The organism is Dyella flava, assembly GCF_016904955.1.
GTDB classification, from domain to species: Bacteria; Pseudomonadota; Gammaproteobacteria; order Xanthomonadales; family Rhodanobacteraceae; genus Dyella_B; species Dyella_B flava.
Map to the genome: position 1 here is coordinate 1 of NZ_JADIKE010000031.1, position 57,671 is coordinate 57,671.

Annotated in this window: 46 protein-coding genes (1 of these 46 running past the window's edge); 22 read left to right on the forward strand and 24 right to left on the reverse strand. The window is 60.7% G+C overall.

Annotated features, from left to right (window positions below; genetic code table 11):
* Positions 1 to 1,072 precede the first annotated feature (1,072 nt).
* From ISP19_RS06620 to ISP19_RS06655, 8 genes are all read left to right on the forward strand, one after another.
* Positions 1,073 to 2,002, forward strand: coding sequence for an MraY family glycosyltransferase (locus ISP19_RS06620; RefSeq protein WP_284385171.1), 930 nt, complete (start codon positions 1,073 to 1,075; stop codon positions 2,000 to 2,002).
* Positions 2,003 to 2,054: 52 nt separating this feature from the next.
* Positions 2,055 to 2,903, forward strand: a complete 849-nt coding sequence (locus ISP19_RS06625) for a glycosyltransferase family 2 protein (RefSeq protein ID WP_204680578.1) — start codon at positions 2,055 to 2,057, stop codon at positions 2,901 to 2,903.
* A 13-nt stretch (positions 2,904 to 2,916) separates the two neighbouring features.
* Positions 2,917 to 3,978 (forward strand): EpsG family protein, encoded by a 1,062-nt coding sequence (locus tag ISP19_RS06630; protein ID WP_204680579.1) that lies wholly within the window; start codon positions 2,917 to 2,919, stop codon positions 3,976 to 3,978.
* A complete protein-coding gene (locus ISP19_RS06635; RefSeq protein WP_204680580.1) occupies positions 3,975 to 5,483 on the forward strand; it encodes an asparagine synthase-related protein in 1,509 nt (502 codons plus the stop codon). Before ISP19_RS06630 ends, ISP19_RS06635 begins: the two co-directional genes overlap by 4 nt.
* Before the next feature lie 181 nt (positions 5,484 to 5,664).
* A complete protein-coding gene (locus ISP19_RS06640; protein ID WP_204680581.1) occupies positions 5,665 to 7,128 on the forward strand; it encodes an asparagine synthase-related protein in 1,464 nt (487 codons plus the stop codon).
* 14 nt (positions 7,129 to 7,142) lie between these two features.
* Positions 7,143 to 8,279 carry a right-handed parallel beta-helix repeat-containing protein gene (locus tag ISP19_RS06645; RefSeq protein ID WP_204680582.1) on the forward strand — a complete coding sequence of 379 codons (1,137 nt, stop codon included), beginning with the start codon at positions 7,143 to 7,145 and terminating at the stop codon, positions 8,277 to 8,279.
* A 44-nt stretch (positions 8,280 to 8,323) separates the two neighbouring features.
* Entirely contained in the window at positions 8,324 to 9,526 is a 1,203-nt protein-coding gene (locus ISP19_RS06650) for a glycosyltransferase family 4 protein (RefSeq protein WP_204680583.1), read from the forward strand.
* A 382-nt stretch (positions 9,527 to 9,908) separates the two neighbouring features.
* Entirely contained in the window at positions 9,909 to 10,967 is a 1,059-nt protein-coding gene (locus ISP19_RS06655; RefSeq protein ID WP_204680584.1) for a right-handed parallel beta-helix repeat-containing protein, read from the forward strand.
* Positions 10,968 to 11,057: 90 nt separating this feature from the next.
* On the opposite strand, the gene ISP19_RS06660 is transcribed toward ISP19_RS06655, so the two are convergent.
* The 3 genes from ISP19_RS06660 to ISP19_RS06670 all read right to left on the reverse strand — a co-directional run bounded on the left by ISP19_RS06660 (position 11,058) and on the right by ISP19_RS06670 (position 15,146).
* Positions 11,058 to 12,410, reverse strand: a complete 1,353-nt coding sequence (locus ISP19_RS06660) for a lipopolysaccharide biosynthesis protein (protein ID WP_204680585.1) — start codon at positions 12,408 to 12,410, stop codon at positions 11,058 to 11,060.
* A gap of 63 nt (positions 12,411 to 12,473) precedes the next feature.
* Complete coding sequence (locus ISP19_RS06665; protein WP_204680586.1) at positions 12,474 to 14,687, reverse strand: polysaccharide biosynthesis tyrosine autokinase; 2,214 nt, start codon at positions 14,685 to 14,687, stop codon at positions 12,474 to 12,476.
* A gap of 18 nt (positions 14,688 to 14,705) precedes the next feature.
* Positions 14,706 to 15,146 (reverse strand): low molecular weight protein-tyrosine-phosphatase, encoded by a 441-nt coding sequence (locus ISP19_RS06670; RefSeq protein ID WP_204680587.1) that lies wholly within the window; start codon positions 15,144 to 15,146, stop codon positions 14,706 to 14,708.
* A 369-nt stretch (positions 15,147 to 15,515) separates the two neighbouring features.
* Between ISP19_RS06670 and ISP19_RS06675 the strand changes: the two genes are divergently transcribed.
* Both ISP19_RS06675 and treF read left to right on the forward strand, forming a co-directional pair.
* Positions 15,516 to 16,610 (forward strand): polysaccharide biosynthesis/export family protein, encoded by a 1,095-nt coding sequence (locus ISP19_RS06675; protein ID WP_239556606.1) that lies wholly within the window; start codon positions 15,516 to 15,518, stop codon positions 16,608 to 16,610.
* Between the two features lie 187 nt (positions 16,611 to 16,797).
* The gene (gene treF / locus ISP19_RS06680) at positions 16,798 to 18,375 is read left to right on the forward strand and encodes an alpha,alpha-trehalase TreF (RefSeq protein WP_204680588.1); all 1,578 of its coding nucleotides are present in this window, start codon (positions 16,798 to 16,800) and stop codon (positions 18,373 to 18,375) included.
* A 4-nt stretch (positions 18,376 to 18,379) separates the two neighbouring features.
* Here treF and ISP19_RS06685 read toward each other — a convergent pair whose 3' ends face one another.
* Genes ISP19_RS06685 through ISP19_RS06695 form a run of 3 tightly spaced genes read right to left on the reverse strand, consistent with a single transcriptional unit; the run spans position 18,380 to position 22,007 of the window.
* On the reverse strand, positions 18,380 to 18,622 hold the full coding sequence (locus tag ISP19_RS06685; protein WP_204680589.1) for a hypothetical protein: 243 nt from the start codon (positions 18,620 to 18,622) through the stop codon (positions 18,380 to 18,382).
* Positions 18,623 to 18,632: 10 nt separating this feature from the next.
* Positions 18,633 to 19,502, reverse strand: coding sequence for an alpha/beta fold hydrolase (locus ISP19_RS06690; RefSeq protein ID WP_204680590.1), 870 nt, complete (start codon positions 19,500 to 19,502; stop codon positions 18,633 to 18,635).
* Between the two features lie 30 nt (positions 19,503 to 19,532).
* Positions 19,533 to 22,007 (reverse strand): mechanosensitive ion channel family protein, encoded by a 2,475-nt coding sequence (locus ISP19_RS06695; protein WP_204680591.1) that lies wholly within the window; start codon positions 22,005 to 22,007, stop codon positions 19,533 to 19,535.
* A gap of 493 nt (positions 22,008 to 22,500) precedes the next feature.
* Here ISP19_RS06695 and glgA point away from each other — a divergent pair, with 493 nt between their 5' ends.
* The 7 genes from glgA to glgX are packed head-to-tail and all read left to right on the forward strand — an operon-like array spanning position 22,501 to position 35,033.
* On the forward strand, positions 22,501 to 23,946 hold the full coding sequence (gene glgA, locus ISP19_RS06700; RefSeq protein WP_204680724.1) for a glycogen synthase GlgA: 1,446 nt from the start codon (positions 22,501 to 22,503) through the stop codon (positions 23,944 to 23,946).
* Positions 23,943 to 26,171, forward strand: a complete 2,229-nt coding sequence (gene glgB, locus ISP19_RS06705; protein ID WP_204680592.1) for a 1,4-alpha-glucan branching protein GlgB — start codon at positions 23,943 to 23,945, stop codon at positions 26,169 to 26,171. Before glgA ends, glgB begins: the two co-directional genes overlap by 4 nt.
* The gene (gene treZ, locus ISP19_RS06710; RefSeq protein WP_204680593.1) at positions 26,168 to 27,985 is read left to right on the forward strand and encodes a malto-oligosyltrehalose trehalohydrolase; all 1,818 of its coding nucleotides are present in this window, start codon (positions 26,168 to 26,170) and stop codon (positions 27,983 to 27,985) included. Before glgB ends, treZ begins: the two co-directional genes overlap by 4 nt.
* Entirely contained in the window at positions 27,969 to 29,951 is a 1,983-nt protein-coding gene (gene malQ, locus ISP19_RS06715) for a 4-alpha-glucanotransferase (RefSeq protein WP_204680594.1), read from the forward strand. Before treZ ends, malQ begins: the two co-directional genes overlap by 17 nt.
* Complete coding sequence (treY, locus tag ISP19_RS06720) at positions 29,948 to 32,686, forward strand: malto-oligosyltrehalose synthase (protein ID WP_204680595.1); 2,739 nt, start codon at positions 29,948 to 29,950, stop codon at positions 32,684 to 32,686. The genes malQ and treY overlap by 4 nt, the downstream gene beginning before the upstream one ends.
* Positions 32,640 to 32,873, forward strand: a complete 234-nt coding sequence (locus ISP19_RS06725) for a DUF2934 domain-containing protein (RefSeq protein ID WP_204680596.1) — start codon at positions 32,640 to 32,642, stop codon at positions 32,871 to 32,873. Before treY ends, ISP19_RS06725 begins: the two co-directional genes overlap by 47 nt.
* 18 nt (positions 32,874 to 32,891) lie before the next feature.
* On the forward strand, positions 32,892 to 35,033 hold the full coding sequence (glgX, locus tag ISP19_RS06730) for a glycogen debranching protein GlgX (protein WP_204680597.1): 2,142 nt from the start codon (positions 32,892 to 32,894) through the stop codon (positions 35,031 to 35,033).
* A 119-nt stretch (positions 35,034 to 35,152) separates the two neighbouring features.
* Here the strand turns inward: glgX and ISP19_RS06735 are convergent, their stop codons facing one another.
* The 4 genes from ISP19_RS06735 to ISP19_RS06750 all read right to left on the reverse strand — a co-directional run bounded on the left by ISP19_RS06735 (position 35,153) and on the right by ISP19_RS06750 (position 39,365).
* Positions 35,153 to 35,611, reverse strand: a complete 459-nt coding sequence (locus ISP19_RS06735; RefSeq protein WP_204680598.1) for a PA2169 family four-helix-bundle protein — start codon at positions 35,609 to 35,611, stop codon at positions 35,153 to 35,155.
* A gap of 215 nt (positions 35,612 to 35,826) precedes the next feature.
* The gene (locus tag ISP19_RS06740) at positions 35,827 to 36,561 is read right to left on the reverse strand and encodes a response regulator transcription factor (protein WP_204680599.1); all 735 of its coding nucleotides are present in this window, start codon (positions 36,559 to 36,561) and stop codon (positions 35,827 to 35,829) included.
* Positions 36,562 to 36,743: 182 nt separating this feature from the next.
* Entirely contained in the window at positions 36,744 to 36,887 is a 144-nt protein-coding gene (locus tag ISP19_RS06745; RefSeq protein ID WP_204680600.1) for a hypothetical protein, read from the reverse strand.
* A complete protein-coding gene (locus ISP19_RS06750) occupies positions 36,888 to 39,365 on the reverse strand; it encodes a hybrid sensor histidine kinase/response regulator (protein WP_204680601.1) in 2,478 nt (825 codons plus the stop codon). It lies immediately after the preceding gene.
* Positions 39,366 to 39,935: 570 nt separating this feature from the next.
* Here ISP19_RS06750 and ISP19_RS06755 point away from each other — a divergent pair.
* Positions 39,936 to 40,511, forward strand: coding sequence for a BON domain-containing protein (locus ISP19_RS06755; protein WP_204680602.1), 576 nt, complete (start codon positions 39,936 to 39,938; stop codon positions 40,509 to 40,511).
* A 299-nt stretch (positions 40,512 to 40,810) separates the two neighbouring features.
* Here ISP19_RS06755 and ISP19_RS06760 read toward each other — a convergent pair whose 3' ends face one another.
* From ISP19_RS06760 to ISP19_RS06800, 9 genes are all read right to left on the reverse strand, one after another.
* On the reverse strand, positions 40,811 to 41,314 hold the full coding sequence (locus ISP19_RS06760) for a cupin domain-containing protein (RefSeq protein WP_284385173.1): 504 nt from the start codon (positions 41,312 to 41,314) through the stop codon (positions 40,811 to 40,813).
* 4 nt (positions 41,315 to 41,318) lie between these two features.
* Positions 41,319 to 41,636: a hypothetical protein gene (locus ISP19_RS06765; protein ID WP_204680734.1), complete on the reverse strand. Its 318-nt coding sequence runs from the start codon at positions 41,634 to 41,636 to the stop codon at positions 41,319 to 41,321.
* A gap of 328 nt (positions 41,637 to 41,964) precedes the next feature.
* Positions 41,965 to 42,348, reverse strand: coding sequence for a glycine zipper 2TM domain-containing protein (locus tag ISP19_RS06770; RefSeq protein ID WP_204680604.1), 384 nt, complete (start codon positions 42,346 to 42,348; stop codon positions 41,965 to 41,967).
* Positions 42,349 to 42,463: 115 nt separating this feature from the next.
* Positions 42,464 to 44,395, reverse strand: coding sequence for a CHASE3 domain-containing protein (locus ISP19_RS06775; protein ID WP_204680605.1), 1,932 nt, complete (start codon positions 44,393 to 44,395; stop codon positions 42,464 to 42,466).
* A 45-nt stretch (positions 44,396 to 44,440) separates the two neighbouring features.
* Positions 44,441 to 44,803, reverse strand: coding sequence for a response regulator (locus ISP19_RS06780; RefSeq protein ID WP_204680606.1), 363 nt, complete (start codon positions 44,801 to 44,803; stop codon positions 44,441 to 44,443).
* 267 nt (positions 44,804 to 45,070) lie between these two features.
* Positions 45,071 to 45,274 carry a hypothetical protein gene (locus ISP19_RS06785; protein ID WP_204680607.1) on the reverse strand — a complete coding sequence of 68 codons (204 nt, stop codon included), beginning with the start codon at positions 45,272 to 45,274 and terminating at the stop codon, positions 45,071 to 45,073.
* A gap of 29 nt (positions 45,275 to 45,303) precedes the next feature.
* Positions 45,304 to 47,352: a transketolase gene (gene tkt / locus ISP19_RS06790; protein ID WP_204680608.1), complete on the reverse strand. Its 2,049-nt coding sequence runs from the start codon at positions 47,350 to 47,352 to the stop codon at positions 45,304 to 45,306.
* A gap of 129 nt (positions 47,353 to 47,481) precedes the next feature.
* A complete protein-coding gene (locus ISP19_RS06795; protein ID WP_204680609.1) occupies positions 47,482 to 47,631 on the reverse strand; it encodes a hypothetical protein in 150 nt (49 codons plus the stop codon).
* A 222-nt stretch (positions 47,632 to 47,853) separates the two neighbouring features.
* Entirely contained in the window at positions 47,854 to 48,390 is a 537-nt protein-coding gene (locus tag ISP19_RS06800; RefSeq protein WP_204680610.1) for a DUF4142 domain-containing protein, read from the reverse strand.
* A gap of 199 nt (positions 48,391 to 48,589) precedes the next feature.
* Here ISP19_RS06800 and ISP19_RS06805 point away from each other — a divergent pair, with 199 nt between their 5' ends.
* Positions 48,590 to 48,967, forward strand: a complete 378-nt coding sequence (locus ISP19_RS06805) for a hypothetical protein (RefSeq protein WP_204680611.1) — start codon at positions 48,590 to 48,592, stop codon at positions 48,965 to 48,967.
* A gap of 162 nt (positions 48,968 to 49,129) precedes the next feature.
* On the opposite strand, the gene ISP19_RS06810 is transcribed toward ISP19_RS06805, so the two are convergent.
* Positions 49,130 to 49,771, reverse strand: coding sequence for an HD domain-containing protein (locus ISP19_RS06810; RefSeq protein WP_204680612.1), 642 nt, complete (start codon positions 49,769 to 49,771; stop codon positions 49,130 to 49,132).
* 138 nt (positions 49,772 to 49,909) lie between these two features.
* On the opposite strand from ISP19_RS06810, the gene ISP19_RS06815 reads away from it, so the two are divergent.
* A complete protein-coding gene (locus ISP19_RS06815) occupies positions 49,910 to 50,878 on the forward strand; it encodes a GlxA family transcriptional regulator (RefSeq protein ID WP_204680613.1) in 969 nt (322 codons plus the stop codon).
* Positions 50,879 to 50,980: 102 nt separating this feature from the next.
* Here ISP19_RS06815 and ISP19_RS06820 read toward each other — a convergent pair whose 3' ends face one another.
* The 3 genes from ISP19_RS06820 to ISP19_RS06830 all read right to left on the reverse strand — a co-directional run bounded on the left by ISP19_RS06820 (position 50,981) and on the right by ISP19_RS06830 (position 52,689).
* Complete coding sequence (locus ISP19_RS06820; RefSeq protein WP_204680614.1) at positions 50,981 to 51,592, reverse strand: peroxiredoxin; 612 nt, start codon at positions 51,590 to 51,592, stop codon at positions 50,981 to 50,983.
* Between the two features lie 106 nt (positions 51,593 to 51,698).
* Positions 51,699 to 52,031, reverse strand: coding sequence for a hypothetical protein (locus tag ISP19_RS06825; protein WP_204680615.1), 333 nt, complete (start codon positions 52,029 to 52,031; stop codon positions 51,699 to 51,701).
* Between the two features lie 70 nt (positions 52,032 to 52,101).
* Positions 52,102 to 52,689, reverse strand: a complete 588-nt coding sequence (locus ISP19_RS06830; RefSeq protein ID WP_204680616.1) for a TetR/AcrR family transcriptional regulator — start codon at positions 52,687 to 52,689, stop codon at positions 52,102 to 52,104.
* A 214-nt stretch (positions 52,690 to 52,903) separates the two neighbouring features.
* On the opposite strand from ISP19_RS06830, the gene acpA reads away from it, so the two are divergent.
* Positions 52,904 to 54,661: an acid phosphatase gene (acpA, locus tag ISP19_RS06835; RefSeq protein ID WP_204680617.1), complete on the forward strand. Its 1,758-nt coding sequence runs from the start codon at positions 52,904 to 52,906 to the stop codon at positions 54,659 to 54,661.
* A 53-nt stretch (positions 54,662 to 54,714) separates the two neighbouring features.
* On the opposite strand, the gene ISP19_RS06840 is transcribed toward acpA, so the two are convergent.
* Positions 54,715 to 56,445 (reverse strand): S53 family peptidase, encoded by a 1,731-nt coding sequence (locus ISP19_RS06840; protein ID WP_204680618.1) that lies wholly within the window; start codon positions 56,443 to 56,445, stop codon positions 54,715 to 54,717.
* A gap of 369 nt (positions 56,446 to 56,814) precedes the next feature.
* Here ISP19_RS06840 and ISP19_RS06845 point away from each other — a divergent pair, with 369 nt between their 5' ends.
* On the forward strand, positions 56,815 to 57,671 hold the 5' end (the start) of the coding sequence (locus ISP19_RS06845; protein WP_204680619.1) for a tetratricopeptide repeat-containing sulfotransferase family protein. It continues 1,156 nt past the right edge of the window; only the first 857 of its 2,013 coding nucleotides appear in the window; the start codon lies at positions 56,815 to 56,817; the stop codon falls past the right edge of the window.

Consider the following 57,671-nt stretch of genomic DNA (forward strand, 5'->3'; position numbering starts at 1 on the left):
CAAGATTGGCCCCTCACCTCGGTCCTCTCTCCCACAGGGACTAGCTTTGCGTCGCCCGGAGGGGAGAGGAGGAAAAGCGTCGGCGCTACGGATCTCTCACTCATGCCGTAACAGCTCCCTCTCCCCTCCGGGGAGAGAGCCTGCCCCGGACTTGATCCGGGGGCTGGGGTGAGGGGCTGCGCTTGCCTCGAACTTCATGGCTGCGCGTGATGTTTCTCCAGATGCTCACGCTGCGCATCAATATCATCGCGAGGTTGGCCCCTCACCTCGATCCTCTCTCCCACAGGGACTAGCTTTGCGTCGCCCGGAGGGGAGAGGAAGAAAAGCGGCGGCGCTGCGGATCTATCAATCGTGTCGTGTTTACTCCCTCTCCCCTCCGGGGAAAGGGCTGGGGTGAGGGGCTGCGCTTGCCTCGAACTGTATGGCTGCAGCGCGATGTTTCTTTAGATGCTCACGCTACGCATCAATATCGTCGCGAGGTTGGCCCCTCACCTCGATCCTCTCCTCGCTCCTCAAAGCCGAGCACATCCATGTGCTCTCCCCGCGTGCCCCGGAGGGGAGAGGAAGAAAGCCGCGCGCCCCGCAAGGGAAGAAAAGCGCTGCTGTTGCGCGTCAAAAACAATGCCGTTTCCGCCATTCACAACGCACACATTAAAGCAAGCATTCATTCACATAAATGTGCGACTCATATCACATTTTTCGACAACGAATACACATCTAGCCACCTAGCATCCATCACGGATCGACTCACTGCAGGAGCCGGCCACCTATCAGGGGAACGCACGTCACGTGCGTAAAGCATGTGACGCCCGATCGCTAACGTGCTGTTTGCGCTCGCGATGCCAAATAGGAGGGCTTCATGCAGTATCGAATGCTGATTTCGTGTGTCCTTGCAGTTCTGTCGTCTGGTGCAGCATTAATCTTTCTTTATCGCCACGCCGAGTCGATTGGACTCGTGGATCACCCTAGTGGACGAAAGCGGCATATCGGTGACGTTCCCTTAATCGGCGGATTAGGCGCTTTTTTCGGCGTGGTCGTCGGCGTCTGCTTTGCGGGGCCAACGCCTTCGTTTGTGAGTGCCGTGCTCGGCACCGCGGCGGTGCTGGTCCTGGTCGGCGCGCTGGATGATCGTTTCAACCTCAGCGTGCGCACGCGGCTGACGGTGCAGGCCCTCGCCGTACTGACCGTGGTGTATTGCACGGGCGTGTATATCCACACGCTGGGGCATATGTTCGGTTACGAGTTCGAGCTGGGTGGGTTAGGCATGCCACTCACGCTGATCGCCGTGATCGGCCTGCTGAATGCCTTCAATATGATGGACGGCATCGATGGGCTGGCCGGCATGCTGGCCCTGGTGAGTATCGGTGCGATCAACATATTCCAGGGTTTTTCGCAGTGGCATAGCGTGATCCTGTTGCTGTGGCTCGCGGCCGCCTTGCTGCCCGATCTCGCCGCCAATCTGGGATTGGCCAAGCACAAGGTTTTCCTGGGCGACGCCGGCAGCATGGTGCTCGGCTATTTCCTCGCCTGGACACTGATCCAGCTTAGCCAGCAACCGCATCCGCACCTGTCGACCGTTGACGTATTGTGGTGCGTCGCCCTGCCGGTGCTCGATACGCTGGCGGTGATGGTGCGGCGCATGCGCGAAGGCAAATCGCCGTTCAAGCCGGACCGCGGACATATTCATCACATCATGATGGATGCGGGATTCGGGCCGCATACCACGCTGGTTGCGTTGGTCGGACTGGCGATTGGCCTGGTTTTCATGGGCACGCTGACCCGCCGGCTGGCCGCCGGCAGCAACCTGATGGCGTTCACGGCGCTGACCATCATTTATATCGCCATCGTCGGACGCATACGGCGTGCCCAGGTGGCGCGCAAATCACGCGGGACGATGCCTGCGACGGCTTCACCGCACCGATCGCTACATGTTGCTGGCGTGTCGATGCGTCCGCACGCAGGCGAACCCAGCATGCGGTGGAAACGCCACCGTATCAGGTAACTCGATGAAACCACCCGTCACATGGCAAGCAGCCGTTGGGAGTTATCCAGGCATGCGCACGACCCACAGCCACAACCGAGTTCCAGTCAGCGTGGTGGTGCCGTGCTTCCGCTGCGCGGACACGATCGGTAGCGCGGTGGCGTCGATCGCCGCGCAAAGCGCATGGCCGATGGAAGTGTTGCTGGTGGACGACGGCAGCAACGACGGTACGCTGGAACGCCTGTACGAGGTGGCGAGCCGTTATCCGCCAGGATGGGTCCGGGTGCTGACGATGTCCTGCAACAGCGGGCCGTCGGCGGCGCGCAATCTGGGCTGGGAGAACGCGACCCAGCCATGGATCGCTTTTCTGGATGCCGATGACACCTGGCATCCGTGGAAACTGCAATTGCAGATGGATGCCGTCGCCGCTGATCGGGTAATCGCCTTGATTGCGCACGAGATGAACGTGCAGACGCGCGATGAGCCGCCTCCGGCGATTCACCATCCGCTGCGGGTGCGGGTGTTTCCACCGCATTTGTTGATGCTGCGCAGCCCGTTTCCGACCGCGTCGATCATGCTGCGCCGCGACCTGCCCTTCCGTTTCGATGAAACACGCCGGCGTGCCGAGGATTTTCTGCTGTGGGCGCAGATCCTGCTCTCCGGCTATCGCTGCGCAAAAATCAACCAGGTTTTGGCGTCATGGCACAAGGCGCCGTTCGGGGCGGGCGGCCTCAGCGGCGACCTTGTTGCCATGTTCCAGGCGGCGAACGATGTGCGCCGGGCCCTGCATGAGCAGGGCCTGCTGAGCAGTTCGCAGATGCACCTGGCCAACGCCATGGGGGTGATTCGTTATGCACGGCGGTGCCTGCTGACTTTCGAGCGTCGCCAGGTCGCCCAATTCCAGGCAAAGCGCAGCACCTAGGCCGCGCAATCTTATGAATACGCATTCCCCCAACCCGCCTTACGTCGATTTCGTCGGCCCGTCCAACATCACGTCGAACGCACGCATCATGCTGAGCCTGATCCTGATCGGCGCGGCCTGCGTGTTTGCCGACCTGCTGGTGGGCACGCGCAGCATCGACGTGGGCACGGATACCTATGTGTATGCGGAATTCTTCCGGACCTTGCATGGCGGTTCGCCGGAAACCCGCTTCGAACCGGGATTCCTGCTGGTGACACGCGTGCTCAGCGTCATCGGCTTCAGCGTCGAGGCCTATCAGATGGTGTTGTTCGGCATTTTGCTGGCGACCGCCATCGTCGCCGTGCGGCATTACTTCGACTATCTGGGTGCCAGGCATGGGCTGATGACCTTGCTGACGGCGAGCCTGATGTTCCTGCTGTTTTCGCCGATGTTCGTCAACGCGTCGATCAATGCGGTACGCCAGGGACTTGCCGCGCTGTTGGTGTTCACCGCCCTGCTCGCCTTTCAGCAGCGCCAGTGGCGGACCTTCTTTATCTATGGCGTGCTGGCGACCAGCTTCCACTATTCGTCCTTGATGTACCTGGTGTTCGCGCCGCTGCTGCTCAATCTCAAGCTGTTGCGGGTGATCGCGGTGGTGGCGTTCCTGGCCTACGTCGCCGGCCTGACCATGATCGTGGTGCGCACCGCCTCGCCGTTTATCTACAACACGGTGATGGATTACAGCTTGAGCTCGAAGTATCGCTCGGGCGTGCGTATCGATTTCGCCGTGTTTTCGATCTTCTGGTACGCGCTGCCGTTCATCATGGCGCCGATGGTGCGCAAACCGATCCGCTCCCGCATCAACGACAGTACGGCGGTTTATCTGGTGATGCTGTTGCCATTCTTCGCGGTGGGCTGGGGCAATTTCTCCAATCGCTATCTGCTGCCGGCTTATCTCGCCATCTCACTGATGGTGGCTGCCATCTTTTGCTTCAACCGCCTTTCCATTCTGCGTAACCCCATCCTGCTCCGCGCGGGGCTGATCTTTTCCTGCGCGGCCTTTTACTACTACGTCACCCATCAGGTGGTCGTATGAATGCGTCGCTCGAACAGCGCTCGAATGCGTCCGTGCAAGCCAGCCCGGACCGGCGGATCCAGATCAATACCTCGCCCAATGCGGGCGAGGTGGATTTTTCACCGCTAGGGGATCACCGCGACGACCTGGGCCAGGATTTTGCCGCGCTCGACCTGGTGTCGGTGGCCGATCTGCTGCGCAACGGTTTCGTCTATCCGCCGCATTCGATTTACCGGGACGTGAAGATCGCCGCCACCGGCTTCGATCCGCAGCAGGATATGTATGAACATCCGCGCTTCCACTTCGCTTTTCAGGCGGAATTGGCGCACTCGCGCCCACCGGCGGACGCGATCAGCGATGACGAATTGCTGGCCATCTACAACCAGCTGCTGTGCGACTCGGTCAAGCGCGCCACGGCCGGCATCCACTCGCCCTGGCTGTTGCAAAGCGGCGGCAAGGATTCCACCACCATGGCGATCGCGCTGGCCCAGGTGCGGCCGGAGACGCAGTGCCTTACCTATCTGGGCGGTAATGAAGAGGACGAAGTGGCGTCGGCGCAATTGGTCGCGCGCGAGCTCGGCTTGCGCCATCAGGCCCTGGTCTGCGATCCGGGCCGCGCCTACGACCGTTACCTGGCGATGGTGCCGCGCACGCCGCTGCTGACCGCGGATTTCGCGGCGCTTTCCTACGTCGACCTGGCGACCGAGATTTATCAGAACGGCGGCGACGGGATTATCGATGCGCTGGGTTCCGATCAGTATTTCGGCGTGCCGCTGCATCGCCAGGACCGTATCCTGGCGATCCTGGCGCGTGGATTGCGGGTACCGAAGAGCGTCTTCAACTCGCGCCTGGTGAGCCGCAGCTTCAGGCTGTGCTTTGCGCTGGCCACCTTGCAGATGCATGAGTTCGAGCGTTATTTCCCCGGCTCGCGCTTCAGCGACACGGAAGTGGATGAGCTGTTCGGCCAGCAGGTCGCCGCGCAGTCGCGGAAGCGGATGGAGACGTTCCGTTCGGATATCTCGGCCGCGGCGTCGGCCGAGGCAGTGCGCCGGATCTCGCTGGTGGTCGGGGAATCGGCCCATCTGGCCAAGGGCATGTATGCAGCCAAGGCGATGTCGTTGCGCCTGGTCTATCCGTTCGCCGATCCGCGCCTGCGCGACTGGATATTCAATGATGTGCCCAATGATCGCCTGATCGGCCCGGGCGGAGTCAACAAGGTGCTGATGCGCAACTACATCGCACAGCACTTCGAGCAGCTGCCTTATGTGATGTCCAAGGGCTGCTTCCGTTTCGACCTTCGCGGGCTGGCCCGCCAACGCTTTGAACAGGTGCATGCGTTTGCCATGCAGACACGGGCGCTGCTGCCTGGCGCGCCGCGCTGGCTGGAAGCACACCACAGCCGGCTGGACAACAAATACTTTGCTTCCAAGTTCTATCTGCTGGCCATGACGCTGCCGTGGCTGCTTAGCCGCATGCATCCAGGTGCGGCGGCGGCGGTTACACCTGACGTGAGTGCCGTGTCTTGACCCTTCATCGGCAACCGTCGATACAAACGCTACGCTGCCGACGCAGCGAGCGAGGTCGATGTATCGATGGCGGCATCACCGCTGGCCGCGACGTAACTGGCGCATGTGCCGGCGTCGCGGCCCAAAAAGTTTCATGGCTATCTTTACCGTTCGATGCCACGCCCCGCCCTAGGTGATCGTTATGATTCCCGCCACGCTTTCAAAAACAACGCAAAACCCCAGCACACGCTCGCGGATCCAGGTCAGCACGTCACCGTATCAGGATGAAGTGGATTTTTCGGCACTGGAAGGACTTGAGCGCGCGAAGACGCCCTTGGACCTGGTATCGATTGCCGATCTGCTGCGCAACACCTTCGTCTATCCGCCACACTCGATCTACAAAGATGTGAAGGTCGTCGCCTCCGGCTTTGATCCACGCCAGGACATGCATGACCACCCACGTTTCCACTATCCGTTTCAGTCGGCCCTGGCACAGCCGCGGCCTTCCACCCGTTCGGTCGACAGCGATGAGCTGTTGAGCACGTATCACGAACTGCTTTGCGATGCGGTCGCACGCTCCACCGAGGAGATGCGCTCACCGTGGCTGCTGCAAAGCGGCGGCAAGGACTCCACCTCGATGGCGATTGCGGTGGCCGATGCGCGTCCGCAGACCACCTGCCTGACTTACCTGGGCGGCAACGAGGAAAACGAAGTGGCTTCGGCGCGCTTCGTCGCGCAGCAACTGGGTCTTCGGCATGAAGCGCTGGAGTGCGATCCCGGGCGTGCCTACGATCGCTATCTGGCCATGCTGCCGCGCATGCCGCTGCTGACGGCGGATTTCGCGGTCTTGTCGTATGCCGATCTGGCCACGGAAATCAGCCGGAACGGCGGCGACGGCATTATTGATGCACTGGGCTCGGATCAGTACTTCGGGGTGCCGCTGCATAGCCGGCAACGCGTACTGAGCATGCTTGCGCGCCGACTCAAGCTGCCGCAGAAGGTGTTCGAATCACCACTGGTGCGGGGCAATTTCAAGCTGTGCTTTGCCCTTTCCACGCTGCAGATGAACGAGTTCGAGCGTTATTTCCCGGGTTCGCGCTTCAGCGATACGGAAGTGGATGCGCTGTTCGGCTGGTCGATCTCCGAATGCTCGCGCAAGCGCATGGAGACGTATCACGCCGATATTGCCGCGGCCGATTCGGCCGAAGCGGTGCGGCGCATTTCCATCATCATCGCGGAATCCGCCGCGCTGGCGAAAGGCATGTACGCAAGCAACGCGATGTCCTTGCGCCTGGTCTACCCCTATTGTGATGAGCGCCTGCGCGACTGGATTTTCCATCACGTTCCCGATGAACAGCTGATTGGCTCCGGCGGCGTCAACAAGGTATTGATGCGCAATTACATCGCGCAGCACTTCAGGCAATTGCCGTATGTCCAGGCGAAGGGATCGTTCCGCTTTGATTTGTGCGGACTGGCCCGCCGGCGCTTCGACCAGGTCCATGCGTTTGCCTCGCAGATGCAAGGGGTGCTGCCGGGCGCGCCACTTTGGCTGGAGACCCATCGTAAGCGACTGGACAACAAATACTTCGCGTCGAAGTTCTACTTGCTGGCTATCACCCTGCCCTGGCTGATCAGTCGCAGCCGCTCGACGCCACGGGCAGCCTGAGCGTAGTGCCGGCCATGACGAAACCATCCGCCGCCAGCCGCACGTTTACCGCGCGCCGCGACTTTCTGCGCCGCTCGTTGTGGCTGGCCTTGCTGCCGATATGGCCCGCTGCCGCGCGTGCATGGTTTGCGCAGGTGATGCCCGGCGCCGGTGGCCCGGTAATCAATGTGCGCGACAAGGGCGCCAAGGGTGATGGTTCGCATGACGACACCGCCGCCATCCAGGCGGCCATCGATGCACTGCCGGCCAGCGGCGGCACCGTCACGATACCGTCGGGCACTTACATGATCGATGCGACCCGCGCGATCAACCTGCGCTCGAACATGCTGCTGCAGATGGCGCCTGATGCGCAGCTCACCGCCATCCCCAATAACTTGCAGCGCTATCACGTAATCAAGGTGTGGCAGGTCAGCAATGTGCGCATTACCGGCGGACGCATCGTCGGGGAGCGCAACGGTCATCTTGGCGCCGGTGGCGAATGGGGTTACGGCCTGAATATCGAAGCGTCCAACCAAGTCAGCGTCAGCGACATGCATATCTCCGATTGCTGGGGCGACGGCATCTGGGTGGGTGCGCTTGGGCCGAATTTTCACGCTGTGCCCGCCACCCAGGTGATGATCGATCGGGTGGTCTCCACCAACAACCGCCGCCAGGGCATGTCGATCGGTCCGGTCGACGGCGTCGTCGTCACCAACTCCACTTTCAGCAATACCAATGGCACCAAGCCCGAAGCGGGTATCGACATTGAACCGCAGGCGCAGGGTCCGGCGCGCAACATCACCATTGACCACTGCGTCATCAGCAGCAATCACGGCACCGGCATGGAAATGCACGACAACGTGGCCGGCGTGGTCGTGAAGAACTGCACCATTCAAGGCAATGCCGGCTACGGCGTGATGACCGTCGGCACGGCGCAAGTCACCGTGGCGAACAATGTCATCAGCAGCAACGGTTTGACCGGCGTGACCATTGCGGGCGCCACCGACGGTGCGCAGGTGACCGGCAACAAGCTGATCGGCAACAGCGCGCGCTTTTTCCACCGCGTTGCCTCGATGTTTTCGTCGAAGAGCACAGATGAAGAAAATCGCGAACTGCGGGTAGACGACTCCACCCGTGGCGTGACGGTTTCCGGCAACACGTTCTCGTCTTAGCGACGTAAACACGAAACGCGACGCATCGCTCAGGAATGAGGTCGATGAAATTCGTCTTTTTCGCCAACACTGACTGGTATTTGTACAACTTTCGTCTATCCACCGCGCGCCGCCTGCAGGCCGAGGGGCACGAAGTGGTGATGTTGTCGCCACCGGGTGAATTCGGTGCGCGCTTTGCCAGCCAAGGTTTTCGCTGGATCAGCCTGGGCATGGACCGTGCCAGTCTCAACCCGCTGCGCGAATTGCTGACGGTGCATGCGCTGGTGCGCGTACTGGCCGAAGAGCGCCCCGATGTGCTGCACAACTTCACTCTGAAATGCGCCGTGTATGGCGCGCTCGCGGCGCGCCTGGCCCACATATTGGCCACGGTGAATGCGGTCGCCGGCCTGGGTTTCGTATTTACCAGCGACAGCGCGAAGGCACGTGTTCTGCGCCCGTTATTGAAGCTGATGTTGCGGGCGACGCTGGGGAGCAAACGCTCGCTGCTGATCCTGCAGAATCCCGACGATGCCTCGGCTTTCCTCGATGCCAGACTGATCGGCGCGGAGAAAATCCGAGTCATTCGCAGCTCCGGCGTCAACACAGCCCGGTTTCATCCGGTGTACCGACATGAGCAGAATGAACACGGCCGCCTGCGCGTACTGATGGCGTCGAGGTTGTTGTGGGAAAAGGGCGTCAAGGAATTCGTCGATGCGTCGTCGTTACTGCATGCGGCGGGGCGGGATATCGAATTCGTGATCGCCGGCACGCCTGACTCCGGTAACCCGCATGCGGTGGCCGCCGCAGAAATGCAGAACTGGACGGATGCCGGATTGGTGCGCTGGCTGGGTCATGTCGACGACATGCCTGCCCTGCTCAACAGCGTCGACGTGATGGTGCTGCCCAGCTATTACCGCGAAGGGGTTCCGAAATGCCTGATCGAAGGCGCGGCATGCGGGCTTGCCTTGATAACCACCGATCGGCCCGGTTGCCGCGAAGTGGTGTCGCAGGATGGCATCGATGGCTTACGCGTAGAAGTTCGCAACGCGCGTGACCTCGCTGAAAAAATCACGCGGCTCGACGACGACCGCGAACTTCTTTCGAAATTGGGACTGCGTGCACGACAAAAAGCGCTGGCCCATTTTGACGAGCGCCGGGTGATTCAGCAGACGCTCGATGTCTATGACGAGCTGCTTTACCCGGGTGCGTTGAAGCATGCACCAGAAGCCCCTGCCTCACGTGCAAGAAGGACTGTCATTTCGCAATGAGTGACCATCATTTGGACGGCTAGACGTCCAGATTGAAATCCACAGCGCACACAATTCTGCAAAAACAGAGGCAAATTCCCGGCAATTTACGGGCGATTCACGTTTTTCCGCAAAATTTCGCGAAACCACGCATCATGACCATGAGTGTGCGCTGCGTCACATTTTCGGCCTTGCGGCATCACGGAAAAATGAGAGAACGTAGCCGCCGTTTTGACGCAGCTATGAGGCCATCGAGAACGTAATGCTAAAAAAAGCGCTGAAGCCCACCGCACGGACTGACAAAGTGGCTACTTCCAACGCTATACGGAAATTTAATACTAACCTGAACACGAGCCCAAAAAAATATCTGGCGATCGCTGGAGCGGCTCTAGCGCTATCCGCGGTGGCCTTACCGGCCTCGGCAACGAATTGGTGGAACCCCGCGCCGACGATTACGGTCGGTCCCACCACGCTGAATGTGCAGAACTTTGGAGCCATCGGCAATGGCTCGACCGATGATACGGCTGCTTTCAACGCCGCTATCAATGCCCTGCCCTCCGGCGGCGGCACCATCGTGGTGCCGAACGGCACGTACATGATCAACGGCCTGACCGGTATTTCGATGAAGTCGAACACGCGACTGTCGCTGCAGGGCAATGCTTCGATCAACGAAATCGCGAACAGCTCCGAGCGCAGCTCGATCCTGAAAATCTACAACGTGAACAACGTTGAAGTCCTGGGTGGTCACTTCGTCGGCGAACGCGTCAACCACCAGGGCACGGCGGGTGAGTGGGGCTACGGCATCGATATCGAAGGCTCCAGCACCATCTACGTGCACGATCTCGCCGTTTCGAACTGCTTCGGCGACGGCGTGCTGGTCAGCGCGACCGGCAGCGGCAGCACGGCGGTGTTGTCGTCGGGCGTAACGATCAATCGCGTGCAATCCAGCAATAACCGCCGCCAGGGCATGACGGTCGGCCCGGTCAATGAGCTTTACGTGGTCAACAGCAGCTTCACCGGCTCCAACGGTGTGGCGCCGCAGGCGGGCATCGATATCGAGCCGCAGACGCAGGGCAACGTCACGAACGTGCGCATCGAAGACTCGACGCTGTCCAACAACGTCGGCAACGGCCTGGAAATGCACGCCAATGTCAGCGGTGTGGTACTGACCGGCACTACCGCCGAGAACAACCAGGGCTTTGGTGTGTTCGACGGTCAGGCGGACAACGTCCAGATCACCAGCAACAACATTACCCAGAACTACCTGTTCGGGGTGGACATCGCGACCGATACCAACGCCGTCCAGATCACCGACAACACCATCACCTACAACTACGATCTGTGGTTCTACGACAACAACGAATCCATCTTCACCGAAGGCTGGGATCCGCGTGACATCAGTATCGAAAGCGGGGCCACCAACATCACGGTGACCGGCAATACGATTTCACCGCAGCGCTGATGTTTCATGAACGAGTCACTGCCGTGGTGACCCGTTGATGGAAGCAGTAAGGGCGAGCGTCAAACGCTCGCCCTTTTTATATCGACCTTTTCACGGCTGCTTGCTGAAACCATCGCCGTTTGCATGGTAGTGGCGTACGCCGGCGTACAAGGAGAGCAGCAAGGTCGCTTCGCCGATCACCGTGGCCATTGCCGCGCCCATTTCGTGGTAGCCGGGAATCAGCACCGCGTTGAGCACGACGGCAACCAGGGCGCTCATGCCCATGGCGAAGACGCGATAGCGCATATGCCGCTCATTGAGCAAGGCGGAGCCGACGCCAGTGGTCAGGAAGCGCAGCGGCACACATAGCGCCAACACCGCCAGCAGCTTGACCACCGGACGATATTTTTCACCGAAAAGTATCGGCACCAGCCACGGCGCCACCCCGGTCAACGCCAGGCCGACCAGGATCCCGGAAACCAGCATGGCGATATTGCCGTGCCGGTACACCAGCCAGAATTTGTGCTGGTCGTGCGCGGCCCAGCGATGCAATTTCGACAGCAGGAATTTCTGGTAAAGCGTGGAAGGAATCAGGTAGATCGCCGTCATGATACCCAGCGCGATCCCGAAAATACCTGCCTGCGCATTGCCGTTGAGGTATTTCAGCAGCACGGTGCTGATCTGGTAAAAAATCGGATACAGCGCCGCCTCAAGTCCGTAGGCCCAGGATTGCGAGAGCAGATAACCCACCCCGGGAGCGGCCTGCATGAGCGGCGCATCGGGACGTGGCCCATGCCCATGCAGCGCGATGCCGCCGCGTAGCATGGCCAGCAGTCGCGGCACGGCCAGCACGGCCACGACGCAGGAAATCAAGCCAAATCCTGCCGCGACGAATTGCCCGGACAGCGATGGAATCAGCAACAGCAACACCGCCACCAGGACGCGGCTGCCCGGCGTGGTCAATTGCCACAAGGCCAATGCCTGATGTCGTTCTTCCAGACGCAATTGGCTGCCGATCAGGTTCACCGCCAGCAAGCCGAGCACAACCGGCAATAGCAGCAGCAACATCGGCCTGGCGTCGGCCGGTGCACCGGCCAAGGCCCAGACGACGATGGTCAACATGGTCAGCAGCGTGCTGGCCGTGACGAAACGCAAGGAAGGGCGCAGCCATCGATTGGCGCCCCACCCTTCCACGCCATAGGCCTGCAGCCAGTATTGCGGCAAGCCAAAGCCTGCCAGTGGCGAAAGCATGGTCACCGTGGCGAGCGACGAGGCAAACAGGCCGAACTCGGTGGGCCCCATTTCGCGGGCCAGCAAGGCCTGCGTGACAAAGGCGAGCAAGGCACCGACGGCAGTGGCGATCCACAGCATGGACACCGCGCCGAGCGCGCGACGCACACTCTGCGACGAATACGCGTCCACGCGCACCTCGTCCGCGGTGGCCGGATAGGCGCGCCTCACCATGCCGCATCCCGTGCGACCGGCAGCCAAGTCACTACTGCCGGCCGCCCGCCAGATAGCGCAGCGCTACACCTCGGTAGGTGCATAAGCGGTATAGGCATAGGCGTAATAGCCGGCACTGCGCTTTTCAACCAGATTGAAGATGGCGCCTTTGAGAAGCACGCCGCTTTGCTCAAGCCGCTGTTTGGCCAAGGCGATCTCGCGCCCCTGGCTGATACCGAAGCGCACCACCATCAGGCTGGTGCCGACGTAGTGACCGATCACGGCGGCATCCGTCACGGCAAGAATCGGCGGCGTATCGATGATGATCAGGTCGAACTGCGGTTTCAGTATCTCCAGCAAGGTGCCGAAGTTGGAATGCATCAGCAGTTCCGACGGATTCGGCGGGATATTTCCGCGCGGCATGAAGAACAACTCGCTCATGCCGTCCACGGCTCGAATGGTCTGGATGATGCTATCGGTCTCACCAGCGATCGCCTCGGACAGGCCATCTTCGGCATCGACGCCGATCGCCTTGTGCAGCAGGCCCTTGCGCATGTCGGCATCGATCAGCAGCACGCGCTGCCCGGCCTGCGCCATGACCACGGCGAGGTTCGCTGCGACGAAGCTCTTGCCCGCTTCCGGGCTGGGGCTGGAAATCATCAGCACATTGTTTTTGCCGCCCAGCTGCGCGAAGTGCAGACTGGTGCGCAGGCTGCGCAAGGCTTCGGTCGCCATGTCACCCGGTGCGTTCAGGGCCAGCAGCCGCTGACGGCCCCTGGAGCTGAAGTGATGACGCAGGCCGACGCTGCTCTTGCGCTGCATGTCGCTCAACGGAATCGACACGTACACCGGCAGACCCAGGCGCTCGATCGCTTCCGGATCTTCCACGCCACGACTCAGCAATTGGCGCAGGAAAATAAACCCCAGGGCGAAGATCACACCAAGCACCATGCCACCCGGAATCACCCAGATCGGACGCGGCCACCACGGCTTGGCAAGATTGACTGCCGGATGATCGATCACGCGCACGTTGCCGATCGAACCGGCACGCGCGATATCCAATTGCTGTTCCTGATTGAGCAGGCTGGTGTAGGTCTGATCGCTGACCGTGACATCGCGGGTCAGCTTGAGCAGTTGCTGCTGGGTGTTGGGCAGATGGCCAATCTGCGCTTGCAGCGCGCCCTTCTCGCTCTCCAACTGACCGATCTGTTGTTGCAGGGTGCGGTATTCGGGATGCTCGGGCGTAAAACGATGTTCCACATCTGACATCTGCATGCGCAGCTGCTGCAGGTTGCTATCAATCGACACACCCTCATCCAGCATCGACTGCGTCTGCATGCTCAGATCGGCGGTGTGCGTGTGCAGCTGGAAGGTATTCAAGGCCTGGCTTGCATGTTCCAGCTCCTGCTTGACCCTGGGTAGCTCCTGTTGCACGAACTTGAGACTGTTCGCCGCTTCGGCGGCGCTGCGTTCCACATTCTGGTGCACGTAAAGGCCGGTCACCTGGTCGAGCAATTGCGTGGCAAGCACCGGATCCTTGTTGTTGTAGGTGAGCTGGATGATGCCGGAGTCCTTGCCAAGCTCACTGATTTGGATATCTTTTTGCAATTGCGCGATCGTATCCATATGCGTACGACGGATAACCTGGAAGCGCGTGCCGGGATTGCCTCGCAGCGTGCTCACCAGGATCGTGACGCCGTTGCCCGTCACGGACTTTCCGGCCTGACCGCTCAGCAGCGGATTGCCGTCCATGTCCTGCAGGGTGTAGGTGCCGTGCTCGCCGGCGACCAGTTGCAATTTCTCATCAAGCAGACCCGCGGGCACTTTAAGTACGGATATGCTCAGCTCCGAACCGCCCCAGTCATAACGCTCAAGGCCCGGAATCAGTGGCGGCGCGACCGTGCCAGGGTTTTGCTGGGTAAACCAGCGTGACAGGAAGCCGCCGACCACCGGGAAGTGTTTGGGCGTGCTTTCAATGTCCATGTTCAGGTTTTCCACCGCCGGCCCGATGATCGCGCGAGAACCCAGGACCTGGATTTCGGTGACGGCCTCCGAGTTGGAAATACCCAGCGTGTCGGTCAGATCGTTCAGGCCCGGCAGCGTCGGCGTTTTTTGCTCTACCTGGACCGATGCGCTGGCCTGATAGACCGGTGTCGCGATTAACGAATACAAGATGCTGATGATCAGGAAAACGAAGGTAATCCCGACAATCAACCATTTGTGATCGGCGACGGTGCCGAACAAAGCACGCAGATCGATATCATCGTCGTGCATGGAGAAGGACTGCTTGGTAGTCATGGGGCCGCTCCAATTGACTCATTCGAGGTAACGCAGCCAGCTGCTCACCCCGCGTTCGATCAACGCATAGGCGTCTTCGAATACCCTCCGCGACTTGCGGTAAGGGTCGGGTACATCGCTGTCGTCGTGCCATTTATCGAGCAGAAACAATTTGCCGCTGGCTTCAGGCGCCAGTTGCGAAGCCGCATTCAGGTGCCTGCGTTCCATCGCAAGCACCAGGTCGGCTTCACGCAACATCTCTGGCTCAAGCTGGCGCGCACGATGCGTGGCGGCATCGATCCCGTGCTCACGCAGGATCTCCATCGCATGATCGTCCATGGGGCGGCCAATCAGTGCCCGCAAACCGGCACTGCTGACATGGACATTATTGCGATGGCCCAACTCTTGGCGAAAAAGAAACTCTGCCGTTGGACTACGACAGATATTACCAATGCAAACAACAAGAACATGCTTGAACACGTTACAGAGGCACTCCCGCCGTTCTTTATGGAAAAAATGGAAGCACCCCTGCTGCCTCGCTGATGATTTGACGTTTAAGTAGTTGAACAGTTCTCCACGCCTAACTAATCAGCCCGCATGCCTCACGCGAGTCCGTTTATAAGTCTTTTTATGTCAAGTTGACATGCATTTTTCGCGGATGAAAGTGCAAAAAAATGTTTGAGTTAACTTTGTGACGAAAATAGCGCGGTAGCGGCAATGGTTCATTTACGCGTTATTGACAGTCTTATCGAGTTTAATGAAATGCAGAAATATTGAGTTTTTTGTTGTACTCCAGCGCTTCACCGCCCAAGGCGCTCCCTCTGGCTACACCACCGCAGTGGAGTGCATATGAAATCGTCGCTTGGTTTGCCAGCAGTACTCGTCGTTCTGCTCGTGCAGGGCTGCGCAATCGTTCCGGGACAGCATATGTCGGAAAGCGCGTTGTCGAATCCGGACAAAGGACGCGTTCAGCTTGTGCAGATCACGCCTCAATGGATCATGGCCAACGAACCGCAGGAAACCGCGCAGACGGTTGCGCCGGAGCTGCTTAACTATCAGCCGCAGCAGTATCACATCGGCGCCGGCGACACGCTCTACATTACGGTGTGGGATCACCCGGAACTGACCGCGCCGGCTGGCGCACAGCAACAGGCTGCCGCCAATAGCCGCCTGGTGCGCTCAGACGGCACCTTGTTTTATCCGTATGTCGGGGTGATCAAGGCGGAGGGCATGACGGTTGATCAGCTGCGCGACGCGATCGCGCAGAAGCTCACCGTGTATGTGAAAAACCCGCAGGTGGATGTCAGCGTGATCAGTTATGGCAGCCAGCTCGTTTCGTTCAGCGGCGCTTTCACCAAAACCGACCCGCAACAGATCACCTCGATCCCCCTGACACTGGGACAGGCGCTTGGCTCGGCGACCATCGACATCACGCATGCGGATCTGTCCAATCTGATCCTGACGCGCGATGGGATGTCCTATCACATCAATCTCAACAAGATCAGCAAGGCCACCGAGCAGAGCATTTATCTGAAACCCGGCGATCGGATCTATCTGCCGTATAACGACAACAAGGAAATCTATGTGATGGGCGAAGTGGTGCGCCCTGCCGCCATCACCTTCACCACCGACGACCTGAGTCTCACCCAGGCCCTTGGCCGCTCCGGCGGATTGAATCCGGTCACCGCCAGCGGCAAATCGGTATACGTGATACGTGGCGTGAAAGACCTGGCCAAGGAACCCGCCACCGTCTATCACTTGAATGCCCGCTCACCTGCCGCGTTCGCCCTGGCCGACAATTTCCGGGTGGAACCGGGCGATGTGGTGTTTGTGGGTCCAGCCGCGATTACCGAATGGGGCCGCTTCCTCGGTCAGCTGGTGCCGCTCTCAAGCCTGGTCGGCAACGCAGCGTTCGCCAGAGAGCAGATCAACGCGACACCGTAACGGCCATGACTGCCCTGCTCCAGCAGGGCAGTTGCATCCGGCGCAATGCCCAAGCCAATGCAGCATGATTTTCTCGCGCATTCGCAAGAAAATCGTCTGGCGTGCCTGTATCACGACCCCTTCACTGAAGTTGAACGTCCATCCGCGTGGCAATGGGTAATATTCAAACCATTAATGAAGCTTGCCCATGAAACGCTTTGACGATTCAAGTGCAATAACCTCTTCTGCCGATTTTCAGACACCCGCTGATCAATATCAGGAGTTGTTTGAAGCGGTGCAGCTGCAGCGCGTCTTTGCAGACAGCAAAACCTTTGTCGACTGCGTGCCGCAGGACGATCCCGAACAGATTCTGGCGGACTACCGCAGCCAGCAGTCACGGCCAGGGTTTGATCTTTCGACCTTCGCGCATACGCATTTCGATGTCCCCAGTGTGCACGAGAGCCACTATGTCTCGGTGCCTGGACAGCCCCTGCGCGACCACATCGACGGACTGTGGGAATTCCTCACGCGACAGCCCGATCAGGTTTCGACACTGTGTTCGTTGCTGCCGCTGCCGCGTGAGTATGTCGTGCCGGGTGGCCGATTTGCGGAGCTGTATTACTGGGATTCGTACTTCACCATGCTCGGCCTGGCCGAAAGCGGGCGGCATGACCTGCTGCATGCCATGGCTGACAATTTTGCCTACCTGATCGACAGCTACGGCCATATCCCCAATGGCAACCGCACGTATTATCTCAGCCGCTCGCAGCCGCCGGTGTTCGCGCTGATGGTGGAGCTGTTCGAGCAACACGAGATCTGCAAAGCCATCCGTTACCTGCCGCAACTGCGCAAGGAATACGACTGGTGGATGCAGGGCGCGGCGACACTGCAGCCGGGTGAGGCTTATCGTCATGTGGTGCGCCTCGCCGACGGCACCCTGCTCAACCGCTACTGGGATGCACGCGACACGCCACGCGAGGAAGCCTTCCTGGAAGATGTACTGACCGCCCAGGAAGCAGCACGCTCGCCCGCCGAGGTCTATCGCGATTTGCGCGCAGCCGCCGCATCCGGCTGGGATTTCAGCTCGCGCTGGTGTGACGGCGGCCCGCTGGCCAGTATCCGCACGACCGCGATTGTGCCGGTCGATCTCAACAGCTTTCTGTGGAAGCTGGAACAGCAGATCGCCCTGCTCAGCCGCAAGTCCGGGCTGCTTGAGCAGGCGCAACAGTTCGAGCGGCACGAACAGGCACGCCGCGAAGCCATCGACCGCGTGCTATGGCACGCCGGGCAAGGTGTTTATCTGGATTACGACTGGCAGCGCCGCATGCCGCGCGAGCGGTTGAATGCGGCCGTCAGCACGCCGCTGTATGTCGGCGTGGCCAGCAAACAGCAAGCCAGGCTGGTGGCTGAAAACTTGCGCACGCAGCTGCTGAGTGCCGGCGGCATTGAAGCGACGACCGTGCAGACCGCCCAGCAATGGGACCGGCCCAATGGCTGGGCGCCGCTGCAATGGCTGGCCATCGGCGGCTTGCGCCGCTATGGCCAATGCGATCTATCCGAAGACATCGCGCATCGATGGCTGTGCACGGTCGGCTGCCTTTATCAGCGCGAAAGCAAACTGGTCGAGAAATACGTGCTCGACGCACCGCCGGGTGGCACCGTCGGCGGTGGCGGCGGCGAGTATCCGCTGCAGGACGGTTTCGGCTGGACCAATGGCGTGACCCGCCGGCTACTGCATGAACGGCCGCGCCATGCGGTCAATCACGCGCGCGCTGCGTCGACCTGAGCGGCTAATGCCCCGGCAGCCTGGCGGCGATGTCCTTGGCGATCGCCACGCCTTCCGTGCTGGCAAACAGATACGCGTGCTCCTCGCTGGTGTAGAGATCGGTATCTCCTTCCGCCACCGCGGTCTGTTGCAGATCGCCCGGCCCCGGATGAACCGACCAATGCCCGCGCCAGCGGGCATCGTCGCCTTCGCGAAATTGCGCCGTGGTGATCTCGACCAGCAGATTGGCAACGGGAATGATGCGCATCGCCGGTACACTACACCCTGGCGGCCGGCAGCGTGACATTGGGCGGGGTCTTGACCAGCTCCACCAGGTCGGAACTGAGCTCTTGGGCATGCGTGACGAACAGGCCGTGCGGCGCGTCGTCATAGACCCGGTACACGCTGTCCGGCAAGGCCTTGGCCAGGCGGTCGCCGGTTGCGGCAATCGGCGCAAGGTGATCGTTGCTGCCGTGGACGACCAGGGACGGAATATTGATGATCGCGCGCAACTCTTCGGTGAAGTCGGTTTCGCGACACAGCTGGATGCCGGCCAGCATACCCTCGGTCGAGACATGACGGGTTTGCGCCTGGATCCACCGCTTGGTGGCGTCGCTGACCGCCGGCTCGCCGTCGCCTTCGAACAGCTGATCGGCGAACCAGGATGAAAATTCATAGCGATCGTCCCGGATATCGGCTTCCATTTTTTCGAGAACGGACTCGTCCACGCCATCCGGGTTGGTCGGCGAACGTACCAGCGACGGCGCCACGCCGCTCACCAGCGCCAGCCGGCCGACACGTTGTCCAAGGTGGCGCGCCATGTAGCGGACCACTTCGCCCACTCCCATGGAGTAACCCACCAGGGTGACGTCATTCAGATCGAGGCCCTGCAACAGCAGGGCAAGATCGTCGGCGAAACGGTTGTAGTTATAGCTGCCCTGCGACTGTGACGATTGGCCGAAGCCGCGGCGGTCATAGGTGATCACGCGGCAACCCTTGTCGAGCAAATCGGCCACCTGGTGCTCCCACATGTTGTGGTCAAGCAACCAGCCATTGGTCAACACGACTGGAAAGCCGTATCCGACGTCTTCGTAATAGAGTTCAACGGGGCGGCCAAGCATATCGGTTTCGACTTCTAGCATGCTCATGATGTCATCTCCTTTGCGATACAAGATTGCTCATGAAAGTTTTGCGTCCGGCTCCGGTTCCTTCTCACCCGGCGAGGCCGGCTTCAATGCATCGGGCGTCAGCAGCAGATTCAGGCGCGGATTGGCCAGTTCGATATTCTTTTCGCGGAAACGCTTGACGATGCGCGCATTCATTTCGCGCTGCACGCCCCAGCGTCCGCTGTCGGTGCACTGGATCTGGCCGATCAAGGTGATTCTGAAGCCGTCCATCGAATCGACGCCCCACACCTCGATGTCCTTGAGCATCAGGTTGCAATAGGCCGGATCCTGGCGCATGTCGGCGCCGATGCTTTTCAGCTCGGCAATGGCGCGCTCGATGTCGTTCTCCTGGCTCACGCTCACGTTGACCACGGCATTGCCCAGGCCACGATGGGTGTTGTTGACGGTGGTGACGGAGCTGAAAGGCACGGTGTACAGCGAGCCGTCGCCGCCACGCAGGCGAACGGTGCGCACCGACAGGTTTTCCACCGTGCCGGATACGCCGGCCACGGTGACCCAGTCGCCCACCTGCATGGCGTTTTCCATCAACAGGAAGATGCCGGTGATGAAATCCTGCACCAGCTTCTGCGAGCCGAAGCCAAGCGCCACGCCGACGATGCTTGCGCTGGCCAGCAAGGGTGTGGTGTTGACGCCGATCTCGTTAAGCGCGGTGAGCCCGACGACCAGCACCACGCCGATGAACAGGCCGGTGCGCAGCATCGGCAACAGCGTGCGCAGACGCGCCGCGCGCATGCTGTCGCCGCGCTCCGACCATAGGTCGATGCGCCGTTCAATGCTGATGCTGGACGCCTCCCAAATAAAGATGGCAATGATTGCCGCGACCAGGATCGTAACGATGGCCGACATCAAACCGCGGCCGATCGCACCGCGTGCGAACCAGCCGAACGCGTCCAGGCCCCAGGCCTGGAACAGCACGACCAGCGCACAGATGGTGATCAGCGTCGACACCAGCGACTTCACAAACGGGTAATAGGTTTGCGTCAGGCGTACGCGCACATCAGGCTTGCCATCGGTTGCCGAGGCGTCGGCGTCGAAATGAAAGGCACGGCCAAGCACGCCTTGCAGGAACACGGTCACGATGCGCGCGGCAATCAGGATGACTGCGCTCACGACCATGAAATGGATCAGCTTCGGAAAGCCGTCTTCCACGCCCAGCGCCCATACCATCCATTCCCCCAGGATCAGCACCACGGCGAATGGAACCCAGGCCCGTGCCAGCCAGTTGCGCGTCGCCGCCATCACGCCGGATGCAGCGGGAGCCGCCGCAATGGCCCGCTGCACCGGGCGACGCAGGCGCAGGACCAGCACGACCGCCGTCATATGCACGAACAAGGCCACGCTCTTGATGAAGGCCTCGCGTCCTTGCGGCGTCGCGCCAAGCGTTTGCGCGGCGTCGCCGATCGCGTTGCCAAACACCACCAGCACCACGATGCACCGTCCCCAGCGCTGCAGCACAAGGGCGATGTCCTTCGTCGTCTGCAGAACGCGCATGCCGTTGCTGAGCGGCGAGACAAACAAGCGCAGCGTGGCCATGGTGATGCGCGTGGTGACATAGGCATCGATGAAATCGCTGCACACCGCATGAACCCGCGCGTCGCCGCCGGCCAGCCAGTGCAACAGCATCCCGGCCACCAGCATGAAGATGGCGAGCGGAAACAGATCCATGGCCCAGCTGCCGATGGCATACATCATGCGGCGCAGCGCGTGCACATATCTCGAAGGCTGATGGCGCCTCGCGGCGGTTTGCGCCTGCTCCGACGATGCTTGCGCTGCCTCCCCGGGCGCGGACTTATCGTTGCCGGTGTTTTTGGTGCCGACCGGTACTTCCTCCACCCGCTCGACGCCATTGCGCATGACGGAGACCATGGCCACGTCGTCACGTGACGGGCGCGTACCGGCCAGCACATCGTCCGCCTTGGGCCGGGTGACGGATTGATGCCGTCGTGCGCGGAGCCGTTCATGCCGCGCATCTTCGGCCATGCCTTTCGATTCGGCCCGATCGGCACGCGCCGTCAACCAGCGCAACGGGCGTCTCAGCGCGCGGTGCAAGCCCCATTCGACGATCAGGCCACCAGCGAAACTGCCGAGCAGCGCGGTGGCGACCTGCAGCAACAACTGGCGATTGGTATCGCTGATGCGGCCACCCGAGCGCGCCAACAAAGCGAACAAGCCAAGCAAGGCGGTGCGCAGCTCATCGAGCTGCGCGCCGATGCCGCTCATCCAGCGGTCAATCTGCCGAAGCGTGCGCGCGATCAGTCCATTGGCTTGCAACGGGCTGGCCGCAACCTTGCCTGCCGGCGTCGCCGCCGACTTGGTCGCAGTGGTTGATGCGACGGCCGCCTGCGCGCCCGATGGAGAACCTCCACCAGATGTTGATGCGTGGCCGGACGATGATGGGCATGCCGCCGCAACAGTACTGTCATGCGTCGTCGCAGTGCTCGGCGCTTGCGCATGTGCGATCGCCATGGCCAGAAACAGCGATGTCCCGATGGCACATCCTCTGCATGCGGCCAAAGCGATGACCTTACGCAGCGTCAGCAGGAAATGTCTCAATTCATGGCGCATTCGGCAGTTATCGCCATCTATCGTTGCGCCGATGAGCGTAAAGGTTGTGTTGATTAAAAGTGGTTGGCGATTTTATGTATGAGCGCGAAGTGAACACACAACATGTCGTGCCACATGCCTCGTCAGGCACGTCAAACCCGCTTATTCCTTGCAAGACAGCGCGATTTTCACTTTGCCACATCATTCACTGTACAAATGCTTGATGTATGCGCGCATATCTTTTGCATAAGCCACTCGGCATATCCGGAAGACGTTAGGACGTCACGCGGAAGACTACGAGACGATCTGGATGAATCACGCCAAATCCCTACGCGTGGCGCTGCCACGCGAGCAAGCTGCGCTTCAAAAAAACGGTAGCGGCCTACCTCGAGCGAACGGCACGTCGCCGGAACCGATGCGGCGTCCGGATAACGACCCCGGCGAGAAAATACTGTTCGTCACCTCGGAGATGCGGGACTTCATCAAGGCCGGCGGACTGGGCGATGTCTCGGCGGCGTTGCCGCGCGTGCTCGCACACGAACACGACGTGCGTGTGCTTATCCCCGGCTATCGCGCGGTGCTTGAGGCGGGAACACGGATGAAAAAGGTGGGCGCCACCCGCAAACATGGCGAGCTGCCTGCTTGCGAGATCGGCGAACTGGAAACCGACGACGGCCTGCACGTGCTGGTCGTCTGCAATGAGGTCCTGTTCAATCGCGAGGGCTCGCCTTACGTCAACGCCAAGGGCATCGGCTGGCCGGACAATGATCTGCGTTTTGCCACCCTTTCTTCGGTTGCCGCCGATATCGCCGCCGGTCGTGCCGGCCTCGAGTGGCGACCGGATTTGTTGCATTTGAATGACTGGACCTGCGCGCTGGCCGCCTGCTTCCTGCACTGGCGGCATCAGTCCACGCCCAGCGTGCTGACCATCCACAACCTTGCTTACCAGGGCATTTTTCCAGCCTCGGCGGTCAGCCGGATCGGTGTGCCTGAGCATGCACCCGAACTGGATTTCCATGGCCAGGTCTCGTATCTGCGCGGCGGCATCGCCAAGGCGGATTTCCTGATTACCGTCAGCGAGAGCTATGCGCAGCAGATCGTCGATCCGGTTCACGGTTGCGGCATGGACCGGCTGCTGGCACGACGCCGGCATGAAGGACGCCTGGTCGGCATTCTCAACGGGATTGATCCAAGCTGGCGTCCGCAACAGGACGATGCGCTCGATACACCTTTTTCCGTCGGCGAATGGGAACGGCGGCAGTACAACACCGTGGCGCTGCGCGAGGAGCTAGGTCTTTACCCGGTGCCCGGCCCCTTGTTCATCTTCGTGTCGCGCATGGTGCATCAGAAAGGGCTGGATCTGGTGTACGAGGCGGCGCCGCAGATCATCGCGGCGGGTGGCCAACTGGCGATGATCGGCCGCGGCGACCCGCTGTTCGAGCGCATGGCGACCACGCTGGCCAAACGCTATCCGGGACGGATCGTGGCGCGTATCGGCTTTGAGGAGGGCTTGGCGCATCGCATGTTTGCCGGCGGGGATTTCCTGCTGATGCCCTCGCGCTATGAACCCTGCGGCCTCAGCCAGATGTATGCGCAGGCTTATGGCTGCCTGCCGATTGCGCATGCGACCGGCGGATTGATCGACACGATCGAGGACGGCGTATCCGGACTGCTGTTCCAACATGCCCGCGTCAGCGATTTGCGCAGCTGCCTGCAGCGCGCCTTCCGGATTTTTGCCGAGCCCTTGCTGCTGGAGGCCATGCGTGGCGCCGCCATGCTGGAACGGCATGACTGGAGTCGCTCCGGCCAGCGCTACACGGGCATTTATCGTCAGCTATGCACGCATGAGGCGGCGGCGTGAGGTTCGCCAGCGACAACACGCTCGCACCGGCGTCGCGCCAGGGCCACCTTCCCGCGGATGTGCTGGCCGCTCTCGAGCATGGACGCTGCGAGGCGCCGTTCGAGTGGCTTGGCCTGCACGAATACCAGGGCCGCTGGCAGATCGCAGTGATTGCCCATGGCGCCTTGTCGGTCGAAGTCGTGGTGGAAGGCAGCGAACAGGCCGTGACGGTTCCGCGTGTCGGCGGAGGGGTGTACCTGATCACGCTTGCTGCGAAGCCGGCGAGCTATCGTTTGCACCTGCGCTGGCCGCACGGCTGGGAAACCATCGCGGACCCTTACGCGTTCGAGCCCTTGTTGGAGGAAGAGGCGCTGCTCGCCTTCAACCTCGGCGAGCTGCGCAAGCCCGTCGATCTGCTTGGCGCACAGCCCAAAGTAGTCGATGGCATTGAGGGCGTGCATTTTTCGGTATGGGCTCCGCATGCGCGCCGGGTGTCGGTGGTGGGCAATTTCAACCGCTGGGATGGCCGGCGCCATCCGATGTATCGCCACCGCGATGCAGGCATCTGGGAAATCTTCATTCCGCATATCGAGGCCGGCGACGTCTACAAGTTTGAACTGCTGGACCAGCATGGCCATCTGCTGCCCCTGAAGGCCGATCCGTACGCCAAGCAGACCGAGTGTCCGCCGGCCTCCGCTTCGATGGTGGCGTCGCCGCTGTGGCACGCCTGGCATGACGCGTCGTGGATGGCGCATCGCAAAGCCATGCATGCTGCGACCGCACCGCTGACCATCTACGAAGTGCACGCCACCTCATGGCGACGTGATGCCGAAGGCGGAAGGCTCGACTGGGATGCCTTGGCCGAGCAGTTGATTCCGTATGTGCAAGCGCAGAGTTTCACTCATATCGAATTTCTGCCGGTCAACGAATACCCGTTCGGCGGTTCGTGGGGCTATCAACCCACCGCCATGTACGCACCGACGGCACGCATGGGCGAGCCCGATGCCTTTGCCCGCTTCGTCGATTCCTGTCACGTGGCGGGCATCGGCGTGATCCTGGACTGGGTCAGCGGACACTTCCCTGCCGATGAACACGGCTTGCGCATGTTCGATGGCACGGCGCTATACGAACACGGCGATCCGCGCGAGGGCTTCCATCAGGACTGGAAAACCCTGATCTACAACTACGGCAAGCCGCAGGTACGCCAATACCTGATGGGCAGCGCGCTGGCCTGGCTGGATCGTTTTCATATCGATGGGCTGCGCGTGGATGCGGTGGCCAGCATGCTTTACCGTGATTACAGCCGCGCCGAGGGCGAATGGATCCCCAATGCGCATGGCGGTCGCGAGAACCTGGAGGCGATCGCCTTCCTGCGCGACCTGAACAGCCTTATCGCGCGCGAGCACCCCGGCGTGATGGTGATCGCGGAAGAATCGACCGCGTGGCCCGGCGTCACCAACACCCCTGAAGACGGCGGCCTTGGCTTCAGCTTCAAATGGAACATGGGCTGGATGCACGATTGCCTGCGCTATATCCAACATGATCCGCTCTACCGGCGCTATCACCATGATGACCTGACGTTTGGCTTGATTTACGCCTATTCGGAAAAGTTTGTGCTGCCGCTGTCGCACGACGAAGTGGTGCATGGCAAAGGCTCGCTGATTTCGCGCATGCCTGGTGATCGCTGGCAGCAATTCGCCAACTTGCGCGCGTTCTTCGGCTTCATGTGGGCCCATCCGGGCAAGAAGCTGCTGTTCATGGGCGGCGAGTTCGCACAGCGCAACGAATGGCAGCACGATCGATCGCTGGATTGGCATCTGCTGGAAGATCCGCTGCATCTGGGCGTGCAGCGGCTGGTCGGCGATCTCAATCGCCTGCTCTACGAGGAGCCCGCCCTGCACCGCTGCGATCATGCATCGGCCGGCTTTGCCTGGATGGTCGGCGACGATAGCCATGCTTCCGTGTACGCCTTTCTGCGTTACGGCGGCGAGGGCGCGGCCCCGATACTGGTGGTGTGCAATTTCACCCCGCAGGTTCGCTCCGATTACCGCATCGGCGTGCCGGAAGCCGGCGCGTGGCGCGAGGTTTGCAATACCGACAGCAGCTATTACGGCGGCTCCAATGTCGGCAACGCCGGCGAGGTCCACACCGACGAGATGCCCTGCCGAGGCCACCGTTTTTCACTCAATCTGCGTCTGCCACCGCTAGCCACATTGATTCTTCGGGCGGAGGGCAGCCCCGCATGAACGCCATGCACGAAACTCAGGTTCGACCCGCCACCGGCGCCGTTTACGAAGGCCCCATGTACGGCGCCCGGCTGCTCGACAACGACTTGGTGCGGTTCTGCCTGTGGGCGCCCGATGCCAAAAGCGTGGATGTAGTGATCGGCAACTCAGTGCATCCCATGCTTCCCGATAGCGACGGCAACTACTCGCTCGTGGTCACCGCCGAGGCGGGAACGCGCTACAACTATCTGATCGACGGCAAGCATCGGGTACCTGATCCGGCATCGCGCGCCCAGCCGGCAGGTGTGCATTGTTCCAGTCTGGTGGTCGACCCGCTCGACTACGCCTGGCAGCAAAACGCCTGGCAAGGCATGCCCTGGCATACCGCCGTGATCTGCGAAATCCACGTCGGTGCCATGGGCGGATTCGATGGCGTGCGCAGGGCGTTGCCGGGCCTGGCGGACTGCGGCTATACGTTGATCGAATTGATGCCCATCGGCTCTTTCGAAGGCGAGCGCAACTGGGGCTATGACGGTGTACTGCCTTATGCGCCCGATGCCAGCTACGGTTCGCCGGCGTCCTTGAAGGCAATGATCGACGAAGCGCACCGCCTGGGCATGGCGGTGATGCTCGATGTCGTCTACAACCATTTCGGCCCGGCCGGCAATTACCTGCCCCACTACGCCAGCCTTTTTTTCCGTCATGACGTGCAGACGCCGTGGGGCGCCACCATCGATTTCCGCCGGCCGCAGGTGGCGCGTTATTTCATCGACAACGCCTTGATGTGGCTGCATGAATACCGCTTCGATGGGCTGCGCCTGGACGCGGTGCATACGATCAAGCCCAGCAGCTTTCTGGATGAATTGAGCGTCGTGGTGCACGCCTCGTGCCCGCCGGAACGCCAGGTTTTCCTGGTGGTGGAGAACGAAGACAACCGCGCATCGCTGCTGCGCGAGCATTACAACGCGCAGTGGAACGATGACGGGCACAACGCCTTGCACGTCATGCTGACCAATGAGCGCGAAGGCTATTACGCCGATTTTCATCCGGATCCCACCGCCAGCATGGCGCGCGTGCTGAGCGAGGGTTTCGTTTTCCAGGGACAGCCCGACCGGCGCGGCATCCGGCGCGGCGAGTCCGGCCATGGTCTGTCACCCACCTCGTTCGTGCTGTTTCTGCAGAATCACGATCAGATCGGCAATCGTCCGCTTGGCGAACGGATGGCCAGCCTGGTGGCGGAAGATGATCTGCGCGCGGCGCTGGTGCTGATCGCGCTCTGCCCGATGGTGCCGCTGTTCTTCATGGGCGAAGAATGGGGCTGCCAGTCACCGTTCTTTTATTTCACCGATTATCAGGATGAACTGGCCGAACAGGTGCGCGAAGGACGGCGCAAGGAATTTGCCCATTTTTCCGGCTTCACCGACCGGGAGCGCCGGCAACGCATTCCCGACCCGAATGCGCTGGGCACCTTCGAGGCGTCCGTTCCGCGCGTGGAAAATCCCGCCTTGGCCAGAATCTGGAAACGCTGGTTCGGCCATCTGCTCTATCTGCGCAAGGCGCACCTGATCAGTCGCCTGGAACACAGCCGCGCGATCGGCTGCACGGTATTGGCCGACCGCGCCCTGGTGGCGCGCTGGCGTCTTGCCGATGGCTGCATCTGGGAAATTGCCCTGAACGTGTCCTCGCGTGACGTGCCGTGGAGCCGGGCTGCCGACACTGAGACGATCTGGATCGAACCTCAGGATGCGCTCAGGCAACCGGAGGTATTGCCCGCTCATTCGGCGATCGTATCGGCCAGTCTCATGCGTGATCAGGGTCATGAGCTTGACGCTTGAAGCCGGCGCCCGCGCGGCCGGTATCGAACTGAGCTGGACCGACGCTTACGGCCAATCTCGACAGCTTCCTGAGCATACGCTGCAAGGCTTGCTCGATGCCTTGCAGTGGCCGCAAAGCTGTCAGCGCGGGCGAGCACGCAAGTACGCAAACATCGGCATGCTGACGGCGGATATGGGCGGCAGCGTGCAGGTGCCGACGCCGTCCGGCCAGGTGATATCGGCGATCCTGTGCGACGAAATGGGCAGCAAGCATGCCGTGCGTATCAACGAACATGGCCGTTTTCAGGCGCCGCATCGGCATGGCTATTACGACCTGCACTACGCCTCCAGCCAGATGCGGCTGGCGGTGGCGCCTCCGCGATGCTTCGGCGTGGCGGATCGCCTGGCCGCCAAGCATGCACGTAGCTGGGGACTCAGCGCACAGGTTTATGCCTTGCGCCGTGATGGTGACGGCGGCCTCGGCGACAGCAGCGCCGTCGCCGCGCTTGCGCGTTCACTGGCGCAAGCCGGTGGCCATGCCCTGTCGCTCAGCCCGATGCATGCCACAAAACGCACGGCTGCGGTTTACAGCCCGTATACGCCGTCGCATCGTGGTTTTCTGGATTGGGTCTACGCCGATCCCGCGCAGATCCTCGGCCCGGATGCGGTGCGTGATGCCCTGGCGCGCGCGGGCATTGTCGCGGAATGGGAACACGCGCAATCCGCCAACCTGGTCGACTGGCCGTTGGCGTACGCGCTGCGGCGCATGCTTTGGCAACAGTTGCATGCGCAATTCACGGAAACGCCCGGCCCCCTGCATGACGACCTGCTCACCTTCACGGAGCGCCAAGGCGAACCGCTGCGCGCTCATGCACGAACGGTTGCACGTGAAATCCTCCAGGGTACGCGGGCAGACGATCCGCGCACGCTCTCGGCCCGTGCACTTCCCGACACGTTTCGCGCCGAAATGGAGTTCGAGATATTTGCGCAATGGCTGGCCGCACGATGCTGGCTCGACACACAGCACCTTGCCCTGGATGCCGGGCAACGCATCGGGCTGATCCACGATCTGGCGGTAGGCTGCGACGCCACCGGCAGCGAAGCATGGAGCTATCGCGACAGCATGCTCAAAGGGGTTGAGCTGGGCGCGCCGCCGGATGCCTTCAATGCCGACGGCCAGTGTTGGGGCATCAGCACCTATTCGCCCTGGGGTTTGCAGGCATCCGGCTTCCAGCACTACATCGACCTGCTGCGCGCCAACATGGCCCGGGGCGGCGGCCTGCGCATCGACCACATACTGGGCTTGTGCCGTCTTTGGGTGGTGCCGCAGGGTGCGTCGGCCATGCACGGCGGCTACCTGCGGTATCCCGCTGAAGACATGCTGCGATTGCTGGCACTGGAGTCATGGCGCCATCAATGCATCGTGATCGGCGAAGACCTCGGCACCGTGCCGGCAGGCATGCGCGATCAGCTGGCCGCACGCGGCGTGCTCGGTACCGATGTATTGCTGTTCATGCGCGACGCGGCCGGTGAATTTCTCCCGCCGCCGCAATGGCGCCGGGACGCCATCGCCACCACCACCACGCACGATCTTCCGCCCCTGCTCGGCTGGCGTGCGGCGCTGGATATCGAGCAACGCGCCGTGGTGCAGGGATGGCCGGAAAGCTTGCGCATCAAACAACAACAGGAGCGCCTTGCCAGTGTTGAAAAGCTCGACCAGGCGCTGGCCTTATGGCGAGACGATCATCTACAAGCTTCGCCCGTGCTCGCCAATCAGGCCTGCATGGACTACGTGCTCGACACGCCCGCGCAGCTGGTGCTGATTCCGGTCGAAGACGTGCTGGGCAGAAAGGAACAGCCCAATCTGCCCGGAACCGTGCATGGCTATCCCAACTGGCGGCATCGCCTGCCGGTCACCGGTGATGCCACGCTGCAATCGGCCTTGCAGCGGATGGAGCGAAAACCGCAGCGAGGCATGCCGCCGTGACGGCGCTAAGGGCGACGGCGCGCCTGCAGTTGAATCGCGATTTCGATTTCGCGGCCGCCGCCGCCCAGGTCCCTTATTTGGCTGCACTGGGGATCAGTCACATATATATGTCGCCGATCGCCACCGCCCGTCCGGGCTCGACGCATGGCTACGACGTGATCGATCCCATGACGGTGAATCCCGAGCTGGGCGGTGAAGCGGGTCTCACCACCCTGGTCGAAATACTGCATGCCCACGACATGGGCGCCATTCTCGACATCGTGCCCAACCACATGGCGGCCGACCTCGCCAATGTCTGGTGGAACGATGTGCTGGCGCGCGGTGAAAGCAGCCACTACGCCGCTTACTTCGATATCGAATGGAACGCTCCCGAGACCGAAGGGAAACTGTGGCTGCCCTGGCTCGACGTGCCACTGGGCGAGGCGATTGAAAACCAGCGGCTGAAGATCGCGCGGCACATCGGCGGCACCTGCGTGGGTCTATGGCTCGACCACAGCATGTTGCCGATATCCGCAGCCGGCCTGGAATGGCTGTTTCAGCGCGCCGGCGTGACCCTGCCCGCGCCGATTCAAGGCAGCGACGTTTTCGACGCCGTGCGACGCTCCATGCAGGAGGCATCGACCCAGGCCGCACTCGATTACGCGCTGCGCGAGGTGAATGACGATGCCTTGCTGATGCGCAAGTTCCTCGATCGGCAGCACTACCGGCTGGCGTGGTGGCGCAGTGGCGATCAGGTGCTCAACTATCGGCGTTTCTTCGACATCCATGCGCTGGTCGCCTTACGCATGGAGCGTGATGAGGTGTTCGACGCCGTGCATGCGCTGCCCCTGCGCTTGATGGAAAGCGGCGCCATCGACGGCCTGCGCATCGATCATATTGATGGCCTCAGCCAGCCGGGACACTATCTGCAGCGACTTCGCCAGCGACTGGATCAATGCTCGCAACACGACCTGCATCGTCGCCCCACCGTGCACGTGGAAAAGATCCTGATCCCCGGCGAAAGCCTGCCACGGGACTGGCCGGTGGACGGAAGCACCGGTTATGACTTCATGCAGCAGTTGGAAAGCCTGCTGCACGACCCGGTCGGCTACGCCATCCTGGAGAAGGCGTGGGCGCGGCTGAGCGGGCGCCCGGCCGACTTCGCTGTGGAAGAAAGCATTGCGCGACGGCAGTTGCTGCAAACCTCGCTGGTATCGGAACTGTCGCGCTGCGTGCGCGCCTTTCATCAGTTCTTGGCGGCCACCGCAGTACACGGTGATATCACCCTGGCGGCCTTGCAATACGCCTTGGGCGAGCTGCTCCAATGCATGCCGGTCTACCGAAGTTACCTGGGCGATGGCGAGCTGAACGAGATCGACCGCTGCATGCTTGAACTCGCTTTCAGGCATGCGGACCAAGCGGGCGCGTCGCACTATGCGGCGGTCCGTGCCCTGCTGCAACGCTATCTGCTCGAGATTGACCAGCATACCCTGCCGCCCGCGCAGGCCCAGCCGCTGCAGCTGTTCCGACATCGCTTCGAACAGCTTTCCACCGTGCTGAGCGCCAAGGCGGTGGAGGACACGGCCTTCTATCGCTATGGCGTCTTGCTTGCCCGTAACGAAGTGGGCGGCGCACCGGGACAGAAGCAGCCGGAACCGGAAAGCTTCCATACCGCCATGCGCTATCGCGCGATCCGCTGGCCAAGCGCGCTGCTCGCCACCGCCACGCACGATCACAAGCGCGGCGAAGACACGCGTGCACGGCTGGATGCGCTTGGCGAGAAGCCGCGGCCATACGTGACGCTCGTTCGCGCCTGTTCCAGCGAACTGCGCGATCGGACGCAGGTGCCGCCGCCGGTGCAATGGATGCTGCTGCAGACGATACTCGCTGCGTGGCCTTTGACGCTGGATCGCAATGATGAACCGGCCATGCGCGTGTTCGCCTGCCGCATCACCGAGTGGCTGCGAAAGGCGCAGCGTGAAGCAAAACTGCTGACCAGCTGGATCTCGCCCAACCCGGCTTATGAAGCGGCTTGCGAACGGCTGGTGGAGGATCTGCTGCTCTCCGAGCCGTACATCAACATGCGGCAAAAACTGTGCAACGCAGCCCGCGCACTCGATGCGGCCGGCGCACTCAATGGACTGGTTGCCGTGACGTTACGCCATACCGCACCCGGTGTGCCCGATCTTTATCAGGGCACCGAATACTGGGATCAATCGCTGGTCGATCCGGACAATCGGCGCGCCGTCGACTATCGCGCACGGGCCGACACGCTGGCGCAAACGCACGATCCGGCCGCACTGCTGCGCGACTATCGCAACGGCATCATCAAGCAGCATTGGATTCATCGCCTGCTGCAGTTGCGCAAGCTGTCGCCCGAGCTGTTCGCCAAGGGCTCCTATCTGCCGCTGGCAGTGACCGGCGCGCGGCGCCGGCATGTGCTGGCGTTTGTGCGGCAGCATGGCGGCCAGCGGCTGCTGGTGGTTGTGCCGCGCCTGTGCGCGCAGTATATGGATAAACGCGACCTGCCTCTGGTTGATGCAAGCTTTTGGAAAAATACGCGTGTAAGAGCGGCCGATCATGACGTCGCCTGCACCTACATTGATCTATTTACCTACCGGAAGCACGACGTTCAGGCATCCGGTTGGCGTATCGCCGAATTGCTTTCCGAATGGCCGGTCGCCGTGCTGATTCCCGCGAGTCAAACCGATGAGTGTCAAACCCTCCCCCGCCGAACGAGAACGCCGGATCAGTGAAATCGCCCATCGGATCTGGGAATCCGAGGGCTGTCCTTCGGGCCAGGCGCTGCGTCATTGGCACATGGCAGAGAAACTGGTGCTGGCTGAAGAGCGACAGGCCGAACTCCGCAACCAGCACAACGAAGAAAAAGCGCCGCCTTCGCCAAAAGCAAAGGCAAAGGCCAAAACAAAGACGCATGACTGATCGACAATGAGCAAACCTATGCGTGCAAGCCGGGACAGCGTAACGGCATCACATGCCGCCACTCTGAGAGAGGGACTCCCCGTCCCGCTGGGGGCCACCTGGGACGGTCTTGGCGTGAATTTTGCGCTGTTTTCCGCGCACGCGACCCGGGTAGAGCTGTGCCTGTTCGATGATGACGGCAAGGAAACCGAGCGGATAACCCTGCCCGAGTACACCGACGAAGTCTGGCATGGCTACCTGCCCGATGCGCGGCCCGGACAGCTGTACGGTTACCGTGTGCACGGACCTTACGAACCGCATGCCGGGCACCGCTTCAATCCGAACAAACTGCTGCTCGATCCTTATGCCAAGCAGGTGGTCGGCGAGCTGGAATGGAACGACGCCTTGTTCGGCTACACCATCGGCCATCCCGACGAGGACCTGAGTTTCGACGAACGCGACAGCGCGCCCTACATGCCCAAGTCGCGCGTGATCGATCAGGCTTTTACCTGGGGCACGCACTACTGGCCGGGTGTGCCGTGGGACCGCACCATCCTTTATGAAATGCACGTGCGCGGCTACACCATGCTGCACCCGCGCGTGCCGCAAGTCTTGCGCGGCACCTTCGCCGGGCTGGCGCATCAGGACGTGGTCGATTACATCCGTTCACTCGGCGTGACCTCGGTCGAACTGATGCCGGTGCATGCCTTCATCGACGACAAGAACCTGCTTGGCAAGGGGCTGCGCAATTACTGGGGCTACAACACGCTCAGTTTCTTTTCGCCGCATCCGCGCTACATGGCCAGCAATACGGTGGATGAATTCAAGGAAATGGTGGCGCATTTCCATGATGCGGGGCTGGAGGTGATTCTCGACGTGGTCTACAACCACACCGCTGAAGGCAACCATCTGGGCCCGACACTGTCCTTGCGTGGTATCGACAACGCCACCTACTACCGACTTGCCGAAGATCGCCGCCTGTATGTCAATGACACCGGCACCGGCAATACGCTGGACCTGAGCCATTCGCGCGTGCTGCAGACCGTGATGGACTCCTTGCGCTACTGGACCACCGCGATGCGCGTGGACGGTTTTCGCTTCGATCTGGCCACCATTCTCGGGCGCGAAGAGCACGGCTTCGACCAGGGTGGCGGCTTTCTCGATGCCTGCCGGCAAGACCCGGTGCTGGGACGCGTGAAGCTGATCGCGGAGCCGTGGGATATCGGACCGGGCGGTTATCAGTCCGGCAAGTTTTCACCGGGTTGGTCCGAATGGAATGACCGCTTTCGTGACTCGACGCGTGCATTCTGGCGCGGCGACGAAGGCCGGCTGCCGGATTTCGCCACGCGCCTGACCGGTTCGGCCGATATCTTCGATCAGCGCGGCCGGCGGCCGTATGCATCGATCAATTTCGTCACGGCGCACGACGGCTTCACCCTGCATGATCTGGTCAGCTACAACGACAAGCACAACGAAGCGAACGGCGAAGACAACCGCGACGGCTCCTCCAACAACCTTAGCTGGAACCACGGCGAAGAAGGTCCGACCGAAAATCCGGACATTCACGCCCTGCGCAACCGGCAGATGCGCAACATGCTCGCCAGCGTGCTGCTCGCCCAGGGCACACCCATGCTGCTGGCCGGCGATGAATTCGCACGCAGCCAGGGTGGCAACAACAACGCGTATTGCCAGGATAACGAGATCACCTGGTTCAACTGGGAATCCGCCGCCGAATGCCATCAGCTCACCGACTTCGTGCGGCGCCTCACGCGCCTGCGCCTGCATCATGCGCTGCTACGGCGCAACCGCTTCATGCATGGCGTCGCCGAAGAAGAAACCGGCGTGAAAGACGTCACCTGGCTGACGCCCGACGGCCAGGAATTCAACGAAGAACGCTGGAAGGATCCCAGGTCGTATTGCCTGGGCATGTTGCTGGACGGACGGGCCAAGCCCACCGGTGTAAAAAAACCGGGCGCGGACAGCACCTTGTTATTGCTGGTCAATGCGCATTACGAGCCGATGTCATTCCAGCTGCCCAAACTTCCGCCACGTGCCGAATGGCGGCTGTTGCTGAGCAGTGCGACCGGCTCGCGCAAATCAACTTCATCGGATCACAACAGCGTCATGCTGGAGGGGCGCAGCTTGATGCTTTACAAAGTGCATCCACCCGTCTTGGCCTGAAGTCTCGAAGGCCAGAGAGAGGAGATAGGAGTGAGGAGTGAGAGTGCAAGCTCGAACCTTGCGGAGATTGACAGCATGCTCTCTCACTCCTCACTTCTAACTCCTCCCTCTTCTGACCTTCAATGTCGGCCTGGCGGAAATACCCGCTTGAGTATCGCAAGTTCTTCGCGCGCGGCCCGCAGGGATTCGTAGGCGCGCAACACTGTCTGGTAGGGCTTCTGAGAAAGCCGTCGTCTATTCAGTACGCTGTCGTACTTCTCTCTCAGCTTGCTTTCCTGGTGCTCGACCTGCCTGACGACCACCCAGTCGCCACCGTGAAGCGCGTAATAGAGATTACTCAACGCGCGCTGCAAGGCAGCCCTGAGGGTTCCGTCGTCGCTGGGATCGCCGCCGATCGCATCGACCTGCTCGCGCAACATGCTTGAGACAACCAGCCGCTCCCTGCATCGGCCGCGAAATGCGTACGTCAACTCGGCGCTTCTTACGTCGCTCATGGCCCTTCGGCAATCCGCCGCGCTGTCCAGCGTGAAGCTGATCAGACGATTGAGCACACGAATGTCATAGTGCCGCTGTCCCATGTCCGCTTTTCTCCGCGTGTTGTGGAAAGACACAATTCTGCGTAACAAGCGTTCATGACGAGTGCTAAACAAGTGAACATGTAGTGAGTGAAGCACGCCAGCGTGAGGAATAAGCTGTTTGTAAAAACAAAATGCCCATCAAGTACGTTTCCGTTCCAACCGCGGAGACGTACCTGATGGGCTCTAGCCACGCTGCCGGCGGCAGCGATTTTCAATCAAGCGGCGGCGAAGGTTTTGGCACCGCCTTCGTCATTGAGATCCGCCAGCCGATAACCCGCCGAATGAATGGTATGCAACAGCGGACGGTTGAACGGTTTGTCGATCACCCTGCGCAGATTGTAGAGATGCGAGCGCAAGGTGTCGGAATCGGGCAAGGTATCGCCCCAGATTTCCCGCTCGATGTCGCGGCGGTTGACCACACGCGGCGATTCGCGCATGAGAATGCCCAGGATGCGCAGGCCGATCGGCGATACGGTGAGTTCCTTGCCACCGCGCATCAGGCGCAAGGTGGAGGTATCGAAGGCCAGATCGCCCACTACCAGCATCTCGCTGGAAACCTGGCGCCGGTCGCGGCGAATCAAGGCGCGCAGCCGCGCTTCCAGCTCGCGTACTTCGAACGGCTTGACCAGGTAGTCATCGGCGCCGGCCTGCAAGCCCATCAGCTTGTCCTCAAGCTGGTCGCGGCCGGTGAGCATCAAGATGGGGGTGGAATTCTTGGCGTCGCCGCGCAGCTTGCGGCAGACGTCCAGCCCGTCAATGCCCGGTATGCGCAGGTCGAGGATGATCGCGTCGTAACTGTTGGTTACCGCAAGGTGAAGGCCGCTGATGCCGTCGGCGGCAAAGTCGACTGAATAACCACAGCAATCCAGATAGTCACCCACGGATTCGGCGACTTCACGGCTATCCTCGATAAGCAGCAATATTCCCGTATGTTCTTCTGAACGAAACATAACGCCCTCGCAGATTTTATGTCACCGGAAGGTCAAGCCTAGCCCCGCAACCGCATGTCTTGTGTGATGAGCACGCATAGGTAACGTGTAATAAATACAAAAAAATGGTTAGGAGCGGTTTCCCGCCCCTGGGGAATAAAGGCCGATTCTTCAGCGATTTTTATGGCACTGCTGATCAGTCTTCACGCTTGTTCGTGGGTTTCGTCGCCACCTTGCTTACCTGTCGCGACATATTGTTCCTGGCGCACATGCTCGCCACCGCCGGCCTTTTCACGCGCGCCGGCCAGCTTGTACTGCCTGGATTCGTCCACCGATGTATCGAGCATTCAACTTTGCACGACTTCTCCGTCGGATTGCGATGACGATGTTTGCTCACGCCGCCATTCAAGCAGCCGGCTGACTTGCTCGCGCAGCTTGTCGACGGTGAACGGCTTGGAAAGCAAGGCGGTGCCGGGGGCGAGATCCAGGGGATTGCTGGCGGCGCTCGCGTCGTACCCGGTGATCAGCAGCACCGGCAAGCCGGGACGGCGCTCGCGCGCCGCTTCCGCCACGCTGCGGCCATTTACGCCGGGCAGTCCGATGTCGGTGACGATCAGGTCGATGGGATAGTCCGATACCGCGATCGACACGCCTTCCAGACCATCCACCGCCTGGGTAATGTCGTAGCCGAGATTGGAAAGCACCTCGGTGATGACGCCGCGAATCACCGCCTCATCTTCCACCACCAGGATATGCTCGCCTTGCACGAAGTGCGGCTTGTTGACACGCTCCGGCACCGGAGCATGCTGCACCTTGCTGATATAGCGCGGCAGATACAGCTTGACGCTGGTGCCCTCGTCCGGTTCGCTGTCAATGGTGCAGTAGCCGCGCGACTGACGTGCGAAACCGTACACCATGGACAGACCCAGCCCGGTTCCCTCTCCGGCCGCCTTGGTGGTGTAGAACGGATCGAAGGCGCGCTGCCTGGTCTCATCGCTCATGCCGACGCCGGTATCGGTGATGGTTATCCGCACGTACGGTTGCTCGGGGGCTTCCGTATCGATCTTCTCAGGGTCGTGGCCCAGTGCATTTTCAGCATCGATGCGCAGACGGCCACCGTTGGGCATCGCGTCGCGCGCGTTGATGGCAAGATTGAGGATCGCGTTTTCGAGTTGATTGGTATCGCAGTGCACCCCCCACAAATCGCTCGACAGACCAAGCTCCAGCGATATCTGCTCACCCATGGTCTGCCGTAGCAGCTCCGTCATGCTGCTGAGCAGCGCGACGACATCGATCGGTTGTGGATCCAGCGACTGGCGGCGCGCAAAAGCCAGCAACCGGTGGGTGAGCGATGCGGCCCGCTTGACGCTTTCCAGGGCATTGCGCAAATGTTTTTCGGCACGCTCCGGCTGCCCGTGCGCGCCCAGCATCCCCATCACTTCCAGCGAACCACTGATGCCTTGCAGGATGTTGTTGAAGTCGTGCGCAATACCGCCGGTCAGCTGGCCCATGGCTTCCATTTTCTGGGCCTGTCGCAATTGATTTTCCATCTGGATCTTGTCGGTCAGATCACGGATGAAAATATTCATCAGCCGGCCGGAGGCGAGCGCAAGCGTACTGATGCTCAACTCCACCGGAAAACGGCGCTTGACGCGATCGATCACCATCACCTGATGGGTCGGATGCCGCACCTCGCCGCGCAAGGCGGCGGCAAACCATTCGACGGTGGATCGATCGCCGGGCGGAAAGCATAGCTGCGGAAGATTCTTTCCAAGCGTCGACTCCCGTGACCAACCGAACAGTGCATGGGCTTGCGGATTCCATTCGGTGATACCGCCGGTTTCATCCACCTGCACGAATGCATCCAGCGCCGTGTCGATGATGCCGCGAGCCCGGCGCTCGCTCTCCATCAGCGCCACATCCGTGTCGCGCCGCGTGGTGGCGTCGCGCGTGACCTTGGCGAAGCCCACCAGCACATCCTTATCCCACACCGGGTCGATCACCACGTTGGCCCAGAAGCGTGAGCCATCCTTGCGTACACGCCAGCCTTCCGCTTCGTAGCGCCCATCATGCAAGGCCTTGGCCAACGCAAATTGTGGTACGCCGGCGGCCCGATCCTCGGGCGTGTAGAAGCGCGAAAAATGCTGGTTGAGAATTTCTTCTTCGCAATAACCCTTGATCCTCTCCGCGCCGCTGTTCCAACTGATGATGTGGCCATCTGGATCCAGCATGAAAATGGCGTAGTCCGTGACGCTACGCACCAATAGCTGAAAGTCGCGCTCGGAGCGGTGAAGACTTTCCTTCATCGTGTTTTCCTGCAGCAGTTGCTCGGGCGTGGCTGGTTGGCGCACCGACATCGACTGCAAGAGCGCCGCCTCCGCATGCTCCTGTTCGGCCAGCTCGATGAGAACATTGATACCGCCGACAAGTTCGCCCTGCTCGTCGAACAACGGTGTCGGATACGGCATAAATCGAACGCGTGATCCATCCGGCCGCACTGCTATCGCTTCCATGCCGCGCACCGGCCGGCGTTCGTGCAAGGCCATCGCCATCGGGCATTGATCGTGCGGAAGTGGCGTTCCATCGGGCGATAACATGCGCCACGTTACGCACCATAACTCGCCCAATGCGGGTTCGCGTCCGGCGAACGCCTGCGCGGAGGGATTGAAAAAAATGATGCGTCCCTGCGCATCAGTGACATAGACGGGTACCGGCAAAACCTCCAGCAATGCTTGCGCGGGAATCGTCTGAAACACGCGGTCAGCAGATGCGATGGGCGGCGTTTTTCGTATCACGCTGGTGCCTCCCGCAGGAGTTTTGGACATCGTTTTCTCACGAGAAACGATGCCCAGTTCACTGGTGAAATGCCTGTGAATCTGATGCCTAAAAAGAATCGCCGGCCGGGACCCATCGACAGTTTCGCGACGTGGTTCCAAGTATGCGCCTTCTTCTGACGATGTGTTCACGCGCTGCTCCAACGCTGCACAGCCGGGACACCAAACCGGCGACCGGCCCACTGTTTATAGGTTGATTTACCGATGCCTCGCGTCGCAGCGATCAGTCAAGACCGGACACCTGCTGGGAAATAGGCGCCTTGAGCGAATGCGACCTGGAGCGTTCCAAATCAGCCAGCGCAACGACGCCGCATAGCCTGCTTTTGCCATCCAGGACACCGCTTCGACCGTGGAAGCCCCTCGCCTGGCAGGCCATTGGCGCATGAATTCCGCACAGAAGATACGCTAGACCTGCCGCTGTGAAAACATCGGATAACTATTGTCAACAGCGGCATTCACGTTATCCATGGTTGCCGTGTTCGATACCTACATTTGGTTCACCGCACGGCAACAGCACGCTTGATAACGTGCTTCATCCGATTGATATCGAGCAGCAGTGCGGTGAAAAAGAAAGCCCATGCAAAAACCCACGCGGCACAGGGTCAGGCCAAGCGCCGGGCGGCAGCGGCACACGCATCCTTCGGCGCCTACATGAAAAAAACCTCCGAACGGCTCGGCCTGCGCGATCCGGAAGAGCCATCGCAAGGTCCGCTGCGCCTCGATGCCCCCAACTACAGCATCGAACGCCTGACGCCTGCGGAGGGCGCCTATAACGAGTACACCAACGATGAAGCGTCCTACCTGGAAGAGGAGGACGCACCGCACGACCTGCTCGAAAGCCTGTCGGCAGACGATCCATCAGACCCGCTACAGGAAGTGGACGAAAGCAGCGCGCGCAATGACCTGGCCATTCTCGATGACATCAACGTCATCATCACCGGACTGAGGGATGCCGACGCCACTTCGATCGACATCACGGTGCAGAACGGCGTAGTGATACTCGATGGCGCCGTCAACGAAGCCGAGCTGCGCAGTGGAATCGAACAAGCGATAGAACTGATCCCTGACGTGAACGAAATTCGCAACCGGCTTACCGTTCGCGGTGAGCACGAATATCCCCGCTGGGGTGACGAATAAACGTTCGGTGAACCCTATGGATTGGGCTCCAACCGCCCAATCAAAAACACTTTTCATTGATGATGCCTTCGCAGATCCGTGATCTGGCCACTCGTAGTGTCGGAGCCGGCTAAGGGAAGGGCCATGCCTCTTTAAGCGATTGCATTTTGATACGGTCTGTTTGAATTCGAGGGAGCCGGGTCTCCCTCTTTTTTTGCGTAGCGTTTGCACAAGTGAAAGATCCGCAGCGTTGCCGCTTTTCCTCCTCTCCCCTCCGGGGCACGCAGGGAGAGGGAGTCGTCATGAGCACCCACGTCTGCTCAGGTATGCCAAAGATGCTTCAGCAAACCGTTGGCGCCCTCGACAGGATCCATATCCGGCAGCGGTAGATTGGCGATGCGTTCACGCATGGCATCAACCGGCGGGCCCTTGCACAGATCCCAATCCTGTCCGCCTGGATAAGCACCGACCACCAGGAAGTTCTCGTCAGCGAACACGCGCCGATGCCCCACGCCTGCCGGGATCAGCAGCACCTGGCCGGCACGCACCGGCACTTCCGGACCATCAGGCCCACCCAATACCAGCCGCGCATAACCGTCAACAATGCCCAGCACTTCGTGGGAGGTGGTGTGGTAGTGGTGATAGGCGTAGACGCCGGCACGCCAACGCGGCAACCAGCCGTTCTGCCGGAACAGCGTTTCCATTTCCTGCGGCGCGATGTCCTTGCGCCGCTCAAACACATTGAGATAAAGAATCACCGGTAAACGCGAGTTGTTCGGCACCCAGCCGTTTTCAGCAAGCAGAAAGGTGCGCACCTGCTGCACGGGATTAACCGTTCGAAGGCAGCGGCTTGCGCTCAGGTACGTTCTGCGGCTCGTGGGGCGTATCGGCGTCAGGCGTTTGGGTATCGCGCTTACTGGTTTGCGGATGCGGCTCCGCATAACCGGATTTGCGCGGCAGCTTCTCGGTTTTACGGTTCTTCATAACACGCTTCTTCACTACGTGACGGCTCAGCTTGAGCGCGCCGACGCACAAAATGTGTGAAAGAAACGCCAACCGAAAACGCCTCATTTCATCACTGTTAGAAGTCTTTTTGATCACGCTTGCTGATGCAAACTGCCACCCTGCCCTCGCGGCCAGCGTCACCAGAACCCCCTATGGCTGTATCTGCTGAACGGTCAGACATTGCAGCCGCCTCCGCAAGGCTCGCTGGACCGCGAGGACAGCCACCACAGCGATCGCTTGCAACACGTCGACGCAGACGTGTGCGGCGATTGCGTACGCTTGCGAGTCGCTGTCGGCTCTGAGGACCGAGGTGAGGGGCCAACCTCGCGGTGAACTTTCAAAGAAACATCGACGAGGTTCTGAATTTCCCGGCAAGTGCGGCCCCTCACCCCAGCCCCCGGATCAAGTCCGGGGCAGGCTCTCTCCCCAGAGGGGAGAGGGAGCTGTTACGGCGAGACTGAAACACCACCTAGCCCTGATCCTGATGACAGTGCTGCTCGTAATGATAAGTAGGATGCGCGGCCTGATAATTCTCCTGCACCGGTTTACCAGGATAACCACTGGCCACCACCCCACCCGCCGTTGCCAACTCGCTACCCTGCCCGGTACCGACGGCGGTGTGCCCCAACGAACCGCCACCCGCCGTACCCACAGTGGGCCCGGCAATCGGCTGGCTATCTTTCGGTGGCCCCGGCACCCTGACCGTCTCACACACCACACCCAGCGGATGCATAACACCGGTCTGCGCATGCAATCCGCCAGCACTGCCACATGCGATCAGGCAAGCCAGCGCACGGCCGATGCCCAACGCCACGCCCGCCGCCAAAGCCACGTTGTCATGGAAACGACGCATCGCCTCACCTCTGCGTTTCGGCTGTCGACACCGGTAAACGTGTCATAGCCACAGTAGCCAACATGTCGACGCCGGATGACGGCGCCGCATAGAAACCCGAACGCCTGCGCAACGTTCAGGCGGATGAGTCGGTGGAAGGCTGGAACGAAGATGTGTCAGCGGAAGGCGACAAAGGAGGGGCGTTCTCGAAAATGGCCGCGCGCAGCTCCCGCGACAACTCATCCAGGGTAAACGGCTTGCTGATCAGGCGGACTCCGTGATCGAGCACACCGTTGTGAATGACCGCATTGCGCGTGTAGCCGGTCATGCACAACACCGGCATATCCGGACGGCTGTCCTTGACGGCGTCCAGTAATTCCTTGCCGCTGCAACCGGGCATCACCACGTCGGTAAGCAGGACGTTGATCTGCGGATCCTTGTCGATCATGTCCAGTGCGGTGCTGGCACCGTCGGCTTCCACCGTCTCGTAACCGAGCTCCTGCAACGCGGACAGTACGAAAGCGCGCACATCGGCATCGTCTTCGACCACCAGCACCTTGCGCCGCTGCGCAAGCGGCAGTTCCAGCGGTACTTCATCGAGGGTGATCGCATCAGCCATGTTGAACACATCGCGCGGCAAGTAGATTTTGACGGTGGTACCAACACCTACTTCGCTATAGATCTTTACATGACCGCGCGACTGTCTTGCAAAACCGTGCACCTGACTCAGCCCCAGTCCCGTGCCTCGGCCGACTTCCTTGGTGGTAAAGAAAGGATCGAAGGCCCGGCTGATCACGTCGGGTGTCATGCCCTTGCCGGTATCGGTGACGGCCACCATTACGTACTGACCCGGCTCCACTTCGTCGTGTACGTCTGCATAGGACTGATCCAGCAGCGCGTTGGCGGTCTCGATGATGATGCGGCCGGTGCCGTTCATGGCATCGCGGCTGTTGACCGCGAGATTGAGGATGGCGCTTTCCAATTGCGGCCGGTCGACGTGTGCATGCCAAAGACCATCGCCCTCCACACTCTCGATCTGGATATTTTCCCCCAGCATGCGATGCAGCATTACCGACATATCCCGCACGCACTGGTTGACGTCGACCGACTTGGGCTTGAGCGGCTGCTGGCGTGAAAAGGCCAGCAGGCTGCGGGTCAATTCGGCCGCGCGCATGGCGCCGCCGAGCGCGTTATCGGCCATCTTGCGGCAACGCACTTCGTGTTCCGGCAGACGGCGAATCAGCATCTCGAGATTACCGACGATAATCGCCAGCATATTGTTGAAATCGTGCGCCACGCCGCCGGTGAGCTGGCCGAGCGCTTCCATTTTCTGGGCTTGGCGCAACTGTGATTCGGCGGTTTCCCGCTGCAACATTTCCGCCTGTAGCGCCAGGTTGGTCGCTTGCATGTCATCGGCGTAGCGCTGCGCCCTGCGCACCATGACCAGCGCAACGCCGCCGGCCAGGACAATCATCGCCAGCACCAACGACAGCATCAGGTTGCGGCGCAGTGCCGCCGCCTGGCTACGCTCCTTCAGCATCTGGTTTTCGACCCGGATGAACTCATCCACATCAGCGCGAATGTCGTCCATCAGGTTGCGTCCAAGGTTGGTACGCACCAGGATCATGGAAGCATCCGGGCGATGCGCGGTGCGATCGGCGATCGTGCTGGACAGTTCAGCCAGCTTGGCGTCGATCAAGGGATAAAGGTCGCTCAGCTGTTTCTGGTGGGTGGGGCTATCGGCGACCAGTTCGGACAACTGTTTTTTTTGCGCGGCAATGTCGCTTCTGGCCTGGAAATAAGGTTTGAGGTACCGCGCATCACCGGTGAGCAAATAACCGCGCTGCCCGGTCTCGGCATCTTTCACGGTGCCGACAAGCTGCGTAATGGCCTGCCTGACTTGCCAGGAGTGATTGACCAGCTCGGCAGCGCGCTCGCTGGAAAGCATGCTGGCCAATACAAAGGCGCAAATGAGCCCGAGCAGGGCGATACTGCAAAGGATGTCGGCGCTGATGGTGCGCCGTAACACCTTTCTGCCTGACTGAAACCGTTGCGCGACGTCAGCCATGACTTGGGTTACATCCGATATTGGCGCAAACCGGCGTGCTGGGCGCTAGTGGCCATGAGCGAGCGCAGTGATTTTCTGCAGCAACGTGTCCCTACAAAATGGTTTGGCCAAATAGCCCATCCAGGCATGCTGGCTTATCTGCCCCGGAGGCACGCCTCCCGACATGACCAACAACGGGCAATCAAGCCCTTTTCGGCGCATATCCATGCCCATTTCGATCCCATTGACGCCTTGCGGCAAATGCAGATCGGTAACGATGACGCCGATATCGTGGCGGCCCGCGGCCTTATCCCTCGCCTGCTCGGGACCATTGGCGCAAATGACGTCGTAGCCGGCATCCTCCAGCATGAAAGCGGTGACTTCGAGGACGTCGGGCTGATCTTCAACCAGTAGCACTGTCGTTGCCATCGGAACCTCTTTGCTGAGGTTTAAGCGTCCCACAAGCGGGAAATTTAATGACGACTTCCTGCATGCAGTGTGAAGATGGCATGTATATGAAGTTTCAGCGCACGCGCAAGCTTTTTTATTCACATGCGGAGAACAACAGGCTGCTTAGTTTGTTAATTGGCCACTTAAAGCAAACGACGAGCCAACCATGCAGAAACGAATAGCCTTGATCATATTCATCGTCGTGCTCTGCCTGTTCCTGTTGTTCGGCGCGTATCGCGCCTTGCGTCATGAAGAGGCAAGACCGGCTACGCGGCCGACGGCGGCTTTTCTGGTAGCCGGCATCAACGCTATCGCGTTTATGGTTGCAAACCCGGTGCGCAGAGCATGGCCATCCGCGCCATCCGCTGCCGCACGATAGGCCTCGGCACTATCGGCCGTGGCGCTTATCAGGGTATTGAGGATGCCGATATCACTGTCATGGATATTCATGCTTATATCCTGGTTGCCGTTTTAGCAAATCAATATGCGTTGCACAGGCTTCGTGCGGCAGCGCAAACGCGATCGACCGTGAAGCCGTATTTGCGCAAGAGCACGTCGCCACTGGCTGATGCTCCGAAATAATCGATACCCAAGGCGATGCCCTCGCTCCCGGTGTACTTCTCCCAGCTCTGGGTTGCACCCGCCTCCACCGCAACGCGTGCGGTCACCGCCGGCGGCAGTACCTCGTCGCGCTCTGACCTGGACAATGCGTCGAACAACTCCTGGCACGGCATGGAGATGCAGCGCACGGCGAGGCCTTCTTCGGTCAGTCGCTTGGACGCATCGAGAATGAGGCCGACTTCGGAACCGCTGGCGATCAGCAGTACACGCGGCCGGCCGTCGACCGCATCACGCAGGATGTAGCCGCCTTGGCGCAGGCCTGTGGCGGATTCGCAATCGGCTCGATCCAGCGTTGGCACTTTTTGACGGGTCAATGCCAGCAGCACCGGCCGGCCCTTGGTCTCGATGGCTAGCTTCCATGCCTCGGCGGTTTCATTGGCATCGGCCGGGCGAATCACGATGGCATTCGGCATCGCACGCAAGCCCGAGAGCTGTTCAATCGGCTGATGGGTCGGACCATCTTCGCCCAAGGCGATGCTGTCGTGGGTAAACACGTGGATGACATGCAGACCCATCAAGGCCGCGAGCCGAATCGGCGGACGCATGTAATCGGAAAAGATCAGAAAGGTCGCGCCGTAAGGAATAAAGCCACCATGTGCACCCAGACCGTTGACGATCGCACCCATCGCGTGTTCGCGCACGCCGAAATGGATATTGCGCCCGGTATAGGCCCAATCACTTTGCGGTACGCGCAACGGCTCGAGCTGCCCAGTGGGCGGTGGATCGAAATCACCGAACTGGTCAAGCGCGGTCTTGGTGGAAGGATCCAGGTCGGCCGAGCCACCGACCAGCGCCGGCAGCCGCGGCGCGATGGCATTCATGATCTTGCCGGAGGCTTCGCGCGTAGCCAGCCCCCTGGCATCGGCATCGAAAGACGGGATATCGTGATCCCAGCCGATCGGCAGTTCGCCGTTCAAGCGTGCCAGCAGCTCATCATGCAAATCCGGATAAAGGCCGCGATAGCGCCGCATCCGCTTGACCCAGTCGTCTTCCAGATCCTGGCCCAGCTTTACCGCTTCGCGCATATAGGCAAACACCTCGCCCGGTACGAAGAAATCAGGATCAAGCCGCCATCCGTATTTCTCCTTGGTTTCGCGCACGCCATCCTTGCCTAGTGGCGCACCATGCGCCTTGTAACTGTCTTGCACCGGCGAGCCGAAGCCGATATGCGTGCGCACGCGAATCAAGGAAGGACGTGCGACTTCGCGGCGCGCCTGACGCAACGCCTGCTCGATGCTGGCCAGATCGTTGCCATCTTCCAGGGTGGTCGTGTGCCAGCCGTACGACTCAAAACGCTGGATGCGGTTTTCGGTAAAGGTGATATTGGCGTCGCCGGCCAGCGTGACCCGGTTGTCGTCGTACAGGCAGATGAGCTTGCCCAACTTCAGATGCCCGGCCAGCGACGCCGCTTCCGAGGCGACGCCTTCCATCAGGTCGCCATCGCTGGCCAGCACATAGGTGTAATGATCGATAACCTTGTGACGACCGCGGTTATAGCGCGCGGCCAGATGCGCCTCGGCCATGGCCATGCCGACGGCGTTGGCGAAACCCTGCCCCAAGGGTCCGGTCGTGGTTTCCACACCGGGCGTGTGTCCGCGCTCGGGATGCCCGGGGGTCTTGCTGCCCCATTGCCGGAATCGCTTCAAGTCGTCCAGGGTCAGGTCGTAGCCGGTCAGAAACAGCAGGCTGTAGAGCAAGGCCGAACCATGTCCGGCGGAAAGCACAAAGCGATCGCGATCGGGCCATTGCGGGTTATGCGGGTTGTGCTTGAGAAAATGCGACCAAAGCACATACGCCATGGGCGCGGCATCCAGCGGCAGGCCCGGATGGCCGCTGTTGGCCGCCTCCACCATATCCACGGCAAGAAAGCGCACGGTGTCGATGCACTGCTGATCAATCTTTGACATGGGAGTTAGCCGTCACGACGGTAACCAATGGCGGCCAGACTGACCTACCTGCGGTTACTTGATCGTGATCGCATGATCTACCGGAAGTTACCCAGGTGAACGCCATGTCGGCGCGAATTTCAGGAATTGCTAAATCGCCACGCCATTGGTATGGCTCGACATCTCTTCCGTGCAGGCATGGTGTCCGCAGTCGCATTCTTCCTCGGTAACGCGCGCACCCGTCCGGTTGTCGTTATAGCGGCAGGAATCGCTGCAATATTCCTGGTCCTGCTTGATCATGCATTCGCACGGGCATAAACGCATTTATGGTCGACTTGCATGATGCCGTCCTCCCAATGAATGAGAACTTCGCACACGCTGCAACGAGAGCGGCGTGATGCTGAAGCTTATTCCGATTTCCGATCCCTCGCCGCAGCGACCACCGCTCACGAATCCGCAGCCCGCGCCACCCGTGATCGGCGATCGCAGCGATATACCGCCCGTGCCCCAGGCATGCACACCCTACAGCGTTTGCGCCATCGCCAGATGATGCTGCAGCGTCGGCAGCGTCTGCGTCGCAAAGGTCTTCAGATCACCATTCGAGCCGCCGGAGGACTCGGCAGTGAACAGCGCCACGGCGTCCTGGTGATCCTTACGCATCATGTCGGCATAGGCTTTGTCGAAATCAGCGCCCTTCAGGGAATCCAGCCTGGCCAGATCCGGTTGTTGTTCGACCATCGCCGTACCGGCGAGGGTAAAGCCATTCCGTTGCGCGATCGTACGCAGCTTGTCATTGGCGGCGGCGTGATCACGCACCATGCTGGTTGCAAACGATTTGATCTTGGCCGACTGCGCGTGCGTCATGGCCATCCGGCTGGCGATGACCTCGGTATCTCCCGCCGCCGAGGCAGCCATGACGAAATGGGCGTCACCGCCTGCGGACATCGCCGGGCTGGCGGTGGATGATGGCGCGGGCGATGATTGCGCCCACAGCGCGCCGGAAAACGCGACGGCGCCCGCCAGCGACCACAGCATTGCACTCTTGCTCAAGCCATTCATGATTCGCATCTCCGCTTATGAAAGCGGCTTCGACGCTAGCAGCGGTTTTGTAACCCGCGTGTCTGCATAAAGCGAATGAGACGCCAAGCCGGTTCACGCGGCGGATAAGTCCATGAGATCCTCGTGAATTCGTCACACGTACATAATCTTGCGGAACTTATGGTGATCGCCTCACGTTCAGCCCAATGGAGCTGTCACCATGAGCGATTTCCTCGTGGCCTACTTTCATACCCAGCGGGAAGCTGTCACTTCGGCAAACAAGTTGCTGGCCTATGGTGTGGAGCGTGACAAGGTCATTCTCCACGTGCCGGGGGAGCCTGCGACGAGGCTCGACAATATGAAGTCCGCGCCTGCTGCCGATGAGGCGCTTGTGCATCCGCATATTGCCCAGCCCTCCTACGACCTGCGCTCGGAAGAACCGCAGGAAGCGCCTCAATTGAGCACAAGCACCACGCTTGCCGTAGCGCTAAGGGATCACGCATCCATCAATGATGTGTGTTCGGTGCTCAAGGAGACTGGCGCGTATCTGATCGATGTCACTGAGAAAAACGTGGCTCAGGAATACCCCGACATGTGATGTCGTTGTTGTTCGCCTTGTCGATCCCGTTATGGATCAGGTCGGCCGAAGCAGCACCGCTCTGTGTCGGTTGCGTGGGGATACACCTGCGCCAAGCCGGCAGGCGTCCCTGCCGGCGCGGATTCACCCGTGTAAGCAATATCGTTCGTTAACGCGAAGGCTTTACGCAGCCCAGGACGAACGGCGGATCACGCTGCAGAAGTTGCCTGCATGGAAATGCGGATCCTTATCGGCGATCACATCGGCCTTGACGTTGCCGAAGGTGGTGTCGGGCTTGTGTTTGATGCCGTTGTAGAAGGTCTGGATGATGTCTTCCTTGAACTGGTTGCCGCGCGGATGCGCGCGCACCACTGCTTCACGGTCGACATCACTGAACGTGTCATAGGCAATGCCAAGTACGTCCATTTCGACGCCCGCGGTCACCAGCGCAATCAGCGGATGCATGTGCTGCGGGATGCCGGGCGTGGTGTGCAGCGCGATGGCCGTCCACACCGTGTCGATATCTTGCTGATTGATGCGGTGGCTCTTGAGGAAGTCACGCGCGGTATTGGCACCGTCTACCTCGAAACGCTCGGTGGCGCTGCTGTGTTTTTCCGTCAGCCCCATGTCGTGGAACATCGCGCCGCAGTAAAGCAATTCCGGATCGAACTTCAATCCACGATGTTTGCCGGCCAGCGCGCCCCAGTAGTACACGCGGCTGGAATGGTGGAACAGCAGCGGGGAGACCGTGTCGCGAACCACGTCGGTGATTTCACGGGCAAACTGGCTGTCGGGGACGGCAATGCCGTTAACGTTCAGAGACATGGCTGATCTCCATGGGTTGGGGGGAGCCCCATTCTCGGCCTCCCACCCCATGTCCTCAACAGGCGTAATACGTCGTATACTGCCATTTCGCGCCGCATGCGGACACGCGGAAAGTTCATCGGGACGGGTAACGCCAGCATGACCAAGACAATCGCCATGGTTGCCCTGCAAGGGGTTCAGCTACTCGATGTTTCCGGCCCCCTGGACGTGTTTGCACAGGCGAATATCGAAACCGGCGAGGAGTTCTACGCGCTGCGGGTTATCGCTTGCGAGCCCGGCCCGCTGCGCAGTTCATCCGGGGTACGGCTGCTGCCGGACGGCGTCGCGGGCCAGGACCTGGGCGAGCGCATCGATACCTTGCTGGTGGCCGGCGCCCCGCATGCCGGAATGGCGGTCCTGCCACCGCCTACCGTGAAATGGCTGCGCGCGACGGCCATGCGCAGCCGGCGTTATGGCTCGATTTGCACGGGTGCATTTGTGCTTGCGACAACCGGTTTGCTGGATGGACATCGCGTCACCACGCATTGGGCGGCGACGGAAGATTTGGCACGCGCCTTTCCGACGGTGCACATCGACGAGGACGCACTCTATGTCCGGGATAGGAAACTGCGCACGGCGGCGGGTGTCACTGCGGGTCTGGATCTGGCGCTGGCGCTGGTCGAGGAAGATCTGGGCCGCGATATCGCCAAGCGTGTCGCCGCGCAATTGGTCATGTTCTTCAAGCGGCCGGGCGGGCAATTGCAGTTCAGCCGAAAAGGCGAAACCCGGCCGATGGGGCGCTCGGTGCTACAGGAAGTTCAGCGTTGGGTGGCGGTCAACCCGGAACTCGATCACAGCATTGCCGGCATGGCAAAACACGCAGGCTTGAGCCCGCGCCACTTCGCGAGACTTTTCCACGCGGAAGTCGGGATAACGCCCGCAGCATGGGTGGAAAGCGCCCGTGTCGCCGCAGCGCGAACCTTGCTGGAGAATGGGCACGACACGCCGAAACAAGTCGCCAGCAAATGTGGCTTTGCCAACGCTGACACCTTACGCCGTGCATTCAAGAAGCATGTCGGCGTCACGCCTGCTGATTATCGCAAGCAGCATGCGTTGTTGATCGAATAGCTCTCGCGACGCGCCGCCCGACGCATTGCATCTGCTGCCGGGCGGCGATCCGGTTGACGGGTTCTGCATCAGGCAGATGGCAGAACCCGACACGTTTGCGGATTACGGCGCCTTGCCCTGCATCTGCTCGACGATGGCCAGCGACTTTTTCACGTGATCTTCCGGATGCAGATGATCGGCTTCCGAGGAAAACATCGCGACGATCTTGCCGTCACGGCCGATGACAAAGGTCGTGCGTGGAATAAAGCCGTGATCGATGGTCTTGCCGCGCACATCAGTCAGGCCGGGCTGTGCTGCCGTCAACTTGAGATCGTAGGAAGCCGCGATCTTGCCGTCGGCATCGGAAGCGACCGGAAACTTGCCGGCGCAGTAGTTCGGATCGGATGAAAAGGTATTGAGACGCTGGATGCTGTCGGCGGAAACACCAATGATGGTGGCGCCGGCTGCGTCAAACTTGTCCTTGTCGGTCGCAAAGGTGTGCGCTTCGATATCGCAGCCGCCGGTATAGGCCGAGGGATAGAAATACACCACGACCGGCCCTTTCTTGAGCGCCTGCTTCAGCGAAAAGGTGAAATCCTTTCCGGCCAGGCTGGCTTCGGCGGTGAAATCAGGTGCTGAGGCGCCCTGGTTGAGTGCGGCAAAGGCTGGCATGGCCAGGCACAGGGTGGCGGCCAAGGTGCCGGCGGCCATCGATCCCAGAAGATACTTTTTCATTCCTGCAGCCCTCTTTATCAAATGCGTCATGTGGATAGGTTACGACAGCCATCAAGCCACGCCCTGTTCGTGCTTCGCTGCGGCCGGCGTGATCGTTACATCAAAGTTATCCATCGATCAGATGGCCATCCGCGCAGCGGAGCGGCTGGCCTTCGGCATCCAAGCCCTGGCTATACGTGTTGCCATGTTTCAGTATCACGTAGCCAGCTTTACAAAGTTCACCTGGGCGCAGTCGCCGTCGTCCCGGGCTTGAGTCTGCCGCTGGTTGCGAAGCCGTGTCGTAAAAAGAAGCTTGCGTGAGTGCCGTGTCGACCGGCTGAAGGTTGCCGTCCGAAGCGTGCACATGCATGTAGCGGTACATTGGAATGGTGAGGGCGGTCATCGCGACCGCCAACAAGTAATACGCCCAATCGGGCAGGCCCTTTCGCTTACCAGCCATCGCATCCCCCTATAGGGGCAAGCTTAGGGCCAAACGCAGGTTGCCGGTATCTGGGTGTAACTGGCGCGTTTCAGCTTTCCAGGGCAAGGCGCTGTTTGATCAGGCGCCTGGAGTCCGTGAGGATGGCATTGGAGCGCGTCGGGCTGGTTTCAACGCGGGCCAGCGATAGTGCGCCAACCAGCTCGGACATCATCGAACGGGCCTCGGCTTCCGGATGCTCATGTCCCAGTTCGGACAACTTGCCCTGGATGACCTGTGCGAGCCGTTGCGTACCCGCTGCGAACTCCGCACGCGCTTCTTCGTTCAAGCGTGGCAGATCCGACGACAGTGCAGCCATCGGGCAACCCACGTCGCGCGCATCGCGATGTTTCTTGGACAGATAGAAATCGATGTAGGCGGCCAATCCCGCTGCCGGCTCACGACCATTGGTTTCGTGATCCAGCTTCGCCGATGCTTCGAGGAACATCTGGCCGATAGCCGCAGCAATCAGCTCGTCCTTGGATTTGAAATGCGCGTAGAACCCGCCATGCGTCAAACCGGCCTCGGCCATCACGCCGGCCACGCCAATCCGATCCGGACCGTCACCGCGTATGGCCTTGGCGGCAACCTGCAAGACCTTTTCGCGGGTCCGCTGTTTTTGCTCGGTGTCGTAGCGCATGATGGCCTGCCTTTTTGAATGACGGGCATCATACTGCACGATCGAACGGTCTTCATGAATGGCCGGCGTGGACCGCCTGGCGCATCGCCGAGCGATGCTTCAACCGAACGTCACAAGTCCTTTCCGGCAGCGCGTTCGGCTTCATGTTCTCGCGCATGAATCGCAACAATCCCGCGCTACACTGCCCCGGTTAAGTGCCAGCAAGAGACGCGACATGAAGCAACAGCCACCTGCCCCGCCTGCAACGCCTGCCGACACCAACGCAACTTCCAACGACGCTCCCGATTTCAGCCGACGCACGTTCCTGACCGGACTGGGCGTCGCTGCCGTCGCCGTGGGTGGCGGACTTGGCGCGTGCAGCGGTTCCCAACCTTCCGGCAACGCCACATCGGCGGCCAGCAGCGCAAGCGGCGCCGAACTGGATCACCTGCTCCGCGAGAAGGTGAAGAACATTGTGGTGATCTTTGCCGAGAACCGCAGCTTCAATAATCTGTTCGGTGATTTCCCGGGCGTGGAAAAGCCGCTGTCTTCGCTGGGCCCGCAGGACTATCTGCAGCTCGATCGCGATGGCAAGACTGCGCTGCCGCATTTACCGGAAGTGCCGGGTGGCTGGCTGCTCAGTGATCAGGTGGCCGGTGGCATCACCTACCCGGCCGGCCAGCAATACCAGACCCAACTACCGAACGCACCTTTTGCCTTGAAAGGCCCGAAGGGCGAACATCTGCCGCTGTCGCTGATCACGCACGATCTGTGGCATGTGTTCTATCAGAACCAGATGCAGATCAACGGTGGCAAGAACAACATGTTCGTCGCCTGGGCCGACTCCGCCGCCTTCACCATGGGGCATTACGCCAATACCCATTACGACCTGCGCATGTGGGATCTGGCCAGCGAGTTCGTGCTGTGCGACAACTTCTTCCAGGGCGCTTTCGGCGGCTCATTTCTCAATCATCAATACCTGATCTCGGCAGCGGTGCCGCGCTACCCCGACGCGGACACCAGCATTGCGCAATCGCAGATCGCCGATACGGTCAGCGGTCGGCCGGATGATCCCAACCTCAAGCCCCTGGATCATTCTCCGGCCAGCGCGATGGATGGCATTCCGCGCTTTGGGCCCAGCGCCTTGACGCCGGTCGAGACGCTTGCCGACGGCAAGAAACTCAGTTACGCGGTCAACACCATGTTCCCGCCGTATGCGCCCACGCCGATCAAGCTGGGTGCAAATGGTGTGGTGGATTTCACCCAACCTGCCAATGCGATGGCCCTTCCGCCGCAAACCCACGAGCACATCGGCGACAAGCTCGACAAGCGCGGCGTCGACTGGGCGTGGTACGCGGGCGCTTATCAGGAAACGCTGGATACCCACGGCGCGAACACGTCCAACGGCGTGCCGGTGGTGCCGAATTTTCAGTATCACCACCAGCCCTTCAACTATTTCAGCAATCTGGCGCCCGGCACCGCGGCACGTGCGAAACGCCTGCGTGACGGCGGACTGGGTGACGACGAAAGCAGCAATCATTTCCTGGCCGATGCACGCGCCGGCAAATTGCCTGCGGTGACGTTCTACAAGCCGCAAGGCAATCTGAATATGCATGCCGGCTATGCCGACGTGGCCTCGGGCGATCGTCACATCGTGCATGCGGTCAAGGCATTGCGCAGCAGTCCGCAATGGGAAAACATGATCGTTATCGTCACGGTCGATGAGAACGGCGGCTGGTGGGACCACGTCGCGCCACCCAAGGGTGATCGCTGGGGGCCGGGTGTGCGCATTCCGGCGCTGGTGATTTCGCCGTTTTCCAAGAAAGGCCATGTCGACCATACGACGTATGACTCGGCCTCGATCCTGCGCCTGATGACCCGCGTGTTCGATCTGGAAACACTGGACGGCATCCGCGACCGCGACAGTGCGATGACCGCCCGCGGGCAAACGCCGATGGGCGATCTGACCAACGCACTGAAGCTTGAAAGCTGATGTGCTGCTGCGCAAACCCTTCTCGGTGCAAGAGAAGGGTTTGCTTGCAGCACTTACTTGGTGCCGACCAGGGCAGAGATAAACGCCGGCCCCACTGGGCTGCCCCATCCCGTCACCAGATCATAGCCCGCCACGGCCTTGAAGCCGCCGTTGCTGCCGCTGGTGATGTCGTGGAAGTAGCTGTGGTAGTTCGAACCCACGCCAAAGTTGTACAGCGCCGTGTTGAGAAAGCCGATGTTGCCGACGCCATCTGCCGCGGCCTGCTGATTGGCCAGGGCAATCACACCGGCCAGGCGCGGTGCGGCGTAGCTGGTGCCGCCCACATCGGTTTCAAGCTGGCCGTTGCTGTAGGTCGGATTGTCGAAATTGCCTTCGAGCGCGATATCCGGATCGTTGCGATATTGGGTCGAGCCCTTGTTGCTGCTGTTGATCACGCCGGCCAGTTGCTGATAGCTGGGAATCGAATAACCTGCCGACGACAGATAGCCACCGCTGCTATCGGACCACGCCGTTTCCGACTCCCATGATCCACCTGGGCCACTGGTGGTGAGATCGGTCGCACCCACATCGGTGATGTACGGATCCAGCGACGGCGGCGCCCAGTTGCTGGTGGTGTACGAACCGGCATCACCACTGGCGTTGACGAAGGTCTGACCCTGCGCCTGAAACTCCTTGTAGATGGAATCGTCGCTGCTGCCGAAGTCGCCGCCGCCCCAGGAGCTGGAAATCACCGACGCGGTGTCGTCGCTGGCCATCTGGTTAAGAATGTCGCCCGCACTGCTGCCTTCGTAGAAAAGAATCTGCGTCAGGCCGGGCGCCATGCCGGCGAGATTGGCGATATCAAGAATCTGCTCGCCATCGCTGCACGAACTGGAACCGGTGCTCGGATTGGTGCAGGCGCCGCTAAAGCCATTCACCAGTACATTGTTTACTGCCACGCCCGGATCGGTGGCGCCGGTGGCCGAGTAATAACCACTCAGATCGCTGGCCTGATAGCCATCGTAGGAGAAGATCGCCGCCGTCTGGCCGCTGCCGGTTAGCGAACCGGAGCCGTAATAGGCGGCGCGAATGTCACTGGGCAGGTAGTTGCCGCCTGGACCGGAGCCGGTGGAAGCATGCGCCACCTGCGCCTGCTCCGACGCCGGACGATGACGCATGTGCGTGAACGGGCGCACGTAGTTGTCCAGGCCGTTGATATGCAGCAGTTGCACGCCAAGATCCACCGTGGGCTCGCGATCCGGCGCGAAGAACAAACGGTTCTCGGTCGGATGCTGATACTGGCGCATCGTCACATGCAGCGCGCGATTGATATCGCTCACCTTGCCTTGCACGTCGACAATATGGCGATTGGCGGTGGTCGCGGTGATGCTGAGGTTATTGGCCTTGGCCCATGCCACGACCTTGTCGTAGTCGGCCTGGCTCGGCTCGAAACGGGCGGTGAATTCCTTCGAATTCAGGTAATGGTGATAGAACGGACTGCCCGGATCGTAGAGTTGCGCGATCAGGCTATCCAGTTCGCTCTCATTGCGCAGCGGTAGCACCAGCCCAAGCTTGAGTTGCTTGTTGGCATCCAGGGCCTGCGCACTGATGGCCTGTCCGGTACGAACCGCGACCGGTACGTGGTCCTGCATCTGCAAAGAAAAAGCGCCGGTGCCGGCGCTCGCATAACTGGCTGGTGCTCCCACCGCCAGGGCCCCGGCAATCAACAGCGCCGGCAAAGTGCGCTTGAAGCGCGACAGCTTGCTTACCGAAGACAACTTGGTAACAGAAGACGACACATGCATGTTGCAATCTCCCTAAATAATTCGAGCAATGTGAGGCACGAACAGGCTTCAATGACCATGCCAGGCCGGTGACGATGTGCTTTTCCGTGCCGTAAGGTTGAATCCCCTGTATTTCGTTTCCGGCTGCCCCGTTTGCATGGCCCGCAACTTATACCGAAGGGGTACGTGAAATTTGGATGATGCAAAAACCCCTTGTTTTGCAGGCTTTCGGCGCACTGACGAGATTTGCGCTAACGTAAGCGCCGCGTAAGTTGCGCCGCGCATATACGCACACTTCACACCTGCCGTAATAAAGCAGCTTGCTTGTTTTGCATTTGATGTTCGATCTACACGCCCGCCACATCCACAGCCAAGACGGTGCCTTGATCCATGTCACAGAACGCCCTGCCCAACCCGGATAGCGCTCCCGACAAGCGGGATATCGAAGCGCTGGTCGGCCTGATCAAGCAGAAGCAGCACGTCCAGGCCGAAGCCTTGGCACGCCAGCTGGTCGAACAGCATCCGTCGCACGGTGCGGCCTGGCAGGCACTCGGCGCATCGCTACGGTCGCAGGGGCGCATCGCCGAAGCCGTCGATGCACAACGGCATGCCGTCGCGCTGTTGCCGTGGGATGCGATGGGACATTACGTGCTGGGCGAAAGCCTGATGAGCATGCAGCAACTGGCCAAGGCGGCGGAAAGCTTTCACTGCGCGCGTACGATCAAGCCGGATTTTGTCGATGCACACTTCAAGCTCGGCAATGCGCTTGCCATGCAGAATCGCTTCGCGGAGGCGATCGAGGCCTATCGCCAGGTGCTTGCACTTCGCCCGCAATTCAGCGAAGCCCACGCCAATCTCGGCTTTACCCAGATGAGCGCCGGCGACTACGCCGACGCCGAGACGCACCTGCGCGAAGCCTTGCGCGCGCATCCGAACAGCGCGCCGATTCATAACGCCATAGGTGTGGTGCTGTACGGTCAGGCGCGCATGGCAGAGGCGGCGCAGAGTTTCCGTCGCGTCACCATGCTGCTGCCGAACGACGCCGAAGCGCATGCCAACCTCGGTAACGCCTTGCGCGAGATGGCCTCCTACCCCGAGGCCGAAGCCAGCTATCACCGTGCGATCGCGTTGAATGAGCGGTACGCCAGAGCACATTTCGACCTCGCCGGCCTGTTGTATATGCAGGAACGCTTTGTCGACGCCGAGCAGAGCTATCGCCGCGCATTGGAACTCAAGCCCGACTACGT

Bases quoted from the DNA above. Each gene is read 5' to 3' on its own strand.
- ISP19_RS06625 (WP_204680578.1), top strand. From the start codon at position 2,055: ATGCGCACGACCCACAGCCACAACCGAGTTCCAGTCAGCGTGGTGGTG.
- ISP19_RS06630 (WP_204680579.1), top strand. From the start codon at position 2,917: ATGAATACGCATTCCCCCAACCCGCCTTACGTCGATTTCGTCGGCCCG.
- ISP19_RS06635 (WP_204680580.1), top strand. From the start codon at position 3,975: ATGAATGCGTCGCTCGAACAGCGCTCGAATGCGTCCGTGCAAGCCAGC.
- ISP19_RS06640 (WP_204680581.1), top strand. From the start codon at position 5,665: ATGATTCCCGCCACGCTTTCAAAAACAACGCAAAACCCCAGCACACGC.
- ISP19_RS06645 (WP_204680582.1), top strand. From the start codon at position 7,143: ATGACGAAACCATCCGCCGCCAGCCGCACGTTTACCGCGCGCCGCGAC.
- ISP19_RS06650 (WP_204680583.1), top strand. From the start codon at position 8,324: ATGAAATTCGTCTTTTTCGCCAACACTGACTGGTATTTGTACAACTTT.
- ISP19_RS06660 (WP_204680585.1), bottom strand. From the start codon at position 12,410: ATGGTGAGGCGCGCCTATCCGGCCACCGCGGACGAGGTGCGCGTGGAC.
- ISP19_RS06665 (WP_204680586.1), bottom strand. From the start codon at position 14,687: ATGACTACCAAGCAGTCCTTCTCCATGCACGACGATGATATCGATCTG.
- ISP19_RS06675 (WP_239556606.1), top strand. From the start codon at position 15,516: ATGAAATCGTCGCTTGGTTTGCCAGCAGTACTCGTCGTTCTGCTCGTG.
- treF (WP_204680588.1), top strand. From the start codon at position 16,798: ATGAAACGCTTTGACGATTCAAGTGCAATAACCTCTTCTGCCGATTTT.
- ISP19_RS06685 (WP_204680589.1), bottom strand. From the start codon at position 18,622: ATGCGCATCATTCCCGTTGCCAATCTGCTGGTCGAGATCACCACGGCG.
- ISP19_RS06690 (WP_204680590.1), bottom strand. From the start codon at position 19,502: ATGAGCATGCTAGAAGTCGAAACCGATATGCTTGGCCGCCCCGTTGAA.
- ISP19_RS06695 (WP_204680591.1), bottom strand. From the start codon at position 22,007: ATGGCGATCGCACATGCGCAAGCGCCGAGCACTGCGACGACGCATGAC.
- glgA (WP_204680724.1), top strand. From the start codon at position 22,501: ATGCGGCGTCCGGATAACGACCCCGGCGAGAAAATACTGTTCGTCACC.
- treZ (WP_204680593.1), top strand. From the start codon at position 26,168: ATGAACGCCATGCACGAAACTCAGGTTCGACCCGCCACCGGCGCCGTT.
- malQ (WP_204680594.1), top strand. From the start codon at position 27,969: ATGAGCTTGACGCTTGAAGCCGGCGCCCGCGCGGCCGGTATCGAACTG.
- ISP19_RS06725 (WP_204680596.1), top strand. From the start codon at position 32,640: ATGAGTGTCAAACCCTCCCCCGCCGAACGAGAACGCCGGATCAGTGAA.
- glgX (WP_204680597.1), top strand. From the start codon at position 32,892: ATGCGTGCAAGCCGGGACAGCGTAACGGCATCACATGCCGCCACTCTG.
- ISP19_RS06735 (WP_204680598.1), bottom strand. From the start codon at position 35,611: ATGGGACAGCGGCACTATGACATTCGTGTGCTCAATCGTCTGATCAGC.
- ISP19_RS06740 (WP_204680599.1), bottom strand. From the start codon at position 36,561: ATGTTTCGTTCAGAAGAACATACGGGAATATTGCTGCTTATCGAGGAT.
- ISP19_RS06745 (WP_204680600.1), bottom strand. From the start codon at position 36,887: ATGCTCGATACATCGGTGGACGAATCCAGGCAGTACAAGCTGGCCGGC.
- ISP19_RS06750 (WP_204680601.1), bottom strand. From the start codon at position 39,365: ATGTCCAAAACTCCTGCGGGAGGCACCAGCGTGATACGAAAAACGCCG.
- ISP19_RS06770 (WP_204680604.1), bottom strand. From the start codon at position 42,348: ATGCGTCGTTTCCATGACAACGTGGCTTTGGCGGCGGGCGTGGCGTTG.
- ISP19_RS06775 (WP_204680605.1), bottom strand. From the start codon at position 44,395: ATGGCTGACGTCGCGCAACGGTTTCAGTCAGGCAGAAAGGTGTTACGG.
- ISP19_RS06780 (WP_204680606.1), bottom strand. From the start codon at position 44,803: ATGGCAACGACAGTGCTACTGGTTGAAGATCAGCCCGACGTCCTCGAA.
- ISP19_RS06785 (WP_204680607.1), bottom strand. From the start codon at position 45,274: ATGAATATCCATGACAGTGATATCGGCATCCTCAATACCCTGATAAGC.
- tkt (WP_204680608.1), bottom strand. From the start codon at position 47,352: ATGTCAAAGATTGATCAGCAGTGCATCGACACCGTGCGCTTTCTTGCC.
- ISP19_RS06795 (WP_204680609.1), bottom strand. From the start codon at position 47,631: ATGATCAAGCAGGACCAGGAATATTGCAGCGATTCCTGCCGCTATAAC.
- ISP19_RS06800 (WP_204680610.1), bottom strand. From the start codon at position 48,390: ATGAATGGCTTGAGCAAGAGTGCAATGCTGTGGTCGCTGGCGGGCGCC.
- ISP19_RS06805 (WP_204680611.1), top strand. From the start codon at position 48,590: ATGAGCGATTTCCTCGTGGCCTACTTTCATACCCAGCGGGAAGCTGTC.
- ISP19_RS06810 (WP_204680612.1), bottom strand. From the start codon at position 49,771: ATGTCTCTGAACGTTAACGGCATTGCCGTCCCCGACAGCCAGTTTGCC.
- ISP19_RS06815 (WP_204680613.1), top strand. From the start codon at position 49,910: ATGACCAAGACAATCGCCATGGTTGCCCTGCAAGGGGTTCAGCTACTC.
- ISP19_RS06820 (WP_204680614.1), bottom strand. From the start codon at position 51,592: ATGAAAAAGTATCTTCTGGGATCGATGGCCGCCGGCACCTTGGCCGCC.
- ISP19_RS06825 (WP_204680615.1), bottom strand. From the start codon at position 52,031: ATGGCTGGTAAGCGAAAGGGCCTGCCCGATTGGGCGTATTACTTGTTG.
- ISP19_RS06830 (WP_204680616.1), bottom strand. From the start codon at position 52,689: ATGCGCTACGACACCGAGCAAAAACAGCGGACCCGCGAAAAGGTCTTG.
- acpA (WP_204680617.1), top strand. From the start codon at position 52,904: ATGAAGCAACAGCCACCTGCCCCGCCTGCAACGCCTGCCGACACCAAC.
- ISP19_RS06840 (WP_204680618.1), bottom strand. From the start codon at position 56,445: ATGCATGTGTCGTCTTCTGTTACCAAGTTGTCTTCGGTAAGCAAGCTG.